47 protein-coding genes and 1 tRNA gene (2 of these 48 cut by a window edge) are annotated in these 56,459 nt (G+C 67.2%); 22 read left to right on the top strand and 26 right to left on the bottom strand.

The genetic code is table 11. From position 1 onward, the window contains the following. Together AC1RKE_RS09295 and metC are read right to left on the bottom strand one after the other, a co-directional pair. Positions 1–1,293 carry the 5' portion of an O-antigen ligase family protein gene (locus AC1RKE_RS09295; RefSeq protein WP_348682887.1) on the bottom strand. 57 nt of this gene lie to the left of the window's left edge, so only the first 1,293 of its 1,350 coding nucleotides appear in the window; it begins with the start codon at positions 1,291–1,293; the stop codon falls past the left edge of the window. 22 nt (positions 1,294–1,315) lie between these two features. Continuing rightward, the gene (metC, locus tag AC1RKE_RS09290) at positions 1,316–2,494 is read right to left on the bottom strand and encodes a cystathionine beta-lyase (protein WP_348682885.1); all 1,179 of its coding nucleotides are present in this window, start codon (positions 2,492–2,494) and stop codon (positions 1,316–1,318) included. Between the two features lie 86 nt (positions 2,495–2,580). Here metC and AC1RKE_RS09285 point away from each other — a divergent pair, with 86 nt between their 5' ends. Together AC1RKE_RS09285 and AC1RKE_RS09280 are read left to right on the top strand one after the other, a co-directional pair. Next, positions 2,581–3,669 (top strand): amino acid ABC transporter substrate-binding protein, encoded by a 1,089-nt coding sequence (locus AC1RKE_RS09285; RefSeq protein ID WP_348682883.1) that lies wholly within the window; start codon positions 2,581–2,583, stop codon positions 3,667–3,669. 33 nt (positions 3,670–3,702) lie between these two features. Then, complete coding sequence (locus AC1RKE_RS09280) at positions 3,703–5,031, top strand: dicarboxylate/amino acid:cation symporter (RefSeq protein WP_348682882.1); 1,329 nt, start codon at positions 3,703–3,705, stop codon at positions 5,029–5,031. A gap of 6 nt (positions 5,032–5,037) precedes the next feature. On the opposite strand, the gene sseA is transcribed toward AC1RKE_RS09280, so the two are convergent. From sseA to AC1RKE_RS09265, 3 genes are read right to left on the bottom strand one after another with little or no spacing between them, the layout of a single operon-like run. After that, positions 5,038–5,886 (bottom strand): 3-mercaptopyruvate sulfurtransferase, encoded by an 849-nt coding sequence (gene sseA, locus AC1RKE_RS09275; protein WP_348682880.1) that lies wholly within the window; start codon positions 5,884–5,886, stop codon positions 5,038–5,040. A gap of 15 nt (positions 5,887–5,901) precedes the next feature. After that, positions 5,902–7,122 carry a class I SAM-dependent methyltransferase gene (locus AC1RKE_RS09270; protein WP_348682879.1) on the bottom strand — a complete coding sequence of 407 codons (1,221 nt, stop codon included), beginning with the start codon at positions 7,120–7,122 and terminating at the stop codon, positions 5,902–5,904. Positions 7,123–7,144: 22 nt separating this feature from the next. Continuing rightward, positions 7,145–8,581 carry a cryptochrome/photolyase family protein gene (locus AC1RKE_RS09265; RefSeq protein WP_348682877.1) on the bottom strand — a complete coding sequence of 479 codons (1,437 nt, stop codon included), beginning with the start codon at positions 8,579–8,581 and terminating at the stop codon, positions 7,145–7,147. A gap of 111 nt (positions 8,582–8,692) precedes the next feature. On the opposite strand from AC1RKE_RS09265, the gene kdsA reads away from it, so the two are divergent. From kdsA to AC1RKE_RS09240, 5 genes are all read left to right on the top strand, one after another. Further along, the gene (kdsA, locus tag AC1RKE_RS09260; protein WP_224764268.1) at positions 8,693–9,562 is read left to right on the top strand and encodes a 3-deoxy-8-phosphooctulonate synthase; all 870 of its coding nucleotides are present in this window, start codon (positions 8,693–8,695) and stop codon (positions 9,560–9,562) included. Position 9,563: 1 nt separating this feature from the next. Continuing rightward, complete coding sequence (gene rfaD, locus AC1RKE_RS09255) at positions 9,564–10,565, top strand: ADP-glyceromanno-heptose 6-epimerase (RefSeq protein WP_348682875.1); 1,002 nt, start codon at positions 9,564–9,566, stop codon at positions 10,563–10,565. Beyond that, positions 10,562–11,659, top strand: coding sequence for a DUF3089 domain-containing protein (locus AC1RKE_RS09250; RefSeq protein WP_228184149.1), 1,098 nt, complete (start codon positions 10,562–10,564; stop codon positions 11,657–11,659). The genes rfaD and AC1RKE_RS09250 overlap by 4 nt, the downstream gene beginning before the upstream one ends. Positions 11,660–11,736: 77 nt before the next feature. After that, positions 11,737–12,720, top strand: coding sequence for an SPFH domain-containing protein (locus AC1RKE_RS09245; RefSeq protein ID WP_191557824.1), 984 nt, complete (start codon positions 11,737–11,739; stop codon positions 12,718–12,720). Between the two features lie 14 nt (positions 12,721–12,734). Next, positions 12,735–13,193 carry an NfeD family protein gene (locus AC1RKE_RS09240; RefSeq protein ID WP_191557823.1) on the top strand — a complete coding sequence of 153 codons (459 nt, stop codon included), beginning with the start codon at positions 12,735–12,737 and terminating at the stop codon, positions 13,191–13,193. Positions 13,194–13,208: 15 nt separating this feature from the next. Here the strand turns inward: AC1RKE_RS09240 and AC1RKE_RS09235 are convergent, their stop codons facing one another. From AC1RKE_RS09235 to AC1RKE_RS09225, 3 genes are all read right to left on the bottom strand, one after another. Beyond that, positions 13,209–16,583, bottom strand: coding sequence for a hybrid sensor histidine kinase/response regulator (locus AC1RKE_RS09235; RefSeq protein WP_348682873.1), 3,375 nt, complete (start codon positions 16,581–16,583; stop codon positions 13,209–13,211). Positions 16,584–16,676: 93 nt separating this feature from the next. After that, the gene (locus AC1RKE_RS09230; protein WP_054765775.1) at positions 16,677–18,347 is read right to left on the bottom strand and encodes an MFS transporter; all 1,671 of its coding nucleotides are present in this window, start codon (positions 18,345–18,347) and stop codon (positions 16,677–16,679) included. Positions 18,348–18,905: 558 nt separating this feature from the next. Further along, positions 18,906–19,724: an NAD(P)H-hydrate dehydratase gene (locus tag AC1RKE_RS09225; RefSeq protein ID WP_228185729.1), complete on the bottom strand. Its 819-nt coding sequence runs from the start codon at positions 19,722–19,724 to the stop codon at positions 18,906–18,908. 114 nt (positions 19,725–19,838) lie between these two features. Here AC1RKE_RS09225 and AC1RKE_RS09220 point away from each other — a divergent pair, with 114 nt between their 5' ends. Together AC1RKE_RS09220 and glnA are read left to right on the top strand one after the other, a co-directional pair. Further along, positions 19,839–20,177: a P-II family nitrogen regulator gene (locus AC1RKE_RS09220; RefSeq protein WP_054765773.1), complete on the top strand. Its 339-nt coding sequence runs from the start codon at positions 19,839–19,841 to the stop codon at positions 20,175–20,177. Between the two features lie 51 nt (positions 20,178–20,228). Beyond that, entirely contained in the window at positions 20,229–21,635 is a 1,407-nt protein-coding gene (gene glnA / locus AC1RKE_RS09215; protein ID WP_054765772.1) for a type I glutamate--ammonia ligase, read from the top strand. Positions 21,636–21,758: 123 nt separating this feature from the next. Here the strand turns inward: glnA and tatC are convergent, their stop codons facing one another. Genes tatC through AC1RKE_RS09200 form a run of 3 tightly spaced genes read right to left on the bottom strand, consistent with a single transcriptional unit; the run spans position 21,759 to position 23,506 of the window. Then, entirely contained in the window at positions 21,759–22,649 is an 891-nt protein-coding gene (gene tatC, locus AC1RKE_RS09210; protein ID WP_182713575.1) for a twin-arginine translocase subunit TatC, read from the bottom strand. Continuing rightward, positions 22,646–23,263 (bottom strand): Sec-independent protein translocase protein TatB, encoded by a 618-nt coding sequence (gene tatB, locus AC1RKE_RS09205; RefSeq protein ID WP_348682872.1) that lies wholly within the window; start codon positions 23,261–23,263, stop codon positions 22,646–22,648. The genes tatC and tatB overlap by 4 nt, the downstream gene beginning before the upstream one ends. Before the next feature lie 30 nt (positions 23,264–23,293). After that, the gene (locus AC1RKE_RS09200) at positions 23,294–23,506 is read right to left on the bottom strand and encodes a twin-arginine translocase TatA/TatE family subunit (RefSeq protein ID WP_054765770.1); all 213 of its coding nucleotides are present in this window, start codon (positions 23,504–23,506) and stop codon (positions 23,294–23,296) included. Positions 23,507–23,615: 109 nt separating this feature from the next. On the opposite strand from AC1RKE_RS09200, the gene rnhA reads away from it, so the two are divergent. Beyond that, positions 23,616–24,068 (top strand): ribonuclease HI, encoded by a 453-nt coding sequence (rnhA, locus tag AC1RKE_RS09195; protein WP_054765769.1) that lies wholly within the window; start codon positions 23,616–23,618, stop codon positions 24,066–24,068. Between the two features lie 201 nt (positions 24,069–24,269). Here rnhA and AC1RKE_RS09190 read toward each other — a convergent pair whose 3' ends face one another. Further along, on the bottom strand, positions 24,270–24,884 hold the full coding sequence (locus tag AC1RKE_RS09190; protein WP_152950263.1) for a response regulator transcription factor: 615 nt from the start codon (positions 24,882–24,884) through the stop codon (positions 24,270–24,272). 163 nt (positions 24,885–25,047) lie between these two features. On the opposite strand from AC1RKE_RS09190, the gene AC1RKE_RS09185 reads away from it, so the two are divergent. The 3 genes from AC1RKE_RS09185 (at position 25,048) to AC1RKE_RS09175 (ending at position 29,359) form a co-directional block, all read left to right on the top strand. Next, positions 25,048–26,397, top strand: coding sequence for a DcaP family trimeric outer membrane transporter (locus AC1RKE_RS09185; protein WP_348685096.1), 1,350 nt, complete (start codon positions 25,048–25,050; stop codon positions 26,395–26,397). A 2-nt stretch (positions 26,398–26,399) separates the two neighbouring features. Further along, a complete protein-coding gene (gene acs / locus AC1RKE_RS09180) occupies positions 26,400–28,352 on the top strand; it encodes an acetate--CoA ligase (RefSeq protein ID WP_348685098.1) in 1,953 nt (650 codons plus the stop codon). Positions 28,353–28,450: 98 nt separating this feature from the next. Continuing rightward, positions 28,451–29,359 carry an SDR family NAD(P)-dependent oxidoreductase gene (locus tag AC1RKE_RS09175; protein WP_191557816.1) on the top strand — a complete coding sequence of 303 codons (909 nt, stop codon included), beginning with the start codon at positions 28,451–28,453 and terminating at the stop codon, positions 29,357–29,359. Positions 29,360–29,377: 18 nt separating this feature from the next. Here the strand turns inward: AC1RKE_RS09175 and AC1RKE_RS09170 are convergent, their stop codons facing one another. Both AC1RKE_RS09170 and AC1RKE_RS09165 read right to left on the bottom strand, forming a co-directional pair. Further along, positions 29,378–30,136: a chorismate mutase gene (locus tag AC1RKE_RS09170; protein WP_054765764.1), complete on the bottom strand. Its 759-nt coding sequence runs from the start codon at positions 30,134–30,136 to the stop codon at positions 29,378–29,380. Positions 30,137–30,417: 281 nt separating this feature from the next. Beyond that, on the bottom strand, positions 30,418–30,993 hold the full coding sequence (locus tag AC1RKE_RS09165; protein WP_191557815.1) for a prephenate dehydratase domain-containing protein: 576 nt from the start codon (positions 30,991–30,993) through the stop codon (positions 30,418–30,420). A 200-nt stretch (positions 30,994–31,193) separates the two neighbouring features. On the opposite strand from AC1RKE_RS09165, the gene AC1RKE_RS09160 reads away from it, so the two are divergent. After that, positions 31,194–32,405: an FAD-dependent oxidoreductase gene (locus AC1RKE_RS09160; RefSeq protein ID WP_348684655.1), complete on the top strand. Its 1,212-nt coding sequence runs from the start codon at positions 31,194–31,196 to the stop codon at positions 32,403–32,405. On the opposite strand, the gene AC1RKE_RS09155 is transcribed toward AC1RKE_RS09160, so the two are convergent. Further along, positions 32,383–33,756 carry a class II 3-deoxy-7-phosphoheptulonate synthase gene (locus AC1RKE_RS09155; RefSeq protein WP_348684657.1) on the bottom strand — a complete coding sequence of 458 codons (1,374 nt, stop codon included), beginning with the start codon at positions 33,754–33,756 and terminating at the stop codon, positions 32,383–32,385. The two genes, AC1RKE_RS09160 and AC1RKE_RS09155, sit on opposite strands and share 23 nt — an antisense overlap. A 212-nt stretch (positions 33,757–33,968) precedes the next feature. Between AC1RKE_RS09155 and AC1RKE_RS09150 the strand changes: the two genes are divergently transcribed. Then, complete coding sequence (locus AC1RKE_RS09150; RefSeq protein WP_054765761.1) at positions 33,969–34,160, top strand: hypothetical protein; 192 nt, start codon at positions 33,969–33,971, stop codon at positions 34,158–34,160. Positions 34,161–34,315: 155 nt separating this feature from the next. After that, a complete protein-coding gene (locus AC1RKE_RS09145) occupies positions 34,316–35,533 on the top strand; it encodes an LL-diaminopimelate aminotransferase (RefSeq protein WP_395942050.1) in 1,218 nt (405 codons plus the stop codon). A gap of 83 nt (positions 35,534–35,616) precedes the next feature. Here AC1RKE_RS09145 and AC1RKE_RS09140 read toward each other — a convergent pair whose 3' ends face one another. The 5 genes from AC1RKE_RS09140 to AC1RKE_RS09120 all read right to left on the bottom strand — a co-directional run bounded on the left by AC1RKE_RS09140 (position 35,617) and on the right by AC1RKE_RS09120 (position 39,564). Further along, positions 35,617–35,829 (bottom strand): hypothetical protein, encoded by a 213-nt coding sequence (locus AC1RKE_RS09140; RefSeq protein WP_348685380.1) that lies wholly within the window; start codon positions 35,827–35,829, stop codon positions 35,617–35,619. Positions 35,830–35,884: 55 nt separating this feature from the next. After that, a tRNA-Val gene (locus tag AC1RKE_RS09135) sits at positions 35,885–35,959 on the bottom strand. Between the two features lie 56 nt (positions 35,960–36,015). Further along, positions 36,016–37,305, bottom strand: a complete 1,290-nt coding sequence (locus AC1RKE_RS09130; RefSeq protein ID WP_182713586.1) for a dicarboxylate/amino acid:cation symporter — start codon at positions 37,303–37,305, stop codon at positions 36,016–36,018. Between the two features lie 115 nt (positions 37,306–37,420). Continuing rightward, the gene (locus tag AC1RKE_RS09125) at positions 37,421–38,134 is read right to left on the bottom strand and encodes an HAD-IA family hydrolase (RefSeq protein ID WP_348684391.1); all 714 of its coding nucleotides are present in this window, start codon (positions 38,132–38,134) and stop codon (positions 37,421–37,423) included. 17 nt (positions 38,135–38,151) lie between these two features. Continuing rightward, a complete protein-coding gene (locus AC1RKE_RS09120) occupies positions 38,152–39,564 on the bottom strand; it encodes an FAD-binding oxidoreductase (protein ID WP_395942051.1) in 1,413 nt (470 codons plus the stop codon). Between the two features lie 85 nt (positions 39,565–39,649). Here AC1RKE_RS09120 and AC1RKE_RS09115 point away from each other — a divergent pair, with 85 nt between their 5' ends. Beyond that, complete coding sequence (locus tag AC1RKE_RS09115) at positions 39,650–41,386, top strand: patatin-like phospholipase family protein (RefSeq protein WP_054765756.1); 1,737 nt, start codon at positions 39,650–39,652, stop codon at positions 41,384–41,386. A 2-nt stretch (positions 41,387–41,388) separates the two neighbouring features. Here the strand turns inward: AC1RKE_RS09115 and AC1RKE_RS09110 are convergent, their stop codons facing one another. Then, positions 41,389–43,194, bottom strand: coding sequence for an aminopeptidase P family protein (locus AC1RKE_RS09110; protein WP_395942052.1), 1,806 nt, complete (start codon positions 43,192–43,194; stop codon positions 41,389–41,391). Positions 43,195–43,212: 18 nt separating this feature from the next. Continuing rightward, a complete protein-coding gene (locus AC1RKE_RS09105) occupies positions 43,213–44,079 on the bottom strand; it encodes a 50S ribosomal protein L11 methyltransferase (protein ID WP_054765755.1) in 867 nt (288 codons plus the stop codon). 187 nt (positions 44,080–44,266) lie between these two features. Between AC1RKE_RS09105 and AC1RKE_RS09100 the strand changes: the two genes are divergently transcribed. Then, positions 44,267–44,824 carry a hypothetical protein gene (locus AC1RKE_RS09100; protein WP_395942053.1) on the top strand — a complete coding sequence of 186 codons (558 nt, stop codon included), beginning with the start codon at positions 44,267–44,269 and terminating at the stop codon, positions 44,822–44,824. A 60-nt stretch (positions 44,825–44,884) separates the two neighbouring features. On the opposite strand, the gene AC1RKE_RS09095 is transcribed toward AC1RKE_RS09100, so the two are convergent. Continuing rightward, a complete protein-coding gene (locus AC1RKE_RS09095) occupies positions 44,885–45,748 on the bottom strand; it encodes a LysR family transcriptional regulator (protein ID WP_395942054.1) in 864 nt (287 codons plus the stop codon). Positions 45,749–45,886: 138 nt separating this feature from the next. Here AC1RKE_RS09095 and AC1RKE_RS09090 point away from each other — a divergent pair, with 138 nt between their 5' ends. Beyond that, complete coding sequence (locus AC1RKE_RS09090; protein WP_336967020.1) at positions 45,887–46,921, top strand: aldo/keto reductase; 1,035 nt, start codon at positions 45,887–45,889, stop codon at positions 46,919–46,921. A gap of 24 nt (positions 46,922–46,945) precedes the next feature. Continuing rightward, positions 46,946–48,115: an MFS transporter gene (locus AC1RKE_RS09085; RefSeq protein WP_348684614.1), complete on the top strand. Its 1,170-nt coding sequence runs from the start codon at positions 46,946–46,948 to the stop codon at positions 48,113–48,115. Between the two features lie 6 nt (positions 48,116–48,121). Here the strand turns inward: AC1RKE_RS09085 and AC1RKE_RS09080 are convergent, their stop codons facing one another. The 3 genes from AC1RKE_RS09080 to AC1RKE_RS09070 are packed head-to-tail and all read right to left on the bottom strand — an operon-like array spanning position 48,122 to position 53,755. Then, complete coding sequence (locus tag AC1RKE_RS09080) at positions 48,122–51,484, bottom strand: error-prone DNA polymerase (RefSeq protein ID WP_492896876.1); 3,363 nt, start codon at positions 51,482–51,484, stop codon at positions 48,122–48,124. Then, positions 51,481–53,037, bottom strand: a complete 1,557-nt coding sequence (locus AC1RKE_RS09075) for a Y-family DNA polymerase (protein WP_348685121.1) — start codon at positions 53,035–53,037, stop codon at positions 51,481–51,483. Before AC1RKE_RS09075 ends, AC1RKE_RS09080 begins: the two co-directional genes overlap by 4 nt. Beyond that, entirely contained in the window at positions 52,937–53,755 is an 819-nt protein-coding gene (locus tag AC1RKE_RS09070) for an ImuA family protein (protein WP_348685119.1), read from the bottom strand. Before AC1RKE_RS09070 ends, AC1RKE_RS09075 begins: the two co-directional genes overlap by 101 nt. Before the next feature lie 247 nt (positions 53,756–54,002). Between AC1RKE_RS09070 and AC1RKE_RS09065 the strand changes: the two genes are divergently transcribed. Further along, positions 54,003–55,532 (top strand): DEAD/DEAH box helicase, encoded by a 1,530-nt coding sequence (locus tag AC1RKE_RS09065; RefSeq protein WP_395942357.1) that lies wholly within the window; start codon positions 54,003–54,005, stop codon positions 55,530–55,532. Positions 55,533–55,631: 99 nt separating this feature from the next. Continuing rightward, positions 55,632–56,459, top strand: the 5' portion of a protein-coding gene (locus tag AC1RKE_RS09060; protein WP_348684549.1) for a GGDEF domain-containing protein. Its footprint extends 219 nt past the window's final position; 828 of the gene's 1,047 nt are visible here — the first part of the coding sequence; its start codon is at positions 55,632–55,634; the stop codon falls past the right edge of the window.

Genomic DNA, 56,459 nt, shown 5'->3' with positions numbered 1-56,459 from the left:
CTGGTAGGCCCGCTGGGCCGGTCGAGCAAGCGGCGGTCGTACCGGAACGGGATCGAAGGTCACGGCGCGGGCCAAAATCGCCAGCATCAACACCCAGGGCAGGTTGGCGTGGGTCAGAAGCACGCTCTCCGAAAGGCTCAGGACGAAGAAGCCCGTCATATAGCCCAGGCTCCAAAAACCCTCGCGCGCCCCCATTCCGTTCAGCCGGGCCAGAATCATCACCGCCGAAACGGCCATGACCAAACCCACCAGGACGGCGCCGGGCCAGCCCAGCTGGACCAGAAGGTCGATCCAGCCGTTGTGGGCCGAAGGAACCGGCCATTGGGTCTCTATTCGGATCTCGCGCGCGGGGATCGAGTCCACGCCCCAGAAGGCGCTGAAACCGTAGCCGGTCCAGGGACGGTCGGCCACCTTGCGCATCAACGCCTCCCAAATCAGGGTCCGGCCGGTCAGGGAGGGATCCTTGCCCAGGGCTTCCAGGATGACGGCGGACTGGGTATTCCAAAGCCAGGCGCCGCCGGCCGCCATGACGACCCCCAACCAGACCGCAACCACGGTGACGGCGGCTCCGCCTTGGCGAAGCACCCACCAGCCCCCGACCATGCCGACCCCCAGGATCAGGCACAGCAGGGAGGTCTTGGACTGGGTGGCGACCACCAAAAGCGTGGTGAGCGCCAGGGTCAGGAGGGCGATCCAGGGTTTGCGGCCATTGTCAGCCAGATGATCGGCGACAAGAACGGCGGCGGCCGAGACGGCGCCGACTACCATGACCAGGCCCATCTGGTTCTTTTCGTACCAGAGCCCGCGCCACAGGCCGGCGTTGTCCAGTTGGTGCACTCCGATCCGAGGAAACAGGAAGACCATGATCAGGCTGCCGATCGCCATCACCAGGCCCGCGCGCATCAACAGGCGGGGCAGGGCGGCGCCATTAAAGACGGCGCCCAGATAGACGGCGAAGGCGCTGTTGATCGCCAGGGCGATGACGCGCCGCTCCGTCACCTCCGCATCGATCGACCAGTACTGCGACACATAGGCCAGGCCGACGAGGGCGCCCACCGCCAGCCAGGCCGGCCAGGCGCGAATGACGCGCTCGAACCGGAAGACGATCAGCCCCGCCGTCACCGCATAGACCGGCAGCCACAGGAACCGCAGCATGGGGGTCTCGCTCTGGTCCGGCGCAAAGACGGGGGCGAAAAGGGCGCCGGTCAACATGAAGACGACGAAGCCCGCCGCCCACTGCTCCCAGGCGGGCGGATCGGTCGGCTGATCGAATCGGTCAGGCGAGGCGCGCACGCCCAAGGGTGACGCCGCCCGCTTAAGGAAGGGTGAGCGCGGCGCGGAAGGCCGCCAGTCCCCGCTCCAGGTCCGCAATCAGGTCCGACGGGTCTTCCAGCCCCACATGCAGTCGGATCAGCTCCCCCTCCAAGGCGGGTGGGTAGACGCGATAGGCCGTCTGATGGGTTTCGTGGGTGATCAGGCTTTCGAATCCGCCCCAGGAATAGCCCATGCCGAACAGGCTGAGGGCATCAAGCAGGGCCTGGCCGGCGGCCTCGGTCCCCCCCTTCAGAACGACCCCCATCAGGGAGGCGGCGCCGGTGAAGTCGCGTGTCCACAGCTCATGGCCGACAGAGCCGGGCAGGGGCGGATAAAGGACGCGGGACACCTCGGGCCGGGCCTGCAGCCATTCGGCGATGATCAGACCCGACCGACCCTGTTCGGCGTAGCGCAGCGGCAGGGTGCGCAGGCCACGCAGGGCCAGCCAGGCGTCGTCGGGCGAAACGTGCCAGCCCAGGTCTTCGATCGTATCTGCGATCGCCCGGCGACAGGCTGAATCCGTGACGGCGATCCCGCCCATCAGGACGTCGGAATGGCCGGAAACATATTTGGTCAGGGCCTGGACGCTGACGTCCACGCCGTGGGCCAGGGGTTTGAAGGCCAGGCCGGCGCCCCAGGTGTTGTCGATCATGCTGAGAACGCCGCGTTCTCGACAGGCCCGAGCCACCGCCTCGACGTCGATCATTTCAAACGTCAGGGAGGCGGGCGACTCCATCAGGACCAGGCGGGTGCGCGGCCCGATCGCGGCGATCACCGTTTCAGCATCCGCATCGGCCGGCAAAAATCGTGACGTGACGCCACGCGCGGCCTGGTAGCGGGACAGAAAGCGTCGCGACGGACCATAGAGGGCGTCGGTCGTGATCACCTCGTCGCCCGGCCGGGTCAGGGCCAGCAGAGGCACGGTGACGGCGGCGAGGCCGGAGGGGACGATAAAGGCGTCCTCGGCCGCTTCCAGATCGGCCAGGGCGGCGCGCAGCTGGCGCGCGGCCGCCCCGCCGTCCAGGCCGTAGGTGGGGCCATCGGCGTTATCCCGCATGACCGCCGCACGGTCGCTGAGCATGGTCGAGGCCCGCTCGACGGGCGGATTGACCGGACGGCGGCCCTGCCCCCGGCGTGTGGCGGACGAGATCAGGCGGGTGCGGTCCGAATGCGGCGACATGGCCTCTCCGATGGCTTGCGGATCAGGGTCTAAAGGCCTCTAAAGTCGGCCGGGCGCAAGCGGAGGAGACGAACGCGATGCGGATCATGGCGATCGGAGCGATGACGGTCCTGCTGTTGGCGGCGGCGGCTTGCGGCCGCGACGACGCCAGACGCGCCGCCGAAGACGACGCCCCCCCGGTCCCGGCGCCGACGGTGACGACCGATCGCCCCGAAAGTCCAACCCTGGCGGCGGTCAAGCGCCGCGGGCGGCTCAATTGCGGGGTGCATCAGGGGTTGGTGGGCTTCGCCCACACCGACAATCGCGGGCAATGGCGGGGTTTCGACGCCGACTTCTGCCGGGCCATGGCGGCGGCGATCCTGGGCGACGCCGAGGCGGTGCGCTTCGTGCCCCTGTCGGCCTCGGACCGGTTCGCCGCCTTGAATGAGGGCAGGATCGACGTCCTTTGGCGCAACTCGTCCTGGACCATGAGCCGCGACGCCGGCGAAGGCTTCGTCTTCGCCGGCGTCAACTATTACGACGGCCAGGGCTTTCTGGTGCGGCGGTCACTCAGCCTGAACAGCGCGACTGAGCTGAATGGGGCGCGGGTCTGCGTCCAGGCCGGCTCGACCGCCCAGGCCAACGCCGACGACTTCTTCAGGTCACGGGGGATCCCGTACCGGCCTGTCGTCTTGCCCACGGAGGAGGCGGCGCGCGACGCCTATGGCCGCGAGGACTGCGACGCCCTGAGCGCCGACATTTCGGCCCTGGCCGCTGCGCGCGCCGTCCTGGCCGATTCCCAGGCGCACACGATATTGTCAGACGTGGTGTCCAAGGAGCCCTTGGGGCCGGTTGTCCGCGCGGGCGACGACCGCTGGGCCGACGTGGTCCGCTGGACCCTCAACGCCGTCATTCTGGCCGAAGAACTGGGCGTGACTCAGGAGAACGTCGAGGCCCAGGCCAAAGACGCCCGAGACCCGCGAATCCGGCGTCTGCTGGGCGCAGAGGGGGATTTCGGAGCCATGCTGGGCCTGTCGAAGACCTGGGCGAAGGACGCTGTTTCCGCCGTCGGCAACTATGGCGAAATCTTTGATCGGAACCTGGGCTCTCAATCGCCGCTCGACCTGGCCCGCGGATTGAACGCACAGTGGAACGGTCGGCCGCCCGGCTTGATCTATGGATTGCCGATCCGTTAAGCGCGACGACTTGCATCGTTTTCTGGGGGACAGATGACTGAGACCAAACGCGGGGGCTTGGCGCTCCACTGGCTGATGCTGATCGGCTTCACCGTCGGCCTGGGCGCCGGCCTGTGGGTCAATTTGACCCTCGGCGCCGACACGCCCTGGGTCGTCTGGCTGACCGACAACGTCACCGGCCCGGCTGGGCAGATCTTCCTGCGCCTGCTGTTCATGATGGTCATCCCCTTGCTGTTCTCGGCCCTGGTGATCGGGGTGGCGGAGATGGGGGATCTGAACGCCCTTGGCCGGGCGGGGATCAAGACCCTGCTTCTGACCATACTGGTGTCCGGCATCGCCGTGGTCATAGGGCTGGTGATGGTCAATCTGTTGCAGCCCGGTCGCGGCGTCGATCCGGCCATGGCTCAACAGTTGCTGGAGCAAGGCCGCGACGGCGCGGCCGGAATCGTCCAGAATGCGCCGGAGACCATCCAGCTCGGCGACTTCTTCCTAGGCCTGGTTCCGTCCAACGCGGTCACGGCGGCGGCGGAGAACCAGATCCTGCCGCTCATGGTCTTCGCCCTATTCTTCGGCATCGGCCTGGTCATGGCCAAGAGCCCCGCCACCGACCGCCTCCAGCAGGTCATCGAAGGCATTCTCGAAGTCACGATGAAGTTGATCAACCTCTTCATCAAACTGGCGCCCATCGCCATCGCCTGCCTGATGTTCAATCTGGCGGCCCTGTTCGGCTGGGATCTGCTGGTGCGTCTAGCCGCCTTCGTCGGCGTCGCCGTCGGCGCCATGGCGATCCATATGTTCCTGGTCTATCCCCTGGTCATCTGGATTCTGGGCGGGCGCTCGCCGTTCGGCTTCTTCAAGGCGGTGCGCGAGCCCATGGTGGTGGCCTTCTCCACCGCCTCGTCCAACGCCTCCCTGCCGGTGTCGCTGAAGGCGGCCGAGCACGAGTTGAAACTGCCGCGCAAGATCGCCCGTTTCGTACTGACCGTCGGCGCCACCGCCAACCAGAACGGCACGGCCCTGTTCGAGGGGGTGACGGTGCTGTTCCTGGCCCAGTTTTTCAATATTGAGCTGAGCCTGACCCAGCAGGTGATCGTCATGCTGGTTTGCATCCTGGGCGGAATCGGCACGGCCGGAGTGCCGGCCGGGTCGCTGCCGGTCGTGGCCATGATCCTGGTCATGGTGAAGGTGCCGCCGGAAGGGATCGGCCTGATCCTGGGCGTCGACCGTTTCCTGGACATGTGCCGCACGACGCTGAACGTCACCGGCGACCTGGTGCTGGCCACCGTCGTCTCGCGCGGCGAGAAGGACGATCCGGTCGAGCCGATCACCGAAACCCAGGCCTCGCCGCCGATCCTGGCCTGAGCGGCGTCAGGCCCCGGTGGCGACGGGGGTGTCGGTTCGAGATCCCCATTCAGCCCATGATCCGTCATACAGGCGCGACGGCCGCCCCAGGGTTTCGAGCGCCAGGCTGATGATTGCGGCCGTGACGCCGGATCCGCAGGTCGTCACGACCGGCCGGGCCGGGTCCAGTCCGGCGTCGGCCAGGACGTCATTCAGGGACGCCCCCTGTTTCAGCCGACCGTCGCCGTCGATCAGGGCGGCGTAGGGCAGGTTGATCGCGCCGGGCATATGGCCCGCACGGACGCCGGGTCGGGGTTCCGCCGCCTGGCCGGCGAAGCGGGCGGGACCGCGGGCGTCGGCGACCTGAATCCCCTCTGCGAGTGCGGCGCGCACATCATTCAGGCCGGCGACTGCGTCCGCGTCGAAATCCGGGGTGAAACGGGCGGGCGAAGGCGGAGCCGGGGTCCCGGCTTCGACGGGGCGTCCCTCGGACTTCCACTTCGGCAGACCGCCGTCCAGCACCTGGACATGGGCGGCGCCCATGACCTTCAGCATCCAGCGGACGCGGGCCGCCGAAAACAGGCCGACGGAATCATAGACCACCACCCGGTCCGTCTCGCCGATCCCCAGGTCCGACAGGGCGGATGCAAAGGCTGCGGGCGAGGGCAGCATGTGGGGCAGGCCGCTGGAGCCGTCCGAGACGCTGTCCAGATCGAAGAAGCGGGCGCCGGGAATATGTTCGACCGCGAACTCGGCCCGGCCGTCCCGTCCGTCCAGATGCCAGCTGGCGTCCAGTATGCGCAGCGACGGATCGTCCGTCAGGGCGGCGAGATCCCCTGTGGAGATCAGGGGAAAGAGGGGCGAGGTCTGGGTCATGGCCCCAGCCTAATGTCAGGCGCGGTCCAGCACCAGTTGCACCACGTCGGTCCGGCGCGAGCGGAAGCCCGCCTCGCAATAGGCCAGATAGAAGCGCCACAGCCGGCGGAACCGCTCGTCGAAACCGGTGATGCGGCGGATGTCGGACCAGGCGGCCTGGAAGCGATCGTCCCAGAGTTTCAGGGTCTCGGCATAGTCAAGACCGAACCGCTCGATGGGGCCCCAGTTCAGGCCGGCGGCGGCCACGACCGGCTTCAGCCGCTCTTCCGACGGCAGCATGCCGCCGGGGAAGACGTATTTCTGAATGAAGTCGGTGCGGGCGTTGTATTCGTCGAACAGGAACTCCTGGATGGTGATGATCTGGAGGCCGGCGCGGCCGCCGGGCTTCAGCACCTCGTGGATCTTGCCGAAATAGGCGGGCCAGTATTCCTTGCCGACCGCCTCGAACATCTCGATGGAGGCGACGCGGTCGAACCGACCCTGGACGTCGCGATAGTCGGTCAGTTCGATCGTCGCCCGGTCCGAAAGGCCGGCGTTGAACAGGCGCCGGCGGGCGAAATCGTACTGTTCCTTCGAAATGGTCAGGCCGGTGACCTGGGCGCCGATCTCGCGGGCGGCGAACTCGGCGAAGCCGCCCCAGCCGCAGCCGATCTCCAGCACCGACATGCCGGGCTTGAGGTCCATCATCCGGGCCAGGGCGGCGTATTTGGCCTGCTGCGCGGCCTCCAGCGACCGGTCGGCGCCGTCGAACCGGGCCGAGGAATAGGTCATCGAACGGTCCAGCCAGGTCGAGTAGAAGGCGTTGCCTAGGTCGTAGTGGGCGTGGATGTTCTTTTTCGAGCCTGTCCGGCTGTTGCGGTTGCGCCGGTGGGCCAGCCAGTTGACCGCCTTCATCAGCCAGTTGCCGTCGAACAGGCGGCGGATGTGGTCATAGTTCTCGACCAGGGTCTCCAGCAGGGCGGCCAGATGGGGGCTGTCCCATTCACCGGCCATATAGGCCTCGGCGAAGCCGATGTCGCCGGCGGCCAGGACGCGGCGGGCGAAGCGATAGTCCTTGACTTCAAGCACGCCGCTGGGGCCGGGACGCGCGCCCTCCAACACATGGACCTCGCCGTTCGGCAGACGAACGGTGAGGCGGCCGAAGGTCCAGTTCGACGCCAGCAGACGCAGCAGCAGGCCGAAAACGCGTGGCGTGCGGGCGGCGGCGGCCTCTATGTCCAGAGCGGCGGCAGTCATGCAAGAACCTCTGTCTCAGTCGTCAGTCAGGATCAGCGGACGCATCGCGACCCGACACCGTCTTCAGGGCGTCGAGGGCGCGCGCACGCGCCTGGGCATGATCCAAGATAGGGTGCGGATAGTCCGTTCCAAGCCTCACTCCCGCGTCGCGCAGAACTTCGGCCGGGGCTGTCCACGGCGAATGGAGCCAACGATCCGGAAGGCGGCGCAGCTCGGGAACCCAGCGACGGACATAGGCGCCGTCGGGGTCGAACTTTTCGCCCTGACCTATGGGATTGAAGATGCGGAAATAGGGGGCGGCGTCGGCGCCCGAGCCCGCCACCCACTGCCAGTTCTGCACATTGCTGGCCAGGTCGGCGTCCACCAGAGTGTCCCAGAACCAGGCCTCGCCCTCGCGCCAGTCGATCAGCAGATGTTTGACCAAGAAGGAGGCCGCGACCATCCGCACCCGGTTATGCATCCAGCCGGTCGTCCACAGTTGACGCATGCCGCCGTCAACCAGGGGATAGCCGGTGCGCCCTCGCTTCCAGGCCGCCAGGCCCTCGGGATCGTTCCGCCAGGGCATGGCCTCGTATTCCGGGCGGAAGGCGCGGTCGACGATCGTCGGGAAATGGTGGAGCAGATGGGCAGAGAAGTCGCGCCAGCCCAGTTCGGAGACGAACTTGGCCGCCTCGGCCGCTGGCGCGGCCTCGCGGGCGCGCTGGGCCGCACGCCAGGGGCTGATCTCGCCCCAGTGCAAGTGGGGCGACAGGCGGCTGGTGGACGGCAGGCCGGGGCGGTCGCGGTCGGCCGCGTAGGTCTTCGCACCGCGCGCCAGGAAGTCGGACAGGGCCGCTGCGGCGCCGGCCTCGCCCGGCGTCCAGTCGAAGCCTTTCGACCAGTCGGGCCGGGTGGGGTGCAGACCCCAGTCGTCCACCGCCTCGCCCGCCACGTCCGCCGGGGTCTCGATTCGGCGCGGTCCGGTCGTGTGCGGCGGCGGTTCAGCGCTCGCCAGCAGGGCCTTCATAAAGGGGGTGAAGACCCTGTAGGGGGCGTCGGAGCCGTTCAGCACGGCGCCCGGCCGCGCCAGGAGCGACCCGTTGAAGCCTCGGCAGTCGACGCCGGCCGACTTCAGCTCATGGGTGATCTCGGCGTCGCGGGCGAAGGCGGCGGGCTCGAACAGCCGGTTCATGAAGACGGCGTCGGCGCCGGTCTCCTCGATCAGGCTGCGAAGCTGGATCAGGGAATCGCCGCGCCGCAGGATCAGTCGGGCGCCGCGCTCCTGTAGCGAAACGTCGAGGGCGCGCAGGGACTTGTCCAGCCACCACAGGGAGGCGGCGCCCGTCGGACGGTCCGGGTCGCGGTCAAGGATGAAGACCGGTAGGATCGGACGGCCCGTCGCGGCGGCCTGGTTCAGGGCGGGATTGTCGTTCAGGCGCAGGTCGCGGCGAAACCAAAGGACGACAGGCTTGACGGCCACGCAGGCGACTCCATGAAAACTTGCGTCGGCGGCGAATGCACGCCACCTGATGGCCTCATAGCTGCGGCAAACGCCGCTCCCATAACGCCTGAACTTCGAAAGAGCCGCCTCGTGAGCCGACCCAACGCCGTCATTACGTTGTCCGAAGGTCTTCGGACGCCTGTCGTCATCGGCGGCGGCGCCCGAATCGTCTTCATCGCCGGCCCGTGCCAGATGGAGAGCCGCCAGCACGCCCTGGAGACGGCCCATGCGCTGAAGGAAATCGGCGAGCGGCTGAAGGTCGGCATCATCTACAAGACCAGTTTCGACAAGGCGAACCGCACCAGCGCGACGGCGGCGCGGGGCATCGGTCTGAAGGATTCCCTGCCGATCTTCGCCGAGATCCGCGAGGTCACCGGCCTGCCGACCTTGACCGACGTCCACTCCGAGGCCCAGTGCGGACCCGTCGGCGAGGTGGTCGACGTGCTGCAGATCCCGGCCTTCCTGAGCCGCCAGACCGATCTGCTGCTGGCCGCGGCCGCGACCGGCAAGGCGATCAACATCAAGAAGGGCCAGTTCCTGGCTCCCTGGGACATGAAGAACGTCGTGGCCAAGGTGGTCGGGGCCGGCAATCCGAACGTCATGGCCTGCGAGCGGGGCGCCAGCTTCGGCTACAACACCCTGGTCAGCGACATGCGGGCGCTTCCGGTGCTGCGCGACATCGGCTGCCCGGTCGTGTTCGACGCGACCCATAGCGTCCAGCAGCCGGGCGGGCAGGGCACGTCTTCGGGCGGTCAGCGCGAGTTCGTGCCGGTTCTGGCCCGCGCCGCCGTTTCGGTGGGCGTGGACGCGGTCTTCATGGAGACCCACCCGGACCCCGACAACGCTCCGTCGGACGGCCCGAACATGGTGCCGCTGGATCAGTTCGAGGCCCTGGCGGCCCAGCTGATCGCTTTCGACGATCTGGCCATTCAGATCGGCGCCAAGACGCCTCAGGTCTGACATGACGCCCCGGATGATCGTGGTGACCGGCGGCGCCGGCTTCATCGGCTCCAACATCGTGGCCCGGCTGACGAAGGAGACGGCCTATGACGTCGTCGTCTGTGATCGGCTGGAGACGGCCGATCTGGGCAAGTGGCGGAATCTGGCCAAACATCCGATCGCGGATTTCTGGTCTCCCGAGGAGATGTTCGACCAGCTGGAGCGCCATGCCGAACGGATCGAGGCCGTGGTCCATATGGGCGCGATCTCCTCGACGACCGAACCGGATGCGGACCTGATCCTGCGGACCAACTTCACCCTGTCGCGCGATCTCTGGGACTGGTGCGCCATCCGCAACGTCCGCCTGATCTACGCCTCCTCGGCGGCCACCTACGGCGACGGCGGGACGGGGTTCAACGACGATGACGACGCCCTGTCCCTGGCGCAGCTGCGGCCCCTGAACGCCTATGGCTATTCCAAGCTGCTGTTCGACCAATATGCGGTTCGACAGGCGGACCGGGACCAGGCGCCGCCGCAATGGGCCGGGCTGAAATTCTTCAACGTCTATGGACCGAACGAGGGCCACAAGGGCGGGATGAAGTCGGTCGTCGCCCAGATCTGGCCCAAGGTGGCGGCGGGCGAGACCGTCAGCCTCTTCCGCTCGCACAACCCCGCCTATGCCGACGGGGGTCAGCTGAGGGACTTCGTCTATGTGGACGATGTGGTCGATGTGATCGAATTCCTGCTGCAATCGCCTCAGGTCTCGGGGATCTTCAACGCCGGATCGGGCCAGGCCCGCTCCTTCGCCGACCTGGCGCGCGCCACCTTCGCCGCAGCCGGCAAGCCTGAGGCGATCGCCTATATCGACATGCCGGAGGTCATCCGCGACCGATACCAGTATTTCACCCAGGCGCGGATGGATCGCATCCGGGCGGCGGGTTTCGAGGGACAGGCGACGCCTCTGGAAGAGGGAGTGCGGCGCTATGTTCAGCAATTTCTTTCTCAGTCAGATCCTTATCGATGAAACATCTGACATTGCGTCAATGGATTGGATACAGCGGCTTTGTCCTGGTCTTTCTGTTGACGGCGGCGGTGGCCGTCTGGCGGGGCGACATTCTGCGCGCCGCCCTTGATCCGCAGATTCCGTTTCAGACCTATCGCCCGCCCCCGGCGCCCGACTACGCCCAGCCCTCGGCCTGGGCCCTTCTGGACGCGCGGGTGCAAGGGTCCGGCGCGGCCAATGTCTTCTTCGTCCATTCGACGACCTTCGACGGCGGCCGCGACTGGAACGGCGCGATCGGCGACAAGAAGGCCGACGCCTATCTGGAGCGCGTGGTTCTGCCGAACTACGCCGGACCCTTCGCTCGCGCCGGCGCCGTCAGCGCGCCCCGCTATAGGCAGGCCAGCCTCTATACGCGGCTGACCCTGCGCGACGACGCGCGCGAAGCGCGCGCCTTCGCCTATGACGATATTCTGTCCGCCTTCGACGTCTGGCTGGGTCGCCATCCGACGGGCCCCATCGTCCTGGCGGGGGTGGAGCAGGGGGCCGATCTTCTGGATCGTTTGATCCGGGAACGGATCGCGCCTGATCCCGTGCTCAGAAGCCGGATGGTCGCGGCCTATCTGATGGACGCCATCATCGCCGTCGAAAACCTGCCGGCCGACACGCCGCCCTGCGCTGACCGGCGGCAGATCCACTGCGTCGTCGCCTGGTCTCAAGTCGGCGCTCCCGATGATGCGGCCGCGCATCGCCGGCTTCGACGGGCGACGGTTTGGGACGAGCGCGGACAGTTCGTCGATCTTGCGGGCCGCCGCCCGGTCTGCGTCAATCCGGTGACGGGCGGAACGGGCGAAGCGCGCGTCCCCGCACGGCTTCATCGCGGCGCCACCAACGCCACCGGCCTGGAATGGGGCGCAAGGCCGGCCCTGATGGCGCGGGAGGTCGAGACCCAGTGCCGCGACGGATTGCTGCGCCACAGCTGGCCTGATCTGGAGTCCTTCAAGGAAAGAGGGAGTTGGGCGGATCGACGAAAAGCCCGCCCTTACAACTTGTTCTATGGTGATATTGAAGAAGATGTTGCGGAGCGTCTGGCGGTTTACGCCGCTCGGGCGGGCTGAAACGGTCGTCTCGCGTCCGGTTTTTATGGCGCAGCCGCCTGCCGCGGCGTAACCTGGGGTTCTCAAGGAGGACCCCCATGGACGTGCTCACCATCTTCGCCGGCGTTCTGCTGTTCCTCGCCGTCTCGCTGCTGTTCAGCGTGATCAAGATCGTGCCCCAAGGGCGCGAATTCACAGTCGAACGGTTCGGAAAATACACCAAGACCTTGAGCCCCGGCATTGGCTTTCTGACCCCGTTCGTGGAACGAATCGGCAAGCGGATGAACATGATGGAGCAGGTTCTTGACGTACCGACTCAGGAAGTCATCACCAAGGACAACGCCATGGTCCGGGTGGATGGCATCGTCTTCATCCAGGTGATGGACGCCGCCCGCGCCGCCTATCGGGTCGACGACCTGACCTACGCCATCGCTCAACTGTGCATGACCAATCTGCGAACTGTGGTCGGCTCAATGGAGCTGGACGAGGTGTTGAGCCAGCGCGACAGCATCAACACCCGCCTGCTGCACGTCATCGACGCGGCGACCGAGCCCTGGGGCGTCAAGGTCAACAGGATCGAGATCAAGGACCTGACCCCGCCGACCGACGTCACCAACGCCATGGCCCGTCAGATGAAGGCCGAGCGCGAACGTCGGGCCGTCGTGACCGAGGCAGACGGCGAGAAACAGGCCGCCATCGCCCGCGCCGAGGGCGCCAAACAGGCGGCCATTCTGGAAGCCGAGGGCCGCAAGGAGGCCGCCTTCCGCGACGCCGAGGCGCGCGAGCGCGAAGCTGAGGCGGAAGCACGCGCCACCGCCATGGTGTCGGAGGCCATCGCCCGAGGGGACGTCAACGCCATCAACTATTTCGTCGCCCAGAAATACGTCGAGGCCTTCGCCGACTTAGCCCGCAGCCCTCAGCAGCGGACCGTCATCGTTCCGGCGGAAATGGGCGCCCTCGTCGGCACGATCGCCGGCATCGGCGAGATGGTCGGCCTGGCCAAGGCTCAGCAGCAGGACGCGCCGCAGCCTGCTCCGTCCACGACGACCGCACGTCGTTCGTCGGTTCCGCCGACCGCCTGATCGGAGCGCGCGACATGACCCTTGTGGCCGATCTCTACACCGCCCAGCCGTTCTGGATCTGGCTGGGCGTGGGCGTGCTCCTTCTGGCGGTGGAGGCGATGTTCTCGACCGAATGGCTGCTGTGGCCTGCGGTCTCGGCGGGACTGGTGGCGGTGATGACGGCGGTGGGTCTGCGTCTGGGCCTGCCGGGCGAGGTCGCCGTCTTCGCCGTTCTGACTGTGATCGCCACCATTCTGTCGCGGCGTCTGGTGCAGAAAGCCAATCCGCCCGGCCAGGACATCAACGATCGGGACAGTCGTCTGCTTGATCAGCGCGCCCGGGTCGTGGAGGCCTTCGTCGCCGGCCGCGGGCGGGTGTTCGTATCCGGCGCCGAATGGGCTGCCGTGATCGAGGGCGAAGCGCCCGAACCGGGGCAGGACGTGGTGGTCAAGGGCGTCAGCGGATCGGTGCTGACCGTGCGCTCGGCCGTCTGAATCCAAGCCGGCGCTTCAGCTGGACAGAAAGGCTTTCAGCGCCGCGGGCTTGATGGGTTTGGGCAGCAGCACCGCCCCGGCGGCGGTCGCCTGATCGTTCAGGCCGTCGCGCGTATCGGCCGTGACCAGGGCGATCCGCCGCACCCCCAACGGCCGCAGCCAGTCGATCACCGCGAACCCTTCCGGCCCTTCGCCCAGATGCAGGTCGATCAGGGCGGCGTCGAACGGCCCCGGCGCGGCCTTTGCGGCCTCAAGGCTGGACGCTGTGACCGGACGGGCGCCCCAGCGGGTCAGCAGGGCCGTCAAGGCGTCCAGGATCACCGGCTCATTGTCGACGCAGAGCACCCGCAAACCCGACAGAGGCAGCCGCGCCTCCTTCAGCGGCGCCGGCTCGGGCGGACGATCGGCGTGACGGCGCGGCGCCGTGATGCGGAAGGCGGTCCCGGCCCCGACGCGGGACGTCAGCGTCAGCGGATGATCCAGCAGGCTGGACAATCGCCGCACGATGGCCAGGCCCAGCCCCGCGCCCGGTTCATCGACCGGCGCTCCGGGCAGGCGGACGAACTCCCCGAAAACGGTCTCACGATCGGCGTCGGGGATGCCTCGCCCGGTGTCGTACACTAGGATCTGCACGGTCTCGCCCTTGCGCCGCGCCCCGACCAGCACCCGTCCGGTGTCCGTATACCGAATAGCGTTGGCGATCAGGTTCTGAAGCATCGACCGCAGCAGATCCCGGTCCGACTGCACCCACAGACCGCTCCGCACCAGAGTCAGCCGCAGCCCCTTGGCCTCCGCCACCGGCAGATATTCGCGCTCCAGCTCGTCGAACAGTCCGTCCAGCGACACCTGTGTCACGGCCGCCTTCACCCCGCCGGCCTCCAGCTTCGACAGGTTCAAAAGAGCGGTCAGAAGCCGGTGCGCGCTGTCTATGGCCCGGTCCGCATTCAGGGCCAGGGTGCGGCCGGCCGGCCCCGCCTCCGATCCCGAGACGGCCGGCTCTTCCTTGAGGGCGGCGATGAACAGCCGCGCCGCATGCAAAGGCTGCAACAGGTCGTGGCTGGCGGCGGCCAGGAAGCGGGTCTTGGAGGCCGTCGCCTCCTCCGCCGCGCGCCGCGCTTCCTCGAGCCGAGCCGTCCGGTCGGCGACCCGAGCTTCCAGCCTTTCGTTGGCCTCTTCCAACTGGCTGGCCGCCCGCCGCAGGGCGGTGATGTCCGTATAGCTGGTCACATAGCCGCCGCCGGGGATCGGCGCCCCGGACGAACGCAGCACCCGCCCGTCTGGTTGAAGCCGTTCATGGTCATGGGGAATGCGTCGGCTCAAGGCTTCCAGCCGCCGCTCCACCCAGGTGTCGATGTCGTTGGGGCTTTCCCCGCGTTCGGCGTTCAGTCGATAGATGCTGGCGATCGGCAAGCCGACGTGAACGAAGCCGGCCGGGAGATCGAACATAGACACATATCGGCGATTCCAGGCCGTTATGCGCAGATCTTCGTCCACGACGATCACGCCCTGGTCGATATTGTCCAGGGTCGTCTGAAGCAGGTCCCGACTGAATTGGACGGCCTGGGACGCCTCGTCCAGCATCCGCACCACATCCTCGGGCGCGCGGCCGCCGCCGGCCAGGGCGGCGGCGATCACCCGCCGAGCCGAGGCCGCCCCGATGGCGCCGGCCAGCATCCGCTCCGCCGCCCTTGCCAAACTCGCATTGGCCGGATCGGCGTCTCGCAACCGGACATCGGTTTCGGCGCTCCAGGCCGCAAAGGCCCGCTCGGCGCGTTCGTCCCCGATGAAGCGGGCGACGAGGGCGCGCAGATCGCCGACCGAGGCGCCGGCCGGCGACGGCCGCGCCTCCAGCCAGTCGGGCCCCAGACGATCGACGAAGGCCCGCGCCTGGACTCGGTCGATCAGCCGCGGCTGGGCGAACCGCGACACCCCGACATAGGCGGCCAGGTTCAGCCCCAGGCTGACGAAGACGCCCAGCGCCAGCGGGTCCTTAACCCCCAACATGACATGCAGATGCCAGGGCGCGGCCGGCGCCAGCTGGGGCAGGGCCAGCATGGCGATCCAGACCGTGATCCCGACGGTGACGCCCGCCAGGGCGCCGTGGGCGTGACCGCCGCGCCACAGTACGGCACCGAACAGGGCGGGCGCCAGTTGCGCCATGGCGGCGAAGGACACCAGCCCCATGGCCGCCAGCCCCCGCGACTGATCAGTCGCCTGATAGTAAAGCCAGGCCAGCAGCAGCACCGCCACAATGGCCCCCCGTCGCACCTGCAATATGATGCCCGACATGTCCGAGGCGTCGCCGCGCAACCGCCATCGGTCTCGCGCCAGGAAGGGCAGGATCAGGCTGTTGGACACCATGGCCGACAGGGCCACGGCCTCGACGATGACCATGGCCGTGGCGGCGGAAAACCCCCCGACGAAGACGACGGCGGTCAGCCACGTCTCGCCCCGCCCGAACGGCAGGGCCAGAACCAGCAGGTCGGGGTTGGTCGAGGGTGCGAACAGGGCGCCGGCGGCCACCAACGGCAGCACCGCCAGGCTGGTCAGCACCAGATAGGCCGGAAAAATCCAGCGGGCCCGGCGCACATGGCTGGGGTCGGCGCCCTCGACGAAGGCGACGTGAAACTGACGCGGCAGACAGAAGATGGCCAGGCTGGCGATCAGGGCGATGGCCAGGAATCGAGGCGTCAGCTCCGGCGGGGCGGCGAGGGCACCCAGCCCCTCTCGGATTGTCGCGCCTGAACCGTTCTGAACCAGCAGCAACAGGGCGAAGGCCGCGACCAGAAGCAGAGCGCCCAGCTTGACCAGGGACTCCAACCCGACGGCCTGGATCAGGCCCCGATTGTGTTCGGTCAGATCCGGCCGCCGCGCCCCGAACAATATGGCGAACCCCGCCAGCACCCCCGCCAGCACCAGAACGGTCAGGCTCTCGGAACCGGCCACCGGCGTCCCCGCCGTCAACAGGGCCCCCGCCATGGACAGGGATTTCAGCTGCAGCGCGATGTAGGGCAGGGAGCCCAGTATGGCGACCAGCGTCACGACCGCGCCCAGGGTCTGGCTCTTGCCATAGCGGGACGCCACGAAGTCCGCCATCGAGCCGACGTTCTCGCGCCGGGCGGCGGCGGCGATCCGACGCCACAGAGGAAACAGCACCGTTAGCCCCAGCACCGGGCCGATGTAGATGGGCAGATACTCCCACCCCTCACGGGCTGCGGTGCCCACCGCGCCATAATAGGTCCAGGAGGTGCAGTAGATGGCCAGCGACAGGGCATAGACCGACGGACCCAGGCCGCGCCCGCGCGCGCCCGGCCGCTCCTGGTGCCAGGCGACGCCGAACAGCACCGCCATATAGGCGATGACCAGGCCGAGGATCATCAGGCTGAACATGGCGGCATCTGAACCGGGCAGGGGGGCTTTCACAAGGGAAAGGCGGGCCGTCTTGCGACGACCCGCCCCTCATCCACGCCTGATTGCAAGAATTCAGGCGTTTAGATCGACATCCTTTCCTTCCTTGACCAGAAGGAAGCCCAGCACGACCGTCCCCAGCGCCACGATGATCGGGTACCAGAGGCCGGAATAGATGTTGCCGGTCGCCGCCACGATGGCGAAGGCCGTGGTCGGCAGGAAGCCGCCGAACCAGCCGTTGCCGATGTGATAGGGCAGGGACATGGAGGTGTAGCGGATATTGGTCGGGAACATCTCGACCAGGGCCGCAGCGATCGGTCCGTAGACCATGGTCACATAGAAGCCGAGGATGAACAGGATCAGCACCACCATCGGCTTGTTGACCAGATCGCTGTCCGCCTTGGCAGGATAGCCGGCGGCCGTAAGGGCCTCGCCCAACTGCTTGTCCCAGGCCTTTTTCTCCGCCGCGAAATCGGCAGGCGCCATGGCGTCTCCGCGGAAGCTCTGGACGACGGCCTGGTCGCCGATCCGCACCTGAGCCACCGTGCCTGCGGGCGCCTCGACATTGGTGTAGGTCACCCCGGCCTTGGCCAGATAGGATTTTGCCAGGTCGCAGGAGTGGTTGAACACCGTCTTGCCGATCGGATCGAACTGGACGTTGCAGTCCGCCGGATCGGCATAGACCACGACCGGCGCCGAGGCGGCGGCGGCGGCCAGCCGCGGATTGGCGGCCTGGGTCAGGGCGTTGAACAGCGGGAAATAGGTGAGGGCGGCGATCAGGCACCCGGCCAGGATGACCGGCTTGCGTCCCACCTTGTCCGACAGCCAGCCCCAGAAGATGAAGAAGGGCGAGGCCGCGACCAGGGCGATAGTCAGCATCACATAGACGAGGGTGGCGTCCAGCTTCATTACCCGTTCCAGAAAGAACAGGGCGTAGAACTGACCCGTGTACCAGATCACGGCCTGGCCGGCGGTGAGGCCCAGCAGGGCGATCAGCACCAGCTTCAGGTTCGGCCATTTGCCGAAGGAGTCCTTCAGCGGGGTCTTGGACCCCTTGCCCTCGGCCTTCATCCGTTTGAAGGACGGGCTTTCGGACAGCTTCAGACGAATCCATAGCGACACGCCCAGCAGCAGGATCGAGACCAGGAAGGGGATCCGCCAGCCCCATTCCGCAAAGGCCTCCTCGCCGACCGAGACACGGACGCCCAGAATGACGACCAGGCTCAGCACCAGGCCGGCCGTGGCGGTGATCTGGATGAAGGAGGTGTAGAAGCCGCGTTTACCATGTGGCGCGTGCTCGGCGACATAGGTGGCGGCGCCGCCGTATTCGCCGCCCAGGGCCAGACCCTGGATCAGCCGCATCAGCACCAGAATGATCGGCGCGGCGATGCCGATGGCCGCATAGGGGGGCAACAGACCCACGACGAAGGTGGAAAGCCCCATCAGGAGCATGGTCACCAGGAAGGTGTTCTTGCGACCCCACAGGTCGCCCAGACGCCCGAAGACCACGGCCCCGAACGGTCGAACCGCAAATCCGGCGGCGAAGGCCATCAGGGCGAAGATGTAGCCGGTCGTCTCATTGACGCCGGAGAAGAACTGCACGGTGATGATCGCGGCCAGCGACCCGTACAGATAGAAATCATACCATTCGATAACGGTGCCGACCGACGACGCCAGAATCACCAGCTTGTCGTTCTTACCCACCACATACTCATCGACCGGCGCACCGATGGCGCTGTCCGTCATAGCGTAGCCTCCCAGCTGTCTGGTCTTTCCGACCGTTTTCACGCCGCAAGTGCGCGATTGGCCGAGAGAGTGACGCAGGGCTGAGACAAGCGTCAGGGCGACTTTGGTCGAGTGTCGTTTTCGCCTAAGATATATTATGCGAAGAAAGCCCAAGTTGGTCGGTGTTGCTTTGAGTTTCGCTAATCCTGAGATTTCAGCATTTCCGCAGGATTGGCGCCGTAACCCTGAGACTCCTGTTCCGTAACGCTGAGACTGAGTTTGCAAGGCTCCCGCACCGGGCCCATCCTCGAGATGCTGCATCAGCGCCTTCGACGTACAAGTCCGCTGCGCGCTCCGCTCGATTACGCGCCAACGTCTTGACGGATTCGTGGGGCCTTGCGAGGCATGCGCAAGGACATGCGTATGGGCGGCTCAGCCCGATGATGACGGAAAAGCCACGCTCCTCTCGGCGATGGAACTCATCCTTTGCGAACTCGAGCGCCTAATGGGCCGGGATTAGGGCACCTTCGGCGAATCCATCGTCACTGAAGGAAGGCTGCTGCGGCGCTTGATACGGCTTCACCGCAACGCCTTCAGGCTTTGCGGCAGCACGTCGCACAGGTCTTCGGAGATCAAACCCGGACCAAACCGCGCGGCGGCGTCGGAATGCAGCCAGACGGCGGCGCTTGCGGCGTCGAAACTGTCCATACGCTGGGCGATCAGGCCTCCGATCATGCCGGCCAGGACGTCGCCGGTTCCGGCCGTCGCCAGCCAGGGCGAGCCGTTGGGATTTAGGCGCACCCGGCCGTCCGGCGCCGCGATCAGGGTCTGGGCGCCCTTCAGCACGACGACAGCCTGGGCGTGGCGGGCGGCCTCGACGGCGGCGGCTGCCCTGCCCTGTTTCAACAGGCCGGGAAACAGCCGTTCGAACTCGCCCTCATGGGGCGTCAGCACGTCGTCGCGGTCCAGAACGGCGAACAGTTCGGCGCTGCGGCCCTTGAACACCGACAGACCGTCCGCATCGATCACCAAGGCCGCGCCGCTCAGCGCCAGGGCCTGGATGTTGGCCACCGTACCCTCGTCAAGCCCGGCGGCGGGGCCGGCGACGACGGCGTCCATCTCCTCGACCTCCCGCCCCAGGGCCTCGGGCGAGGTGAAGGGGGTCAGCATGACGGCCGTGACTGTTGAGGCGATCGTCGCGACCGCGTCGGGCGGGCAAAGGATCCGCACCACCCCGGCGCCGATCCTCAGACCGGCGCGCGCCGCCAGACGGGCCGCCCCCGTCTGATGCGCCCGACCGGACACCACCCCCAAACGTCCCCGCGCATGCTTATGCGTTTCCGGCCCAGGCCACGGAAGAAAATTGCGCCAGATCGCCGGGTCGTTGGTTTCAATCATCCGAACTCCGAATATCCGTGACTTTTCTGCGAAAACTGCTTGCCTTCGATGGCTTTGATGTGTCCCATTCCCGCCCGAACGCCGCTGCATTTCGCACGCCGTTCAGGGGTCGCCATGAAGAAAATCGAAGCCATCATCAAGCCCTTCAAGCTGGATGACGTCAAAGAGGCGCTCCAGGACGTCGGGGTGCAAGGCATGACCGTGCTGGAGGCCAAGGGATACGGCCGCCAGAAGGGCCATTCCGAACTGTACCGCGGCGCCGAATACGTCATCGACTTCCTGCCCAAGATCAAGATCGAGGTCGTCGTCGCCGACGACCTGGCGCCTGCGGTCGTCGAGGCCATTCAGACCTCGGCCCGCACCGGCAAGATCGGCGACGGCAAGATCTTCGTCTCCGACGTCGCCGACGTGATCCGCATCCGCACCGGCGAAACCGGGGCTCAGGCGGTCTGACTTCACCTGCCCCTCTTCCTCCCCAACGACCAAGAAACAGGACTTCCGAGAATGAGCGCCAGCAAGATCCTCAAAGAGATCAAGGAAAAGGACGTCAAATACGTCGACGTTCGCTTCACCGACACCCGCGGCAAGCTGCAACATGTGACCTTCGACGTCGACCTAGTCGATGAGGACTTTCTGAACGAAGGCACCATGTTCGACGGCTCGTCCATCGCCGGCTGGAAGGCGATCAATGAGTCGGACATGCTGCTGAAGCCGGACCTGACCACGGCCTATATCGACCCCTTCTATCAGCAGACGACCATGTTCCTGTTCTGCGACGTGCTGAACCCGGACACCGGCGAGCCCTACAACCGCGACAGCCGTTCGATGGCCAAGAAGGCCTTGGCCTATGTCCAGTCTTCGGGCGTGGGCGATCAGGTCTATTTCGGCCCGGAAGCCGAGTTCTTCATCTTCGACGACGTGCGCTGGAACACCCAGCCTCACAACACCGGCTACAGCTACGATTCGACCGAGCTGCCCGCCAACACCGGCGCCGAATACACCGAGGGCAACATGGGCCACCGCCCTGGGCCCAAGGGCGGCTATTTCCCGGTCAACCCGGTCGATTCGGGTCAGGATCTGCGCGGCGAAATGCTGGGCGTGATGCGTGACCTGGGCCTCCAGCCCGAGAAGCACCACCACGAGGTGGCGCCGGCCCAGCACGAACTGGGCCTGAAGTTCTCGGACCTGCTGACCATGGCCGACCGGCTGCAGCTGTATAAGTACGTCATCCACAACGTCGCGGCCGCCTACGGCAAGACCGCGACCTTCATGGCCAAGCCCATGTTCGCCGACAACGGCTCGGGAATGCACGTGCACCAGTCGATCTGGCGCGACGGCAAGCCCCTGTTCGCCGGCGACAAATACGCCGGCCTGTCGCAGGAATGCCTGTGGTACATCGGCGGCATCATCAAGCACGCCAAGGCCATCAACGCCTTCGCCAACTCGACCACCAACTCCTACAAGCGTCTGGTCCCCGGTTACGAAGCCCCGGTGAAACTGGCCTATTCGGCTCGCAACCGTTCGGCCTCGATCCGCATTCCGCACGTCTCCTCGCCGAAGGCCAAGCGTCTGGAAGCCCGCTTCCCCGACCCGATGGGCAACCCCTATCTGACCTTCGTCGCCCTGCTGATGGCGGGCCTGGACGGCATCGAAAACCGCATCGATCCCGGCGCGCCCGCCGACAAGAACCTCTACGACCTGCCGCCGGAAGAGCGCGGCTCCATCCCCGAGGTCTGCGGCTCGCTGCGTGAAGCCCTGGAGAACCTCGACAAGGACCGCGCCTTCCTCAAGAAGGGCGGCGTCATGGATGACGACTTCATCGACAGCTACATCGAGCTGAAGATGGAAGAGGTGATGCGCCTGCAACTGCACCCGCACCCGGTTGAGTTTGACATGTACTACAGCTGCTGATCGACATATCAGAGGCGAACAAAGGGCGCCGGCGCGAACCGCCGGCGCCCTTTTTGTCGTCCAGCGCGCCAAGCGAGGCGGCGGCCGTTTTCAAGGGGTGAGCAGGGAGTGGCTGGACCGGCCTCAGGCCGCTTCGGCTTCCAGATCGTCCGCCTTCTTGCGGCGCAGTTCGATCAGCCGCACGCACCAGATCGAGACCTCATAGAGAATGACCAGGGGCACCGCCAGCATCAGCTGGCTGATGGGGTCCGGCGGCGTGACAACGGCGGCGACCACCACCACGGCGACGATGGCGTAGCGGCGACCCGAGGCCATCATCTTGGAATTGATCAAGCCGGCCAGGCCTAAAAGGGTCGTCACGACGGGCAGTTGGAAGCACAGGCCGAAAGCCAGCAGCAGCGAGGTGACCAGGTTCAGATAGTCCGAGATCTTGGTCGTCTGGGCCACCGATATGCCGTCGCTGACCACCTGCTGCCCCAGGGAGAACAGCATGACGAAGGGCAGCATGACGTAATAGACTAGGGCTCCCCCCAGGCAGAACATCACCGGGGCGGCGATCAGGAAGGGCAGAAAGGCGCCCCGCTCATTGCGGTACAGGCCGGGTGCGACGAAGCGGTAAACCTGCCAGGCCATGACCGGGAAGGTCAGGACGGCCGCGCCGAAGGCGGCGATCTTCATCTTGGTGAACAACTGTTCCAGTGGGGCAGTGGCGATCAGTTGCACCACGGCGGCCGAACCGGGCGGATAGGGTTTGAAACCCGTCATGATCGCGATCAGCTCCAGCGGATTGGCGTGGCCGCCAGAGGCCGCCGTCGCCGCATGAATGGCCGCCGCCGCCTGATAGGGTTTGATCAGGGCGATCTGGATCTGATTGGCGAAGGCGAAACACAGGATGAAGCCCAGGGCGAAGGCGACCACGCAGACCAGCAGCCGGCTGCGCAGCTCTATCAGATGGTCCATCAGGGGCGCGCGCGACGCCTCGATCTCGGCCTCGTCGCGGTCGGAGATAGTCAAAGCTCGACGGCCTTCTTGCGCGGGGTCTTGGTCTTGGCGGACGACTGGGCCGGCGCCTGGGCGTCCGAGATCTGGGTCTTGGCGGAGCCCTTGGCCGAGGCGCTGGTCTTCGCCGCGACCGCCCCGCCCGCCCTGGCGGTCTTCTTCGTTTTCGCGGGCGTTGCTGAGGTTTCGGCGGTCGAACTGCCGCGCTTCGACCTGGGCCTTGAATCGGGCTTCGACTTGGCCTCCGGCTCCGGCTCCAGCGGGGAGACAGGCGACGCATCGGGCCATTCATCCACCGCCGGGGTCGGCGGTGAGGCGACGGGCGGCGGCGTCGTCAGACCGGCGTTGATCTCCTTGAAGGCCGCATCGGCCTCGGCGCCCAGGGGGTACATGGCCCCCTGCCCGCTCCGCAGCGCCTCGACCTCCTTACGCAACTCGTCCAGTTCGGACTGGCGCGCCATCTCGTCGAAGCTGGAGCGGAACTCATTGGCCATGGCGCGGGCCTTGGCCAGCATCTGGCCCACGCGGCGCATGAGCACAGGCAAGTCCTTGGGCCCCACCACCAGCAGGGCCACCAGACCGATCACCAATAGTTCGAAGCCCCCGATACCGGGGCCGAGCCCGCCCATGCGTCAGCCCTCAAAGACCCGACGCGGACTTCAGTGCTTTTCCTTCTCCGCCTCGGTGCGCGGCAGGGCGCCGACGCCGTCTTGCGTCGCGTCCTTCTTGCCGTCGTCCGACAGGCCGTCCTTGAATGCGCGGATGCCCTTGGCGGCGTCGCCCATGATGCTGGACAGCTTGCCGCGTCCGCCGAACAGGACGGCGACCACGACAATGACGATGGCCCAGTGCCAGATGCTCATGGAGCCCATGGGTAATCTCCTCGAAGAGGCCGATGATCGGCCCCATCCACTCTTCTTCGTCCCGCATATAGGCGGAGTCATGGCCCGACGCCAAGGGAGGCTGTAGGTGTGCGCGACCATGAGTCTCTCCGATCACGTCATCATCCACACCGACGGCGCCTGCAAGGGCAATCCGGGCCCCGGCGGCTGGGGCGCCCTGCTCCAGACTGCGGGCGGTCACGAGAAGGAACTTTGGGGCGGCGAGGCGAATACGACCAACAACCGCATGGAACTGACGGCCGCCATCATGGCGCTGGAGGCGCTGAAACGCCCGTGCAAGGTCGAGCTTCATACAGACAGCAAATATGTCATGCAGGGCGTGACCGAATGGATGCGCGGCTGGAAGGCGCGCGGCTGGCTGACCGCCGACAAGAAGCCGGTCAAGAACGCCGACCTTTGGCGACGTCTCGATGAGGCGCGCCAGAGGCACGAGGTCAAATGGCGCTGGGTCAAGGGCCACGCCGGCCATGCGTTGAATGAGCGCGCGGACCAGTTGGCGAATCGCGGCGTGGCGGACCTGAAAAGGGCCTAGGCGGAACGCCGATTGAGGATGGGTTCATCACAACGGGGCACGACGAGGTCACGGCGAACACGGCGCGTTCCGATGGCGTCGTGACCGCTGTGAATCCGCCGTGATCGCCGTGATGAACCCGGTCGCCGCATCAAGGCCCTCTGACGCGGGAAGAGCGGCCTGACCGCAGTAAGCTGAATGTCGATTGAACCTAGACCAGGGTCACCGGGTCAGGTCCATCTGCTGAGCCAGAATCACCGCCTGGGTCCGATTATAAACGCCCAGCTTTCGAAACACGCTGGTCAGATGCGCCTTGATGGTTGCTTCGGAGACGCCCAGGTCGAAGGCGATCTGCTTGTTCAACCGCCCCGCCTTCAACCCTTCCAGTATGCGCAGCTGCGACGGCGTCAGGCTGCCGACCCGGGCGGCGAGGTCGTCCTCTCCGGCCGTCTCCGGCGTCTCGGGCGCCCAGGCGTCGCCGGCCAGAACGGCCGTGATCGCCTCCACCATCTGCGGAAGGGCGGCGGATTTTGGTATGAAGCCTGCGGCGCCCAGGGCCAGGGCGCGGCGCACGACGCTCGCCTCCTCGCTGGCCGAGACGACGGCGACCGGAACGACGGGATGTTCGGCCCGAACGGCGGCCAGGCCCGCCATGCCTTCACTGTCGGAGAGTTTGAGATCCAGAAGCAGCAGGTCGGTCGGCGTCCTGAGGGCCGCTCGCGCCTCGGCCAGGCTGGAGCATTCCTCTATAGTCGCTTCGGGCGAGGCCTTGGAGACGGCGGACCGCAGCGCGGCGCGGAACAGGGGGTGATCGTCGGCGATGACGATTCGATCCATCAGGCGTCCTTCCCTTCGCGCAGCGTTCTTGGCGGCCGCGTCTGCAGCAGCATGACGCGGTTCGACTTTGGTCGAAACTAGACCATTGGCTAATGGCCGCATACGCCCCTTGGGGAAAAGGTTCATTCGGACGCTCGCACAGACGAGCCAGGGAGGAACCATCATGATCAAATCCAGCCTGGCGGCAGGATGCGCGGCGGCGGCCCTGCTTCTGGCCCCCGGCGTCGCCTCGGCGCAAGACGCCCAGGCCGCCCTCGAAGCCCGAATCGCTCAGCTCGAAGCCGAGTTGAACGCCCTCAAATCCGAAGTCGTCGCCGCCCGCACCCAGCAGGCGGCGCAGCAGCAGGACATCATCCGGCTTGAGACCCGCCCGACGCCCGCGCCGGCGCCGGTCCAACAGGCCGCCGCACCGAGCGACGGTTTCCGGATCGGCGACCACACAGTGAAGTTCGGCGGCTTCGTCAAGGTGGACGCCTCGGCCTCCAGCTATTCCGGCGGCGATCCCGCCAACGGCGACGCCCTGCGTGAGTTCCATATCCCCGGCTCCATCCCCATCGGCGGCGCCGACGAGGATACGGCGACCGACTTCAACGCCCGCCAGACCCGGTTCTGGCTGACGACCGACGGCCTGGTCGGCGGCCACAAGGTCGGCACGCGGCTGGAGATGGACTTCCAGACCCTGCCCGGCACGGCGGACCAGCGCACCACCAGCCCCGCCAACCCGGCCCTGCGCCGCGCCTTCGTGACCATCGACAACTGGCTGATCGGCCAGGAGTGGACCAATTTCCAGAACACCGCCGTCCTGCCCGAATCCGCCGACTTCATCGGCGCGGCCGAGGGCACGGTCTTCGCGCGGCAGGTCCAGGTGCGTTACACGCGCGGTCCCTTCTCTGTTTCTGTGGAAAACCCCGAGACGACCGTGACCCCGTTCGGCGGCGGCGCGCGGATCATCGCCGATGACAACAGCCTGCCCGACTTCACCGCCCGCTACGCCCTGGCGCGGCCCTGGGGGGATCTGCAGTTCGCCGGTCTGCTGCGTCAGCTGAAGTACCAGAACCCGTCGACCAGCATCGATTCCAGCGCCACCGGCTGGGGTCTGTCTGCCTCGACCAAGATCAAGGTCGGCGCCAAGGACGATCTGCGTCTGATGTTGACGGGTGGCGAAGGAATCGGCCGATACGTCGGGCTGAACTTCTCGAACGACGCGGTGCTGGACGCCTCGGGCGAACTGGACGCGATCGGCGTCGTCGCCGGCTTCGCCGCCTATCGTCACGTCTGGGCGCCCGGCTGGCGATCCAGCCTGATCTGGTCGGCGCAGTCGGTCGATAATGACACGACCGTGACCGGTCTGGCCGTAAACCGGTCGGCTCAAAGCGTCCACGCCAACTTGATCTGGTCGCCGGTTACGGCGTTTGATGTCGGCGCCGAGCTGATGTTCGCCGACCGCGAAATCGAATCCGGCGCGAGCGGCGACATGACCCGATTGATCCTGTTCGCCAAATACGGATTCTAAAGATGCTGGAGACGTCTCGCGTGCCCGATTCCGACCTCTACCCCGTTCCCGCAGACTTCGCCGCCAAGGCCCATATGGATCGGCGAGCCTATGAGGCGGCGCGGATCGCGGCGCGCGAGACGCCCGAGGCCTTCTGGTCCGAACAGGCGAAACGCCTCGACTGGATCAAGGCGCCGACCAAGATCAAGGATGTCTCCTTCAGGAAGGAGGATTTCCGCATCCGCTGGTTCGAGGACGGCGTTCTGAACGTCGCCGCCAACTGCATCGACCGCCACCTGCCCCACCGCAAGGATGAGACCGCGATCATCTGGGAGGGCGACGACCCGGCGGACAGTCGTCACATCACCTACGGCGAGCTGCACGCGCAGGTCTGCCGCATGGCCAATGTACTGAAATCCCACGGGGCCAAGAAGGGCGACCGGGTCACCATCTATCTGCCGATGATCCCCGAGGCCGCCTACGCCATGCTGGCCTGCGCCCGGATCGGGGCGGTCCATTCCGTGGTCTTCGGCGGCTTTTCGCCCGACAGCCTGTGCGGTCGGATCGAGGACTGCGGCTCCAACCTGGTCATCACGGCCGACGAGGGCGTGCGCGGCGGCAAGATCGTGCCGCTGAAGGCCAATGTCGATGCGGCCCTGGAAAAGGTGAAGGTCGATACGGTTCTGGTGGTCCGCCGCACCGGCGCCGACGTGCCGATGATCGAAGGCCGCGACATCGACTACGCCGTCGAGGCGGCCGAGGCCTCGACCGACTGTCCGCCCGAGCCGATGAAGGCGGAAGATCCGTTGTTCATCCTCTACACCTCAGGTTCCACCGGAAAGCCGAAAGGCGTTCTTCACACGACGGGCGGCTATCTGTTCTGGGCCGCCTGGACCCATGAGCTGACGTTCGACTATCGCCCGGGCGAGGTCTTCTGGTGCACCGCCGACGTGGGCTGGGTCACGGGCCATTCCTATCTGGTCTATGGTCCGCTGGCGAACGCCGCGACCACCCTGATGTTCGAAGGCGTGCCCAACTATCCCGACGCCAGCCGGTTCTGGCAGGTGGTGGACAAGCACAAGGTGGAGGTCTTCTACACCGCCCCCACGGCCCTGCGCGCCCTGATGCGCGAAGGCGACGCGCCGGTGAAGGCCACGTCGCGCAAATCGCTGCGCCTGCTGGGCACGGTCGGCGAGCCGATCAATCCGGAGGCTTGGCGCTGGTATCACGAGGTGGTCGGGGACGGGCGCTGCCCGATCGTGGACACCTGGTGGCAGACCGAGACGGGCGGCCATCTGATCACCCCCCTGCCCGGCGCCACCGACCTGAAGCCGGGTTCGGCCACCCTGCCCCTGCCCGGCGTGGAGTTGCAGATCGTCGATGCGGAGGGCCAGGAACTGGTCGGCGCTGTCTCGGGCAATCTGTGCATCACCGACAGTTGGCCGGGCCAGATGCGCACCGTCTACGGCGATCATCAGCGCTTCTTCGACACCTATTTCTCGACCTATCCCGGCCGGTATTTCACCGGCGACGGCTGCCGCCGGGATGCTGACGGCTATTACTGGATCACCGGCCGGGTCGACGACGTCATCAATGTCTCGGGCCACCGGATGGGCACGGCCGAGATCGAGAGCGCCCTGGTGCTGCACGACGACGTGGCCGAGGCGGCCGTGGTCGGCTATCCCCACGACATCAAGGGCCAGGGCATCTACGCCTATGTCACCCTGAACAAGGGGGTCGAGGCGACCGAGGATCTGCGCAAGGCCCTGGGCGCCCACGTCCGTCGCGAGATCGGCCCCATCGCCGCCCCGGATGTGATCCAGTGGGCGCCCGGCCTGCCCAAGACCCGGTCCGGCAAGATCATGCGCCGCATCCTGCGCAAGATCGCCGAGAACGAGATCGGCTCGCTGGGCGACACCTCGACCCTGGCCGATCCGTCGGTCGTCGAGGATCTGGTGAAGAACCGCGCGGGCTGATCAGGCCGGACTTGTGCGCCGCGCCCGGCGTCGTCAAAACCGGATCAAGGGGCCGGCTGTAGCGCCGAGGGCCCCAGTGCTTGGGTGGAGACGATAGGATGACGATCCGGTTCGACGGACAGGTGGCCATTGTGACAGGCGCGGGCGGTGGTCTGGGGCGGCAGCACGCCCTGGCCCTGGCGGCGCGCGGGGCCAAGGTGGTGGTCAATGATCTTGGCGGCGCCCGCGACGGTTCGGGCGGTTCCGTTACCGCCGCCGAGGCTGTCGTGGCCGAGATCGAGGCCGCCGGCGGCGAGGCCATGCCCAATGCCGCCTCAGTCACCGACTTCGCCGCCGTTCAGGCCATGGTGGAGGCGGCCATGGCGAAATGGTGTCGGGTCGATCTGCTGGTTAACAACGCCGGGGTCCTGCGCGACAAGACCTTCGCCAAGATGGAGCTGGAGGACTTCCGCTTCGTCGTGGACGTCCATCTGATGGGGGCGGTCAACTGCACCAAGGCGGTGTGGGAGATCATGCGCGGCCAGAACTACGGCCGCATCGTCATGACCACCTCGTCCTCGGGTCTGTACGGCAATTTCGGCCAGTCGAACTATGGGGCGGCCAAGATGGCCTTGGTCGGTCTGATGCAGACCCTGTCGATCGAGGGGGCCAAGAACGACATCCGCGTCAACTGCCTGGCGCCCACGGCCCATACCCGCATGACGGAAGACCTGGGCGCCGCCCTGCCCCTGGAGGCCCTGGATCCGGCGCTGGTGACGCCGGGTCTGCTGTATTTGCTGAGCCGGGAAGCGCCGAGCCGCTGTATCCTGGCGGCCGGCGCCGGCGGGTTCGAACGCGCCTATGTGACGCTGACCGAAGGCGTCCACATCTCGGGCGAGGATGCGCCGGAACAGGTGGCGGCCCAGTTCGACGCCATCTCCGACCGGGCGAAAGAGATCGTGCCGGAGATGGGCGCCGCCCAGGGGATGATCGAGCTGACCAAGGCCCAGAAGGCGCACGCCTCCTGAGCCTTCATGTCGGCGCGGTCAGCCGATCGCGCCGACGCAGCCTTCCGCCTCGCCCGGCGTCAGTTCCGCCTCGGTCAGGGCGATGGTCCAGCCGTGGTGGGTGTTCAGGCCCCAGCGACGAGCGCCGCCGCCGTCGCCGGCGTCTCCGCCGGCGGTGACGACCACGCGGCGGCCCTTCGGCAGGGCCGGCGGATCGATCTTGCCGACGGCCAGAGACGTCGGCGTCTCGCCGCCGTAACCGTCGAACACGCTCAGCATCGACCATTCACGGCGAAGGCCCATCCACCAGGCGTCCTCGGTATTGATGGCCAGAACGGCCACGCCATGGCCCTCGGCGGCGAAGGCCAGGGCCTTCTGCGGGTCGCGCACCATCTTGATGTCGGCGGCGGCGCCGAAGCGCAGGCGGGCGCCGTCATAGGCGCGGGTCGGTTCGATCGGGGCCCAGACCTGGACCTGCAGCCGGCCCTGACGCGCCAGCCCCCAGCCGACGATCTCGCGCCAGAGGTGTTCGACCGCCTCGGCGTTTTCGGGGCGGCACTTGGACAGCATCCGCGACAGGACAGTCTGCTCGCGGTCGGGGCGAAGCTTGGTGTGGGGGCCCGTGGGCGCGTCCTTGGCGCGGCCGACGGTGGCGGCGACGGCGAGACGTTGTTCGAACAGGGCCAGGATCTGATCGTCGATGGTGTCGATCTCGGCGCGCAGGGCGGCCAGGGCCTGTTGTTCAGGCGTCAGTTCAACCTGTTCAGGTCGGATCATCTGGACGTTGGAAGAGGACATGGGTTCGGGCTTTCGGCAAAGGCAGGATTTCGATGTGCAGGGGCGGACAGCCGCTCTGGTCCAGAGCGGTCGCCGGCGAGACAGTCAGGGACGAAGAGCGCCCGACGCCTCAGCCGGCGTATCGAAAGCCGTAAAAGCCGTAGCCGAAATAGAGGCCGGACACCGCGCGCGAACGGTCGAAGGAAACAGAAAGGGCGCGCTGGCGGGACATGGGTCCGGGTCCGGTTATGCGGATCGTTCGCGATCCGAGCGGCCTTAAAGCACGCAAAGACCGTGCGCCGTCAAGCCCTATCGGCCCCCAGGAGGACGAAACGCGTCCGGTTATTGCTGGAATCCTGAAGATCGTTGCGCAGGATCGACAGGCCATAGACCTCGGCGGCCCCTACCGGCGCAATGGCCGCCTGGGTCGGATCGCCCGCCTCGGCGACGTCGCGGGCGGCGCCGGCGGTGTCGAAATGCTCGACCACGTTCAGCTTCAGGCCCTTCAGTGTCCGTTCGCACTGAGCCAGGGCGATGGGGTGGCTGAGCACCCGCTTCAGATCGGCGATGCGCGCGCCGTCCAGTCCCATCAGGGCGTGGCGGATCGGCCGCCAGGCTTCGGCGACCACGCGAAGGCCGGAGTCGCGCACCAGGGTCGCGGCGGGTTCGACCACGCCGATGGAGGAGTTCTCGACCGGGATCAGGGCGCAGTCGCAGTCGCCGCCCTTCAGGGCTGCGATGGCCTCGGCGAAGGTCTCGAACGGCACAGCCTCGTCCCAGGGGCGAAGGGCCGTGCAGGCCTCATGACTGAAGGCGCCGGGCGCGCCCTGATAGGCGACCCGACCGGGCTTGTCGTCTTGCTGTGCTGGCTTGTTCATTTCGTCACTCACGGGGTCTAGCCCGAAAGCCTTCCCTTTGCTGGCCGCGATCAGACGGAGCATAGTTGTCCGAGCCGTGACCGTTTCGCGCCGTATCTGCGGCGCCGCTTTCGTCCCCACAAGCCGAATGTGATCGTGGGGTGCTTTCGGGCCGCGCATGGTGCGGGTAGCGTCGCAGTTCGCATCTTCCGGAGCCGCTCATGTCCGTCGTCACCAGCTCCAACCGTCGGGCCGTGTTGACGGGCCTGGCGGGAGCCCTTGCAGGCTGCGCGCCGACGCCTGCCGTCCTGCCGACGACAGGGTTTGCCCCGCGCCGGATCGCGCCGATCCTGATGACGCCCGAGCGGATCATACGCATCACCGTCTGCACCCGTCCTTTTCGCCCGACAGGCCCGCGCCTGAACGTGGAGGCGGTCGGCGAGACCAAGGTGGTTCACAACTATGGCCACGGCGGCAGCGGCTGGTCTTTGTCCTGGGGCTCCAGCGCTATCGCAGCGCGCAAGGCCATGGCCCTGGCGGGTCTGGCGGGCGGTCCGCCCGTGGTCGCGGTGATCGGCAGCGGCGCCCTCGGCTTGACGTCGGCGCTCCAGCTTCAGCGCATGGGCGCGCGGGTGACCATCTATGCGCGCGAACGCGCCGCCTTCACACGATCCATGCGCGCCACAGGCAGTTGGACGCCCGACAGCCGTATCGCCGACGCTGATCGGGTTGCGGCCGACTTCCCCGCCCTTTGGGAGCAGATGGCGCGCGAGACCTACGCCACTCACCAAACCTATCTGGGGACAGAAGGCGATCCGGTCGTCTTCAGCGACCACTATATGCTGTCGGGCGCGGCCGACCTGCCGCGTACGGTCGAACCGCCGCCGATCCTTACCGCGCCTGGGATAAAGCCGATCCGATTCGCCGAATACAGGCTGGACGGGCTGGCGCCGCGATCCATCCCCCTGCCCGCTTCCGCCTCGCCCTTTCCGGTTGGGGAGACCCGGATGGTCAGCGCCATGCAGTTCAACGTCGCCGAACTGGCGCACCGGTTGGAGACCGAGTTTCTGAGCCAGGGCGGCCGGATCGAGACCCGCGCCTTCAACACGCCGGCGGATCTGACGGCCCTGCCCGAGAAGATTGTGATCAACTGCACCGGCTATGGCGCGAAGGCCCTGTTCGAGGACAAGGAGATGATCCCCGTGCGCGGCCAGATCGCCTGGCTCGCGCCCCAGCCCGAGGTCAACTACGGCCTGCATTTCCGGGGCGTGACCGTGCTGTCGCGACCGGACGGGATCGTGGTTCAGGCCACGCGCAATGACATGAACGGCGTCGGTATCGACGACGAAACGCCGGACCGGGCCGAGGCGAACGCGACCATCGGCCTCGTCGCCCCGCTGTTTCCGTCGATCAGGCGGCTTCCGAGCGGCTGATCCGGCCTGCCTTCAACCGCTCGGCCACCAGGAAGGCCAGCTCCAGCGCCTGGTCGGCGTTCAGGCGCGGGTCGCAGTGGGTGTGGTAGCGGTTGGACAGGTCGTCCTCGGTCACGGCCTGGGCGCCGCCGATGCATTCGGTGACGTTCTGGCCGGTCATCTCCAGGTGGACGCCGCCGGGGTGCACCCCTTCCGCCTCCGCCACGTCGATGAAGGTCCGCACCTCGCTGAGGATCCGGTCGAACGGCCGGGTCTTGTAGCCGTTGCCGGCCTTCAGCGTATTGCCGTGCATCGGGTCGATGGACCAGATGACCTTGCGGCCCGAGGCCTTCACTTCGCGCATCAGCTTGGGCAGGCGTTCGCCGACCTTGTCGTGACCGAAACGGCCGATCAGCGTCAGTCGGCCCGAAACATTGTCCGGATTCAAGACGTCGATCAGGGGCAGCAGGTCGTCGGCCGTCATTGTGGGTCCGCACTTCACGCCGATGGGGTTCTTGATCCCCTTCATGAACTCGACATGAGCGCCGTCCAGCTGGCGCGTGCGTTCGCCGATCCACAGCATGTGGGCCGAGGTGTCGAACCATTCGCCCGAACCGCCGTCCAGCCGCGTCAGGGCGCTCTCGACGTTCAGGAGAAGGGCCTCGTGGCTGGTGAAGACCTCGACCCGGCTGAGGTCCGGATGGGTCTCGGGCGTGACGCCGACAGCCTCCATGAAGGCCAAAGCCTCGGTGATCTTGTCGGCCAGTTCGCGATACTGGGCGCCGGCGGCGTTGTCGCCCGCAAAGCCCAGGGTCCAGCGATGGATGTTGTACAGGTCGGCGTAGCCGCCGCCCGCGAAGGCGCGCAGCAGATTCAGGGTCGAGGCCGACTGGTTGTAGGCCCGGATCAGACGCTGGGGGTCGGGCATGCGCTCTTCGGCCGTGAAGCCCATGCCGTTGATGATGTCGCCGCGATAGCTGGGCAGTTCGACGCCGTCGATCTCTTCCAGCGGCGACGAGCGCGGCTTGGCGAACTGGCCGGCGATCCGCCCCACCTTCACGACCGGCTTGCGCCCTGCGAAGGTCAGGACCACGGCCATCTGCAGGATCAGGCGGAAGGTGTCGCGGATGTTGTCGGTCGAGAACTCCTTGAAGCTCTCGGCGCAGTCGCCGCCCTGAAGCAGGAAGGCCTCGCCCCGCTCGACCTGCGAGAGTTTCGAAGTCAGGCGCCGCGCCTCGCCGGCGAAGACGAGCGGCGGCAAAGCGCGCAGTTCGTCCTCGACCAGGGCCAGGGCGTGCGGATCTGGATAGTCCGCCGGCATGTGCAGGGCGGTCTTGGTTCTCCAGCTTTCGGGGGTCCAGCGTGTCATCAGGCAAGAATAGGGCCTTGCCGCCGCAGGAACAACGAAAAGACGAACAGATATTGCGGCGGAGACCCAATTCTCGGCTGGCGGCGCCGGAAAAGGCGCCGTTTTGGCGCGCCCGGACCGTGAAATTTCCACGACATCGCCATCTGGCTCTGGCGTCCTGACAGGGCCGCCCCATCTCGTCGGAGGGGGGGCGAACCGTGAGCCGGAGATGCGCCATGACGTCTTACGACCTGACCCTGGACGAGATGCTGTCAGATCCCATCGTGCGTCGGCTGATGGAGCGCGACGGGGTCGCCGAGGCCGAGGTGCGCGGCCTGTCCGACTATGTGCGGCGGCGGCGAGGCCCTCAGAACCGCTCACCGACGCCCGCGCGTATCGGCGAGGAGCCGCGCGTCTTCATCGGCTAGGCCGGCTCGCAAGCTTCTTGCGTAGGAGCGGCGCGAGAGAGGCCGCGTCACAAGTTTTTGGCGGATAAAGCCCGTCAGTCTTCATCTTTCTGTTTCATGAAGCGCGCATCGGTGGCATCGCTTGCGCCCCCTTCACCTTCCACCCACAAAGACCGATGTCCGAAGAATTCTATCGCATGAAGCGCCTGCCTCCGTATGTGATCGCGGAGACCAACGCCATGCGAGCCGCCGCCCGTCAGGCCGGCGAGGACGTCATCGACCTCGGCATGGGCAACCCGGACCTGCCGCCGCCGCCGCACGTCATCGACAAACTGTGTGAAGTGGCTCGAAAGCCGGACGCCCACGGCTATTCGGCCTCCAAGGGCATACCGGGCCTGCGTCGCGCCCAGGCCAATTATTACGGACGTCGTTTCGGCGTCGATCTGGACCCCGAGACCGAGGTGATCGTCACCATGGGCTCCAAGGAGGGCCTGGCCAGTCTGGCGACGGCCATCACCGAGCCGGGCGACGTGGTCCTGGCGCCCAATCCCTCCTATCCGATCCACACCTTCGGCTTCATCATCGCCGGCGCGGCCATCCGCAGCGTGCCGACGACCCCGGACGAGCGCTATTTCGAGGCGCTGGAGCGGGCCATGGCCTATACGGTGCCGCGCCCCAAGGTTCTGGTGATGAACTATCCGTCGAACCCGACGGCGGAGACGGTCGATCTGGCCTTCTATGAGCGGGTCGTCGCCTTCGCCAAGGCCAATGACCTCTGGATCATCAGCGACCTGGCCTATTCCGAACTCTATTACGACGGCAAGCCGACCGTCTCGATCCTGCAGGTGCCGGGCGCCAAGGACGTTGCGATCGAGTTCACCTCCCTGTCAAAGACCTACAGCATGGCCGGCTGGCGCATCGGCTTCGCCGTCGGCAATCGCAAGCTGATCGCCGCCATGGCGCGGGTGAAGTCCTATCTCGACTACGGCGCCTATACGCCGATCCAGGCGGCCGCCGTCGCGGCTCTGAACGGTCCGCAGGACATCGTGGATCAGAACCGCGCCCTGTATCATCGCCGCCGTGACGTCCTGATCGACAGTTTCGCCCGCGCGGGATGGGACATCCCCACGCCCGCCGCCTCCATGTTCGCCTGGGCGCCCGTGCCCCCCGCCCTCGCCCACCTGGGAAGCCTGGAGTTCTCCAAGCAACTGTTGACCCACGCCAAGGTCGCGGTGGCGGCGGGCGTCGGCTACGGCGAGAACGGCGAGGGCTTCGTGCGGATCGCCTTGGTCGAGAACGAGCATCGGATTCGTCAGGCCGCGCGCAACATCAAGACCTATCTGAAGTCGATGGGCGTCAATGTGCCGCCGGGACGCGACGTGCCGGACGTCTGAGGATCAGGCTCTCGCTTTAATCTGGAGCCTGATTCACGGTTTCAGCGGAATCGCGAAGCGATTCCACTGAAACCGATCAGGCTCTAAGGCCGGCTTCTGACTTCCCAGTCCAGGGTCCAGCGGTTCGGCCCGGCGCGCTTCAGCTCCGTCACGGCCGCCGGAACCTGCCGGTCCAGACCGTCCAGCAGCGCCACCCCCTGGCCGATCGAGGCGATGGTGGCGTTTGTCTGCCAGAAGGGCCCGCCCAAACCTCTGAGCGAGAAGCGGATATGAACCGTGTCGTTGATCTCCGGCATCGACACTCTCGTCGCGTTCGCAAGCTGGGCTGCAAGGCGTCTATGAGGGAAAAGATGGTGGATGCGACAGGGATTGAACCTGTGACCCCCTCGGTGTGAACGAGGTGCTCTCCCGCTGAGCTACGCATCCATGCCTTGCGGAGGCGGCGACATAGCCCGGTCGCTCGCGCGGCGCAAGCGTCCGTTTCAGATTCCGGCCGCCTGAACGGCTTCGGGCGTCTCCGCCTCCGGATCGCCGGGCAGCCAGGCCACGTGGCCGTCATAGATATCGACGTTCAGAATGCCTTCCTCCCTGGCCACCAAGACCGGGACCAGCATCTGACCGGTCACGTTCGTCGCCGTCCGCATCATGTCGATGACCCGGTCGATGGCGACGATATAGCCGATGCCTTCCAGCGGCAGGCCGGCGGTGGACAGGGTCAGGGTCAGCATGACGATCGAGGTTCCCGGAACCCCCGCCGTCCCCAGCGAGCCCAAGACCGCAGTCAGGCCGATCAGTATGTATTGGGTCAGGGTCAGGTCGATCTGAAAATACTGGGCGATGAAGATCGAGGCGATGGCGGGATAGATGGCGCCGCAACCGTCCATCTTCACATTGGCGCCCAGAGGCACGGCGAAGGCGGCGTAGGCCTGGGGCACGCCCAGCCGCTCGACCGTCTGGCGCAGGGTGATCGGCAGGGTTCCCAGCGACGACGAGGTGGCGAAGGCGGTCTGCTGGGCCGCGAAGGCGCCGCGGAAGAAGCTGACGACCTTCAGGCCATGGAGCTTCAGCAGCCCCGAATAGACGACCAGTATGTGGAACAGGCAGGCGGCGTAGATGGCGCCGATAAACTTCAGCAGGGGCAGAAGCGCCTCCCAGCCATAGCCGCCGACGACCGAGCCGATCAGGCCGAAGACGCCGATGGGGGTCAGCTGGATCACCCAGCGGGTGATGCGGAATATGACGGACGCCCCCTCGTCCACCAGTCGCCGCACGCCCTGGGCCCGATCGCCCAGCGCGACCAGAGCCATGCCGACCAGGGCGGAGAAGAAGATGATCTGCAACACCTTCCCTTCGGCCAAGGCGGCGAAGGGATTGGTGGGGACGACGCCGATCAGCACCTCCAGCGGCGTCGGAATGACCCTTTCCTTGACCTCGCCCAGCGGCAGGTTCGACAGGCCCACGCCCGGATTGATCAGATGGCCGAAGGCGAAACCGACCAGCACGGCCAGCAGCGACGTGATCGCGAACCAGACGAGGGTGCGCACGCCCAGGCGAACGGCCCCCGCCCCTTCTCCCAGCTTGGCGATCGAGCTGGCGATGGTGAACAGCACCAGCGGCGCCACCACCATACGGATCAGGTTCAGATAGACGTCGCCGATCGGCTGCAGCCAGATCTCAGCCCTTTCACGCAGGATCAGGCCGGCGATCACCCCCAGGGCGAGGCCCGCGAAGGTGCGCTGCCAAAGCGGAATTTGGAAGAAGCGGGAGATCATGAAGGGGGCTTTCGGCTGGGATGGGCCAATCTGTCCATCGGCCCGCCGTTCCGCAACCGTCGTCGTGCCCGAACATGGCGCAGTTTTCCTGCGTGCAGGCTTAAGCGCAGCTCTTTCAGACCTTCAGGGCCCGCCTTACGTAAAACTCGGCCAGAATGCCGTCGATCGCCTCTTCCACGTCTTCGAAGGCGTCGATCAGCACGTCTCCGCCCAGGCTGTCCACCGGCAAGGGCGTATAGCCGAAGGTGGTCAGGATGCAGGGCATGTCGGCGTCGCGGGCCGCCTCGGCGTCGGGCGCGGCGTCGCCCACCATGATCGCGCGGGCCGGGTCACCGCCCGCCATCGCCACAGCCTCTTTCAGATGCGCCCCCGAGGGTTTGCGGGCGCTGACCCGATCGGGGCCGGCGACGGCCAGGAAATGGCGGCGAAGATCAAGCCGGTCCAGCAACAGTTCAGACAGGTCCGACCGCTTGTTGGTGGCGACCGCCAAGACTGCGCCGCGTTCGGCCAGGCGTTCCAAGGTCTCGACGACACCCTCGAACGCCCGCGAGCCGTCGGCGATATGGGCGGTGTAATCGACCAGGAACCGCTCAAAGAGCGCATCGGACCGGGCCCGTTCCACATCGGCGCCGGCCGCCTCGAACCCATGCGCCAACAGGGCGCGTGCGCCGGAGCCGATCAAGGTCCTCGCCGCTTCGGGGGGCGCAGGGGGCAATCCCTCCTCGATCAGCAGACGGTTCAGGGTTCCAACCAGATCTGGAGCGGAATCGACCAGGGTGCCGTCCAGATCGAAGAGGACGGTCCAGCCGTCCAGGTCACGCAGGCTCATATCTTCGCCCCGTCCCTCTAGAAGAGCACGGAGGGGTTCATGATCCGCTGCGGATCGATGGCGCGTCGGATGGCGGCCATGGTCTCGATCTCCAGCGGCGACTTGTAGCGTTTGACCTCTTCGGTCTTCAGCCGACCCAGGCCGTGTTCGGCCGAGATCGAGCCGTCATAACGGCCGACGACGTCGTGAACGACCTGCGAGCCCTCTTTCCAGCGGCCGATAAAGGCCGCCACATCCTCGCCGACGCCGGGCAGGATGTCGTAGTGCAGATTGCCATCGCCGACGTGGCCGAACACCGAGACACGGGCGCCGGGATGGAAGCGCTCGACGGCCGCCGTGGCTTCTTCGATGAATTCGGCGATACGGCTGATCGGGACGGAGACGTCGTGTTTCCACCCGCCGCCCTCCGGCTTCAGGGCCGCCGAATGCTCTTCACGCAGCCGCCAGAAGGCGGCGCGTTGCGCATCGTTCTGCGCTATGGCGGCGTCGGTGATCAGCCCCTCCTCGAAGGCGACTTCCAGCAGCCGCTCCATCTGGGCCTCGGCGCCCCCCGCCGTCCCGGACGCGATCTCGATCAGCACATACCAATTCGGCGTCGTGTCCAGCGGTTCGCGGGTGTCGGGAATGTTCTTGAGCACCAGCTCCATGCCCAGACGTTTCATCAACTCAAAGGCCTCGACCCCGCCGCCGGTCTCCGCCTTGGCGCGGGCCAGCAGTTCGATGGACGCCGCAGCCGTTTCCAGGCCGACCACGGCGACGGCGCGTGACCGCATGATCGGAAACAGCTTCAGGGTGGCCGCAGTGACGACGCCCAGGGTGCCCTCCGCGCCGATCAGCAACTGCTTGAGATCGTAGCCTGTATTGTCCTTTCGCAGCCGCTTCAGACCGTGAAAGATCTCTCCGTTCGGCAGGACCGCCTCCAGGCCCAGGACCAGGTCCCGCATCATGCCGTAGCGCAGCACCTGGGTGCCGCCGGCGTTCGTGGAGATCACCCCCCCGATCGTCGCCGAGCCTTCGGCCGCCAGGCTGAGCGGAAAGGCCCGTCCCGCCGCCGCCGCCGCCTGCTGGGCCTCCAGCAGGGTCAGACCCGCCTCCACCGTCATGGCGTCGTCCAGTGGGGTCACGTCGCGCACGGCGCGCATCTTCTTGAGAGACAACAACACCTCGCCGAACGGGATCTGTCCCCCGACCAGGCCCGTGCCCCCGCCCTGGGGGGTGACGGCCACGCCCGACTGGGCGCAGATGGCGATCACCTTGGCGGTCTCCTCGGTCGAGCGCGGCGTCAGCAGAATAGGCGTGTGGCCCGTCCAGCGGTTTCGCCACTCCGTCAGGGACGGGGCGATGACCTCTGGATCCTGGGTCCAGCCGCCAGGGCCGAGGGCGGCCTTCAGCGCGTCGAGGACAGCGGTCGAGGGAATGGCGTGGGGCATTCGCCCCTTTTGTCAGGCGTCGCGATCGGTTGAAAGGCGTTTTCGCGCCATTTCACCTCCTCCCTTATCTGCCGTACAAGACGCCATGGCTCCGCTTCGTCCCGACACCCTGGCCGTCGCCCTGGCGCGCATCTTCGAAGGACCGATGATCGATCGCGCCAGTTGGTTCGCCCTGACCGGGGGCGAGCGGCTGTTTGCGGCGGGCGATCCGTCCGACACCCTCTATCTGGTCCGCTCGGGCCGGCTGGGGGTGTTTCACGTCGAGACGGATCAGCCGCCCCAGCTGGTCGGCGTCATCCGGCCCGGAGAGCCGGTCGGCGAAATGGCCATGGTGGCCGGCACCCCGCACACCGCGGACGTGGTCGCCCTGCGCGACACCGAAATCCTGGCCCTGCCGCGCGAAGCCTTCTTCGACGCCGCTCGATCCGAGCCGGATCTGCTGGTCGAACTGTCGCGCCTGATGATCCATCGCGCCCGCGAGCGGGCCGTGGGCGCCGCCGAGCCCAGCGTCTTCGGCTTCGTCTCGGCCCGCCCGCGCCCGATCCGCGCCTTCGTCGAACGGATCGCGGCGGGCGTCCAGGCCATGGGCTTCACCTGCAAGGTGATCGATCAGTCGGCTCTCAGCTCGGCCGCCGAATGGTTCAGCCGGGTCGAGGACGACCACGACTATGTCCTCTATGTCGCCGAACTGGACCAGAAGGCCTGGGCCGAGCTGTGCGCCCGCCAGGTCGATCGCCTGTTCATCGTCGGCAGCGGGCTTCTGGCCCCGCCGTCGGATCTGCCCCGGCGTATGGGCTTCGGCGACGGCCGGCGTCTGACCGATCTGATCCTGCTGCGCGATCCGCGCATGAACCGGCCGGCCAACACTCGCGTCTGGCTCAATGTGCTCCAGCCGGACCGCTGGTTCCATTGCGTCGAGGGAGTCGAGACCGATTCAGACCGCATGGCCCGCGTCATCACGGGCACGGCGGTCGGCCTGGTCCTATCGGGCGGCGGGGCGCGGGCCTATTGCCACATGGGGGCGATCAAGGCCCTGGAGGAGGCCCGGGTCCCCATCGACTTCGTCGGGGGCGCCTCCATGGGGGCGGTGGTGGCGGCCGGACCGGCCATGGGCTGGTCGTTCGAGCGGCTGGACTTCGAGATCCGTCGCGCCTTCGTCGAATCCGACCCCTTGTCCGACCTGGCCTTTCCCATCATCGCCATGTCGCGCGCCCGCAAGGTGGCCCGGCTGCTGGAGCGGGCCTATGGCGACACCGATCTGGCCGATCTCTGCCTGCCCTTCTTCTGCGTCTCCTCCAACCTGACGTCCGGCCGGATCGAGGTTCATCGCGCGGGCCTGATGCGCCGGGCCATGCGCGCCTCGATCGCCATTCCCGGCGTCCTTCCGCCCGTGGTCATGGACGGCCAGGTTCTGGTGGACGGGGCGGTGCTGAAGAACTTCCCCACCAGCGTGATGCGCCAGCTGAACAACGGCCCCATCATCGGCGTGGACATGTCCCAGACCCGCGGCGTCGATCCGGCCGCCCTGGAGAATCCCCCCTCCTGGTGGAAATGGGTGCTGTCGGGCGCCTGGAAGGCCGGCCCGCCCATCGTCTCCATCCTGATGCGCTCGGCCACCATCACCACCGACGCCGAGATGGAGCAGTCGCGCGCCGCCGCCGACGTCCTGATCCTGCCGCGAACCGGCGGGACCGACATCCGCGACTGGAAGGCCTATGAGGAGCCGGTCGCCTCAGGCTACGCGGCGACCCGGGCGGCCCTGGCGGACCTGCCCGTTCCCGTCACCCACCTGCGGCGGCGATCCCGCGCCTTCGACCTGTAAGTTCAGAGCGGGGCGCAGGCCTGTTCCAGCCAGGCCCGCACCTCGCCCTCGACCAGGGGGCCGACCTTGGCCAGGGTCTCGGCGTGATAGGCGTCGACATAGGCCCGCTCGTCCGGGGTCAGCAGATCGACGTCGATCAGCTTGCGGTCGATCGGGGCGAAGGTCAGCTGTTCGAACCCGTGCATCGGCCGCTCTCCGCCCTCGGGAACCACGGCCGGCGTCACCACCTGCAGGGTCTCGATGCGGACGCCCCAATGGCCCTCGCGGTAATAGCCGGGCTCGTTGGACAGGATCATCCCCTCCAGCAGCGGCTGGCTGGTGCCCCATTTGGCGATCCGCTGCGGCCCCTCGTGGACGCCCAGATAGGAGCCGACGCCGTGGCCGGTCCCATGGTCGTAATCCAGCCCCGCCGCCCACATCGGCGCCCGCGCTATGGCGTCCAGCGCCATGCCGCTGGTCCCCGCCGGGAAGCGGATCGTCGCCATGGCGATATGGGCCTTCAGCACCAGGGTGAACTTGTGACGCTGGTCCGCCGTCGGCTCGCCCACCGCCATGGTGCGGGTCACGTCGGTCGTCCCGTCCAGATACTGGCCGCCGCCGTCCACCAGCAGCAGGGAGCCCTTCTCGATCTTGCGGATCGTGGCCCCGACCGGCTTGTAATGCGGCAGGGCGCCGTTCGGCCCGGCCCCGGCGATGGTGTCGAAGCTCAGATCTTTCAGGGCGCCCGTCGCCTCGCGGAACCGCTCCAGGGTCTCCACCACCTCGCGCTCGTCCGGCAGGGTCTGCTGGGCGACCGTGTCGACCCAGTGCAGGAAGTTGGCCAGGGCGGCGCCGTCGCGGATATGGGCGCGTCGGCTCCCCTCGATCTCGACCGCGTTCTTGGCGGCGCGCGGAACGGCGCAGGGGTCCATGGCCCGCACCACCGTCGCCCCCGCCTGCTCCAGCCGGTCGAAATACCAGGCGGACGACAGGGCGGGATCGATCATCACCTTCTTGCCGGCCAGGCCATCCAGCGCCTCGCCCAGCCGCTCGGGCGCCTCCAGCTGGACCTCGTCGCCCAGCCAGCCGGGCAGTTTATTGGTCACCTTGGCCGGATCGAGGAACAGGCGCGCCTTGCCGTCGGCCTCCAGCACGGCCTGGCCGATGGGCAGGGGCGAGCGGATCACGTCGCCGCCGCGCACATTGAACAGCCAGGCGATCGACATGGGCGCGGTCAGAACCACGGCCTCGGCGCCGGCGTCCGCCACGGCCCGACCGATCCGCGCCCGCTTCGCCGCATGGGGCTCGCCGGAATAGACGTCTTCGTGCGGCGTGACTGGGGCGGTCGGCTGGGCCGGACGGTCCGTCCCCCAGGCCAGGTCCAGCGGATTGGCCTCGACCGGCCTCAGCTCCGCCCCCGCCTTCTGGGCCGCCGCCTTCAACGGGACCAGGGCGTCGGGGCTGTGCAGACGCGGATCATAGCCGATCACCTGGCCGGGCTTGGCCGTCTCCAGATAGGCGGCGACGTCGTTCAGGTCGCGCCGTTCGAACAGGGCCGGATCGGTCTGGACCTTGACCTGCACCGTATAGCGGCCGTCGGTGAACATGCTGGCCCGGTCCTGGAACACCACCGCCGCCCCGGCCGAGCCGTTGAAGCCGGTGGCCCAGGCCAGCCGCTCGTTGGCGTCGGGCAGATATTCGTTCTGGTGTTCGTCCTCGTGCGGGATCAGGAAGCCGTCCAGCCCCTGCTTGGCCATCTCGGCGCGCAACAGCGGCAGGTGTTTGGCCCCGAAGGACGGATCGGTGGTCTCGTCGAAGGTCTGGCGCATCATCTCGTCTTTCGTTCCTCAGCCCATTCGCCGCAGCACCAGGGCGCTCCAGGCGTCGTGATGGATGCGCTTCTCCAGACGGAATCCGCGCGACGTATAGGCCGCAGTCACCCGACGTTCCTGGGTCCGCAGCAGGCCCGACAGTATGGCGACCCCGCCCAGGCTCAGCGCCGTCTTGATGTCCTGCGACAGGGCCACCAGCGGCGGGGCCAGGATGTTGGCGAAGACCAGATCATAGGGCCCGTGCTTTCTCACCCGCTGGTCGTTCAGGCCCGAGGCGTGGACGAAGCTGGCGTGGGCCTGGTTCAGGGCGGCGTTCTCATTGGCGATCCGCACCGAAGGGGCGTCGATGTCGGTGCCGATGGCGATCCGGCTGCCGGTGCGGGCCGCCGCAATCGCCAGGACGCCCGTGCCGCAGCCGACGTCCAGCACCCGCTCGAACCGCTCCCGCTTCAGCAGGTCGTCGAAGGCTTCCAGACAGCCGACCGTCGTGCCGTGGTGGCCGGTGCCGAAGGCGGCGCCGGCGTCGATCTTCAGATTGACGGCGTTCGGCGGAACCCGTCCCTCGTCATGGGCCCCATAGACGAAGAAGCGCCCGGCCCGCACCGGCGGCAGGCCCGACAGCGACATGGCCAGCCAGTCGGCGTCGGCCAGCTTCTCGACCGTGACGGTCACGGCGTAGTCGGCCAGGGTCGCCTTCAGACCCTCGACCTCGTCCTCGGTCGTCGGGAAGGCGTCGATACGCCAGAGATTGCGATCCTCGTCCTCCTCCAGGATGGAATAGGTCGCCCCCTCCAGCATGGGATCGGCGTCGATGGCGGCGGCGGCGGCCTCGGCGCTGTCGCGCGAACCGCGTGCGATTATCTGAACTGCGGACTCGGACATTTCTCAAACACCGCTAAGATGGCGAATCGTTGCGATCCGGCGCTTCGTCCTCCCGACGCCGCCGGGCTTTTTAACTAACCGAGGGGTCGGGGAATACATGGCCAAGTCACCGTCTACGTCTAAACCTGCGTCGCCGAAACCGGCGACCGCCGCTTCCAAGCCTAAAGCCGCGCCGAAGTCGAGCGCTGTGAAGGCCGTCGCCGAGAAAACCGCCGAGCCCAAGGCGACCAAGCCCGCCGCTGCGAAGCCTGCGGCCAAGACGGCCGCCCCCAAGGCTGCGGCCCCCAAGCCCGCGCCCAAGGCCCCGGCCGCGAAGCCGGCCGCCAAGGTCGCCGCGCCTAAGGCCGCCCCTGCGAAGACCGCTGCGCCCAAGGCCGCTCCCAAGGCCGCTGCTCCGAAGACCGCCGCCCCCAAGGCGTCCGCCAAGCCCAAGGCCGCTCCGGCCGCCAAGGCTGCGCCGGCGAAGGCCGCAGCTCCCAAGGCGTCCAAGCCCGCCGCTGCAAAGCCCGCCGCCAAGACCACAGCCGCGAAGCCGACCGCCAAGGCCGCTGCGCCCAAGCCTGCCGCCCCGGCCGTCGTCGCGGCTCCCACGCCCGCTCCGGTCGCGGCGCCGGCCGCCGCCGCCCCGGCGCCCAAGCCGGTCGAAGCGCCCAAGCCCGCCGCTCCGACCCCGGCCGCCGCGCCGAAGACGGAAGAAAAAAGCTTCTTCGCCAAGTTGGGCGACCTGATCTTCGGCAAGCGCTGATTTCGAACCCTATTCGAGATTGAAGATCGCCGGACGGCTCGCTCCGTCCGGCGATTTTTTCTACCTCAGCCGGTCTGCCAGGAAGTCGACGAAGACCCTAACCCGCGCCGGCATATGGGCGCCGCCGACAAAGACGGCGTGGATCGGCTCCCGATCGCCGGGATTGAAGGCTTCAAGCAGCGGGACCAGACGCCCGTTTTTGATCGCGTCCGCTACGCTGAAACTGCCGACCCGCGTCACCCCCACCCCGGCCAGCGCCAGTTGCGTCAGAGTCTCGCCGTTATTTGCCTCGATCGGCCCCTTCACCGTCAGGGCGTAGTCTCTTCCGTCGCGCCGGAACGGCCAGACCGGCTCGGCCCGGCGAAAGTTGAAGTTCAGACAATCATGGTCGTGCAGGTCCTCCGGGACCTGGGGCGTACCCCGTCGCGCCAGATAGTCCGGCGAGGCGACGATAGTCCGCCCCGTCTCGCCCAAACGCCGCGCCGTCAGCGGACTGTCGGCCAGCGGTCCGAATCGGATGGCGACATCGGCCTGCCCCGCCGCCACATCCACCACGGCATCGGTCAGATTGAAGTCGATCAATATATGCGGATACAGGCGAGCGAACTCGCCCAGCAGCGGCACGACGCGCTGGCGGCCGTGCGCTAGCGCCGCGCTGACCCTGACCCGTCCGCGCGGCGCCCCCTGATCGGCGACCACCCGCTCAGCGTCGTCCAGATCGGCCAGAATGCGACGCGCCGCCGCCAGATAGGTCTGGCCTTCCGCCGTCAGCGTCAGAACCCGCGTGGTCCGCAGCATAAGCCGCACGCCCAGTCGCGCCTCGATCCGGTCAATGGTCCGGCTGACTGCCGACGGCGTCAGATTCAGGGACCGCCCCGCCGCTGAAAAGCTGCCGCTCTGCGCCACGGCGGCGAAGATCTCCATCTCCCGCGCTCGATCCGCCCTATTCGCCTGCATCTTTGCGTCAAAATCAAAAATCTTTGGCCTGAGGCCTACCTACTCCCTGCGCGGCGCGTCGTCCATCTGTGCGTTCCAGCAGAGGCAACGTCGCGAAAGAAAGTCATGGAATATCGTCAACTCGGATCATCGGGCCTGCGCGTGCCGGTCCTCAGCTTCGGCACGGGCACTTTCGGCGGTTCCGGCCCGCTGTTCGGCGCCTGGGGCGCCAGCGACGCCGACGAGGCCCGGCGCCTGGTCGATATCTGTCTGGAGGCCGGGGTCAATCTGTTCGACACCGCCGACGTCTATTCCGACGGCGCCTCAGAACAGGTGCTGGGCGAGGCCATCAAGGGCCGGCGCGACCAGGTGCTGATCTCGACCAAGACCGGCCTGCCGACCGGCGACGGTCCGGCGGACTGGGGCGTGTCGCGCGACCGTCTGATCCGCGCGGTCGAGGCCGCCCTGCGCCGCTTGGGCACAGGCCATATCGACCTGCTGCAACTGCACGCCTTCGACGCCTCGACCCCGGTCGAAGAGCTTCTGGCCACGCTGGACATGCTCGTGACCTCGGGCAAGGTCCGCCACACCGGCGTGTCCAACTATCCCGGTTGGGCCCTGATGAAGGCCCAGGCGGCGGCCCAGCGTGACGCCCGCCCCCGCTTCATCGCCCACCAGGTCTATTATTCCCTGATCGGCCGCGCCTATGAGGCCGACCTGATGCCGCTCGGCGCAGACCAGGGCGTCGGCGCCCTGGTCTGGAGCCCGCTGGGCTGGGGCCGTCTGACCGGCAAGATTCGCCGCGACGCCCCCATTCCCGACGGCAGCCGCCTGCACCAGACCGCCGCCTTCGCTCCGCCCGTCGACGACGAGCACCTGTACCGTGTCGTCGAGGCACTGGACGCCGTGGCGGCCGAGACCGGCAAGGCCGTGCCCCAGATCGCCATCAACTGGCTGCTGCAACGACCGACCGTCGCCTCGGTCATCATCGGCGCCCGCAACGAGGAACAGTTGCGCCAGAACCTAGGCGCCGTCGGCTGGAGCCTGACGCAGGAGCAGATCGCCGCCCTCGACGCCGCCAGCGACGTCCTGCCGTCCTATCCCTACACCCCCTATCGCCAGCAGGAGGGGTTCGCCCGCCTGAACCCGCCGCTGGTCTGACCGTCCAGAAGGTTTCCTCCCCCCATGAAACTCAATCCTCCCCTCCTCGCCCTCGCAGCCGGGGCCTTCGGCATCGGCGTGACCGAGTTCGCCCCGATGGGCCTGTTGCCTGTCATCGCCACGGACCTGGGCGTCTCCATCCCCACGGCTGGCCTTTTGATCAGCGCCTATGCCTTGGGCGTCATGCTGGGCGCCCCTCTGATGACCCTGACGACCGGCCGTATGCCGCGCCGAGCCTTGCTGATCGGTCTCGCCGCCGTCTTCACCGTCGGCAACCTGCTGTCGGCGATCTCGACCGACTATGCGATGCTGCTGATCGCGCGGGTCATCACCTCGCTGAACCACGGCGCCTTCTTCGGCGTCGGCTCGATCGTGGCAGCCGGCCTTGTCGCGCCGAATCGCCAGGCCGGCGCCGTCGCCGCCATGTTCATGGGCCTGACCATAGCCAATGTCGTCGGCGTGCCCCTGGCGACCTGGGCCGGCGAGGCCCTGGGCTGGCGCGCCAGCTTCTGGGGCATCGCCGCCATCGGCGTGGGGGTCATGGCCGCCCTGCGCCTGACCCTGCCCCAACTCCCCGCCCCGACCGGCGGAGACATCGCCGCCGAGCTGCGCGTCCTCAGTCGCGGCCCCGTGCTGGCGGCCCTGGCCCTGACGGTGATCGGCTCCAGCGCCATGTTCACCGTCTTCACCTATATCGCCCCGATCCTGCGCGACCAGACCCACGCCTCGCTCGGCTTCGTCACCGCCATGCTGGTGACCTATGGGCTGGGCTTGACGCTCGGCAACTGGCTGGGCGGCAGGTTCGCAGACAAGTCCGTCGACCGCACCCTGATCGTGACCCTGGCCGCCCTGTCCGCCATACTGGTCGCCTTCGCCGTCGCCATGCCGTTTGCGGTCCCGACCTCGATCCTGGTCTTTTTGTGGGGGATCGCCAGTTTCGCCCTGGTGCCGCCGCTGCAGGTGCGGGTCATGGCCGCCGCCGGCGACGCGCCGAACCTGGCCTCGGCCATGAACATCGGCGCCTTCAACCTCGGCAACGCCCTCGGCGCGGCCGTGGGCGGAGCGGTCATCGCCGGAGGCCTGGGTTATCCAGCCGTGTCCTTGGCCGGAGCGGTCGCTTCCGGACTTGGCCTGCTGCTGGTCCTGTTCCTGGCCCGGCAGCGAGCCCCGACGGCGGCGCCCGCCGTCTGCTGACGTCCGTCAGTGAAAGTCGCGCGACCCCGGCAGAATGCGGACGTCGCGCGGATGCCGGCCGGTCGGGCTGCGCGGGCCTTGCGGATATTTGACCGCATCCGCTCGCGACAGCTCGACCTGCAGCTCATAGTCCTCGGACAGCCGCCCCAGCTCGGCCGAACGATCGATCACCCGCCGGGCCATGACGTGCAGCACGCCCTCGACGCTCTTTTCGACCGTGCCCTCCACCTCCATCAGCCGCGCGGCCATGACCTCACGCCGGAAAGTCTCGAACAGCCGCGCCCACAGCAGGATGTTCACCACCCCGGTCTCGTCCTCCAGGGTCACGAAGACGGCGTTGCCCGTGCCGGGTCTCTGGCGCACCAGCACCACCCCCGCCGTCTTCACCAGCGCCCCGTGCCTCTTGGCGTAGACCGCCTCGGCGCTCAGCACCCGCTCCGCGTCGAACATCGGCCGCAGGATCTGCATCGGGTGCCCCTTCAGCGACAGACGCGTCGTCTGATAGTCGGTGGCGATATGCTCCTTCAACGGCATCAAGGGCAGGTTCGCCGCCGCCTCGACGCCCAGCTCCCGCGCCCGCGCCGCCTGGAACAGCGGCAGGGGCTCGTCGTCCGGCAAGCGTCTGACCGCCCACAGCCCCTCGCGTCGATCCAGCCCCATCGATCGAAACGCGTCCGCATCCGCCAGCTTCCGCATCGCGGCCGCCTCCAGACCCGTCCGCCGCGCCATCTCCTCCACATCGACGAAGGGGACCTCGCGCGCCGCGACGATCCGATCCGCCCAGACTTCCTTGAACCCGTCGATCTGCCGCATCCCCAACCGTAAGGCCGGATAGTCCGCCCCCCGCGCCGTCGGCTCCAGCCTATTGTCCCAGAGGCTGTGGTTCACGTCGATCGGCCGCACCTCGACCTTCTGGGGACTTTCCTGCGCATCCCGCACCAGTTGGGCCGGGGCGTAGAAGCCCATCGGCTGGCTGTTCAGCAGCGCACAGGCGAACACCGCCGGGTGATGACATTTGATCCAGGACGAGATGTAGACCAGCCTGGCGAACGACACCGCGTGGCTCTCGGGAAAGCCGTACGAACCAAAGCCCTTGATCTGCTCGAAACATCTTTGCGCAAAGGCGGGATCGTAACCGCGGGCGATCATCCGACCGACCATTCGCGCCTCGTACTTCCAGAGCGTCCCGTCGCCTCGAAAGGTGCCCATCGCCTTGCGCAGACCATTGGCCTCGGCCGAGGTGAACTCGGCCGCCACCATGGCGACCTTCATCGCCTGCTCCTGAAACAGGGGCACGCCCAGGGTCTTTTTGAGCACCTTCTTCAGCTCGTCCGGATCGTGCGGCGGGCCGGGTCGGGCGTAGTCCGGCGCCTCCAGACCTTGGCGTCGACGCAGATAGGGATGCACCATGTCGCCCTGGATCGGTCCCGGCCGGACGATCGCCACCTGAATGGCCAGATCATAGAAGGTCGCGGGTTTCAGCCTCGGCAACATGTTGATCTGCGCCCGGCTCTCCACCTGAAAGACCCCGATGGACCGTCCTTCCTGAAGCATGCGGTAGACGGCCGGATCCTCGTCGGGAACCGTATCCAGCCGCAGGTCCGCCACCCCCAGCGACCGCATCAACTCGAACGCCTTGGCGATACAGGTCAGCATCCCCAGCGCCAGAATATCGACCTTCATCAACCCCAGGGCGTCGATGTCGTCCTTGTCCCATTCGATGAAGGTCCGGTCCGGCATGGCCGCATTGCCGATGGGCACGAGCTCGTCCAGCCGGTCCTGGGTCAGGACGAAGCCTCCGACGTGCTGTGACAGGTGACGCGGGAAGCCCAGCAGCCGCCGCGTCATGGCGACGGCGCGCGCGATCTGCGGGTTGGCGGCCTCAAGCCCGGCCTGCGCGACATGACGCTCGGTCATGTCGCTGCCGAAACTGCCCCACTGACTGCCGGCCAGCCGCGCCGTGACGTCCTCGGTCAGGCCCAGGACCTTGCCGACCTCGCGAATGGCGCTGCGCGGCCGGTAACGGATGACCGTCGCCGCTAGGCCCGCCCTGTGCCGACCATACCGGTCGTAGATGTGCTGAATGATCTCCTCGCGTCGCTCATGTTCGAAATCGACGTCGATATCCGGCGGCTCGTTTCGATCGGCCGACAGGAAGCGTTCGAACAGAAGATCATGCTGGCCGGGATCGACCGAGGTGATCCCCAGCACATAGCAGACGGCCGAATTCGCCGCAGATCCTCGTCCCTGACACAGGATGCCCTTGTCGTTCGCGACCTGGACAATGTCGTGGATGGTCAGGAAATAGGGCGCCAGATCGCGCTCCCGGATGTAGGCGAGCTCCTTGTCGAGATCATCGCGCACCTTCTGAGGCGCACCCTGCGGATATTTCTGGTCCAGGTTTCGATCGACCAGGTGCGCCAGCCAGTCCTGTGACGACCACCCCGGCGGGATCGGCTCCTCGGGATAGTTGTAGCGAAGATCCTCAAGGTCGAACCTCACCCGCGCCAGCATATTCTGCGTCTCCGCCACCGCCTCTGGCACATCGGCGAACAGGCGGGCCATTTCCCTGGGGGGCTTCAGGCGGCGCTCGGCGTTCTCTTCCAGCCATCGCCCTGCCGTCTCCAGAGTCACGCCTTCGCGGATACAGGTCAGGACATCCTGAAGGTCGCGCTGTCCGGCCTCATGATACAGGACGTCATTGACCGCCAGCAGGGTGGCGCCTGTCCGCTTCGCCATCGCCTTAAGCCGCGTCAGGCGCCGCCGGTCGTCGCCGGAACGGGTCATGGCCGCCCCCGCCCAGACCGCGCCCGGCGCCGCCGCGACCACCCGCGCCAGCACGGCCTCCAAGCCTTCCAGACGAGGCGGCGGCATGACGATCAGCAGCAATCCCTCGGTCGCCGCGCACAGGTCGTGCAGGCCGATCTCGCATTGACCTTTCCTGGCCCGGCTGTTGCCCAGGGTCAGCAGGCGACACAGGCGCGCCCAGCCCCGGCGATCCTCCGGATAGGCCAGAATGTCCGGCGCGCCGTCATTGAAGCGAAGCCGGGCGCCGAGAACCAGTTTGAAGGCCTGGGCGCGCTGCTTGACCCGGTCGCTGAGGGCCGGGTCGTTCATCGGATCCTCGACCCAGCCGACCTCGCCCGGACCGCCGCCCTCGCGCACCTTCTCTGGGGGAGACAACCCCTCCTCCCTTAAGGCCTTCAGCGCACTCCACGCCCGGACCACCCCTGCCAGACTGTTGCGATCAGCCAGCCCCATGCCGGTATGGCCGAGCAGGATCGAAGCCAGCACCAGCTCCTTCGGATGCGACGCCCCTTCCAGAAAGGAGAAGTTGCTGCGCGTCGCCAGCTCAGCATAGGCGGTCATGCGAAGATCCCGTGCAGGAACCAGCGCGGGGCCGGTTCCTCGCCGTAGAAGCCGGAACGGAACAGCCAGAAGCGCCGCCCCTCCTGGTCCTCGACCCGGTAATAGTCGCGCGTCGGCTCCTGGGGGGCCTGCAACCTGCGCCACCATTCGGGCGCGAGGCGTTCGGGCCCTTCGACCCGGACCAGCCGGTGGTCCACCCGCCGCCAGATGAAGCGGTTCGGCGGATGATCGGGCACTTCCGCCGTGGCCAGAACCGGCTGGGGCGGATCGAACATCTGCAACGGCCGCAGCGGCGGGTCGGCCGGGTCCGGTTCGGGCCAGGCGACGATCTCGGCCAGGGCATGTGCCGCCGGGCTCAGGCGGACGGCGCGTTCGGGCCAGTGCGACTCTATCGGCTCGAACCGGCTGACCGCCTCCGGTCCCAGGCGCGCCGTCAGCCGGTCGATCAGTCGCCCCAGATCTTCAGCGGTCGACGGGGCGGCCTCAAATCCCCTCTGGCGCGAGGCCAGGCGATCGGCGACCGTTACGGACAGACGCATCTGGTCGAAGCCGAAACCGGGCTCCAGTGGTCGCGCCAGATTGGCCAGCCGTTCGCGAAACAGGCGCAGCACAGCCGCCGCGTCGCGACTGGGGCGGCCCGTCCGCACGGTGATGTGGCGCACCTCTCCGTCCAGGCGGAAAAAGCCGGCCTGAAAGGCGCGCCCGCCCTGACCGCGCAGGTCCAGCCGGTCCATAGCCTCGACCAGCAGGTCGCCGATCACCGCCTCGACATCGGCTGTCTCCGTGATCGGCTCGACCAGAACCCGGTCGACGGAAATCAGAGGAACGGGGCGTTCGGGGCGGATGCGGACGTCTTCACGTCCCAACACCCGGTTCAGCCGCGTCGCCGCCGCCGTCCCGAACCGGGCGGCGATGGGCGCCGTGGGGCGATCCGCCAGATGCGCCAGGGTCTTCAGGCCCGCGCGCGACAGGGCCTGGATCTCCTTGTCCGACAGTTCCAGCGCCGCGACCGGCAAGCGACGCAGGGCCTGGTTCTGCGCCGCGCCCTGATAGATTCCGCCCCGCCCGAAGCGGGCCAGGGCCCGCGCCGCCTCAGGCGTGCCGGCCAGGGCCAGGCGCGTCGCCAGACCCACGCCCTCAGCCCGCGCCGCGACCGCCCGGACCAGTCCTTCTTCACCCCCGAACAGGTGGGCGCAACCGGTCACATCCAGCGCCAGGCCGTCCGGCCCGTCGGTCGCCGCCATCGGGGTGAAACGTCCGAAATCCAGCAGCACCCGTCTCAACAGGGCCGTGTCCGCCTCGGGCCGATGCGGCGCCACGCGGATATTCGGCGCCCGCGCCCGCGCGTCCGCCAGAGTCATGCCCGGCGACAGACCCAGAGCCAGGGCGGAACCATTTGCAGCAGCCAAACGGAGCGCGCCCTTCACCTTTTCCACCAACACGGTGGCTGGTTCAGCCGTAGCGTCTGAGCCCCTCTTCTCGCGCCTCAGCCGATCTGTCGGCAGCAGGGGAAACCAGACCGCCAGATAGCGCCGGTCGTTGCGGCTGTTCATGTCCGGCATTCTGCCCGCCCTGTTCGAAGACTCCGCGCTCACGATCCCACTCCATGATCCAGCTTCTCGGCTGCGCGCCCAGCCGATGCCGCAACAGTTCGACCGCATAGGTCGGATGGCCAGGGGCCTCCGCTTCCAGCGCCCGCGACAAAGCCCCCCTGATCCGCCACCGCGTTTCGGCTGCACTGGGCTGGGGCTGGGCCGCCAACCGGGTCAGGAGTGCAGTCGCCCGTCCCTGCCCTGCCGCCATCGACAGGCGACGCGTGGCGGTCAGGCTCAGCACCTTGCTCTCGCCCCAGGCTGTCAGCAGCACCGCTCCCACGGCTCCACCGGCCAGGGCTTCCTCTCCCGCCGCCAGCAGCTCCTTCGTCTCCTTGACCCGCACCAGCACCAGCCGGCCGGGATCCAGCCCCAGTTCGCGCAGGCCCGCCCCATAGATCCGCCCCGTCTCCAGTTCGGCCATGGCCTGGACGCCCCAGACCACAGGTCGATCGCCCGCCGTCCGGCGGACCAGTCCCAGAGCGAACCCCAGGGCCGCTGTCGCATCAGGCGTAGTCGCGGCGTAAACCTCGTGCAGCGCATGGGTCGCCAGCCCGCCTAGATGCCGGTCAGCCGCCTCCAGTCCGAGATCGAAGCGCGCGTCATCCACTGGATGACCGGCTGCCTCCAGGGTTTTCAGATGTTGGCGCAGGGCTTCGATCTTGCGGCGGGACCGCACAACAGTTCTCCTTTTGTTCTCTTATATGCCTCCTTCAGGCCACGAAGAGTCAAGCGACCTCCAACGTGGCCATGGGAATTTATTCCGTCGCAGCGGGCCGAAATAGCGAGAATACTTGACTTTGTCGGAGGGGCTTCTATATCGCCCCCAGCCTCGGGACAGGTCTGCGATCCGCGCCGCCCGCTCGCCCAAAGAGGGGCGGTTCCGTCGCTGCTATGCACGCAGACGCTTTTCGTCCCAAGGATTCATGACAGAATTTACCCAACTGGGCCTTTCGCCCACGACCCTGCAAGCGGTCGCCGACACCGGCTATACGACCGCCACCCCCATTCAGGAACAGGCGATCCCCGTCGCCCTCGCCGGCCGAGACGTCCTGGGCATCGCCCAGACCGGCACGGGCAAGACCGCCGCCTTCACCCTGCCCCTGGTCGAGCGCCTGGCCTCCGGCCGCGCCCGCGCCCGGATGCCGCGCGCCATTGTCCTGGCCCCGACCCGCGAACTGGCCGACCAGGTCGCAGAAAGCTTCGCCAAATACGCCAAGGGCACCAAGCTGAGCTGGGTGCTGCTGATCGGCGGCGTCTCCATGGGCGACCAGGTGGCGGCGCTGAACAAGGGCGTCGACGTCCTGATCGCCACGCCCGGCCGTCTGCTCGACCTGTTCGAACGCGGCAAGATGCTGCTGACGGGCGTCGAGATCATGGTCGTGGACGAAGCCGACCGCATGCTCGACATGGGCTTCATTCCCGACATCGAGCGGATCTTCAAACTGACGCCGCCGCGTCGCCAGACCCTGTTCTTCTCGGCCACCATGCCGCCCGAGATCACCCGGCTGACGACCGCCTTCCTCAAGGACCCGACACGGATCGAGGCCTCGCGTCCGGCGATGACCGCCGACACCATCACCCAGTATCTCGTCCGCATCCCCACCTCAGACCCCAAGGCCAAGCGCGCCGCCCTGCGCGCCCTGATCGGTCGCGCCGACGTGCGCAACGGCATCGTCTTCTGCAACCGCAAATCCGAGGTCGATATCGTCGCCAAATCCTTGAAAAAACACGGATTTGACGCCGCCCCCATTCACGGCGACCTGGATCAGTCGCACCGGATGAAGACATTGGCCGATTTCCGCTCGGGCGCGCTTAAGATCCTGGTGGCGTCCGACGTCGCCGCGCGCGGTCTGGACATTCCCGACGTCAGCCACGTCTTCAACTACGACGTCTCGCACCACGCCGACGACTATGTGCACCGCATCGGCCGCACGGGTCGGGCCGGCCGTCTGGGACAGGCCTTCATGATCGTGACACCGGCCGACGACAAGTCGTTGGATAAGGTGCTCAAGCTGATCAAGAAGGAGCCGGAGGAGTTGGTCCTGGACGGTGTCGATTTCGACACGACCAAGAAGCCCGCCCAACGCGATGACAAGGGCGGGCGCGAAAGAACCGGCCGCGGCCGGGCGCGATCAACGGACAAGACGGAACAGGCCGTCGCGGCGTCGGCGGAAATCCCGACCGAAGCGCAGACCGCCGAGGCTCCGGCCCGCTCTCGCAGCCGCCGCAAGACCAAGCCGGAGGCCGCGCCTCAGCCAGCGGTCGAGGCGACCCTCTCCGAGCCGGTTTCTGCCGATTCGGATCGTCCCGCCCGTGCTGAACGCGAGCCTCAACTGCGCCAGTCCGATCGCCGCGGCGAACGCCGGCCGGAGGAGCGCGAGCGGACCGGCGTCAAGGGTTTCGGCGACGACATACCCGCCTTCCTACGCCGACCGGTGATCATTCACGGCTGATCCCCGCTGATTTACGCCCTCTCCCCTCCTGCTGTTTACCCGGTGTTACGGATGGACACCTAATGTCAGCGAAACTCTAGAAGGGGGTTGGAGCGTAGAATGACGGCCGAGCTGGAGACGACGGTCAGAGGGCCTCAGGCTTACGCCTTCGCGCACCATGTCATCGACGAGATGGAAAAGGCCGGCGTCTGGCCGACCCGACTGAACTTCGAGCTCTGGCTTCATTACCTTGACGACCGCGAGAGCCCGCTCGCCTGCGAGATCGACCGGCTCCTGGCCGCGTCGGCAATCATATCGGACGAGGTGTCCGAGCGGCTCGCCGCAGAATTCCTGCCGCGCGGCCGCTTGTCGGAGCAGATTCGCGACGCCGGCGCCGTGCTGGACCGGGAACTGGCCAGCGTCGCCAACGCCATCGCCAAGGCCCATAAGACCCAGGCGGACTATGGCGACACCCTGGCGGATGCGTCCAACACTATTGAAGCCGCCGACGCCGCCTCGCCGCTGAAAGCGCTGGTCGGCGGCCTGTCGACGGCGACCAAACGCGCGCGGCGCGAAACCGCCGTGCTGGAAAAGCGACTGGAGACCTCCAACAAGGAAATCGCGCGACTGCGCGAGCATCTGGAAGAGGTCCGGCGCGAAGCGATGACCGACGCCCTGACCAGCCTGGCCAACCGCAAGGCCTTCGACGAGCGGTTGGAACAGTCCTGTGCGTCTGGCGATGCGCCGCTGATCCTGGCGATCATCGACATCGACCACTTCAAACGGTTCAACGACACTTGGGGCCATCAGACGGGCGACCAGGTTTTGCGCTATGTCTCGACCGTCCTGTCTCGCTTCAGCGGCGGAAATCGCTTCGTCGCCCGCTTCGGCGGTGAAGAGTTCGCCATCCTTTTCCCCGGCGAGGGTGCGGGGACGGTTCTGGCGGCG

Source organism: Brevundimonas sp. GW822-FHT03E11 (assembly GCF_058801445.1).
The sequence above is the reverse complement of the archived record's forward strand: the minus strand, read 5'-3'. Positions and strand labels throughout refer to the sequence as shown.

What these genes read in the sequence shown, in the direction of transcription:
- metC (WP_348682885.1), bottom strand. Translation starts at nt 2,494, where the DNA reads ATGTCGCCGCATTCGGACCGCACCCGCCTGATCTCGTCCGCCACACGC.
- AC1RKE_RS09285 (WP_348682883.1), top strand. Translation starts at nt 2,581, where the DNA reads ATGGCGATCGGAGCGATGACGGTCCTGCTGTTGGCGGCGGCGGCTTGC.
- AC1RKE_RS09280 (WP_348682882.1), top strand. Translation starts at nt 3,703, where the DNA reads ATGACTGAGACCAAACGCGGGGGCTTGGCGCTCCACTGGCTGATGCTG.
- sseA (WP_348682880.1), bottom strand. Translation starts at nt 5,886, where the DNA reads ATGACCCAGACCTCGCCCCTCTTTCCCCTGATCTCCACAGGGGATCTC.
- AC1RKE_RS09270 (WP_348682879.1), bottom strand. Translation starts at nt 7,122, where the DNA reads ATGACTGCCGCCGCTCTGGACATAGAGGCCGCCGCCGCCCGCACGCCA.
- rfaD (WP_348682875.1), top strand. Translation starts at nt 9,564, where the DNA reads ATGACGCCCCGGATGATCGTGGTGACCGGCGGCGCCGGCTTCATCGGC.
- AC1RKE_RS09250 (WP_228184149.1), top strand. Translation starts at nt 10,562, where the DNA reads ATGAAACATCTGACATTGCGTCAATGGATTGGATACAGCGGCTTTGTC.
- AC1RKE_RS09245 (WP_191557824.1), top strand. Translation starts at nt 11,737, where the DNA reads ATGGACGTGCTCACCATCTTCGCCGGCGTTCTGCTGTTCCTCGCCGTC.
- AC1RKE_RS09240 (WP_191557823.1), top strand. Translation starts at nt 12,735, where the DNA reads ATGACCCTTGTGGCCGATCTCTACACCGCCCAGCCGTTCTGGATCTGG.
- AC1RKE_RS09235 (WP_348682873.1), bottom strand. Translation starts at nt 16,583, where the DNA reads ATGTTCAGCCTGATGATCCTCGGCCTGGTCATCGCCTATATGGCGGTG.
- AC1RKE_RS09230 (WP_054765775.1), bottom strand. Translation starts at nt 18,347, where the DNA reads ATGACGGACAGCGCCATCGGTGCGCCGGTCGATGAGTATGTGGTGGGT.
- AC1RKE_RS09225 (WP_228185729.1), bottom strand. Translation starts at nt 19,724, where the DNA reads ATGATTGAAACCAACGACCCGGCGATCTGGCGCAATTTTCTTCCGTGG.
- AC1RKE_RS09220 (WP_054765773.1), top strand. Translation starts at nt 19,839, where the DNA reads ATGAAGAAAATCGAAGCCATCATCAAGCCCTTCAAGCTGGATGACGTC.
- glnA (WP_054765772.1), top strand. Translation starts at nt 20,229, where the DNA reads ATGAGCGCCAGCAAGATCCTCAAAGAGATCAAGGAAAAGGACGTCAAA.
- tatB (WP_348682872.1), bottom strand. Translation starts at nt 23,263, where the DNA reads ATGGGCGGGCTCGGCCCCGGTATCGGGGGCTTCGAACTATTGGTGATC.
- AC1RKE_RS09200 (WP_054765770.1), bottom strand. Translation starts at nt 23,506, where the DNA reads ATGGGCTCCATGAGCATCTGGCACTGGGCCATCGTCATTGTCGTGGTC.
- rnhA (WP_054765769.1), top strand. Translation starts at nt 23,616, where the DNA reads ATGAGTCTCTCCGATCACGTCATCATCCACACCGACGGCGCCTGCAAG.
- AC1RKE_RS09190 (WP_152950263.1), bottom strand. Translation starts at nt 24,884, where the DNA reads ATGGATCGAATCGTCATCGCCGACGATCACCCCCTGTTCCGCGCCGCG.
- AC1RKE_RS09185 (WP_348685096.1), top strand. Translation starts at nt 25,048, where the DNA reads ATGATCAAATCCAGCCTGGCGGCAGGATGCGCGGCGGCGGCCCTGCTT.
- acs (WP_348685098.1), top strand. Translation starts at nt 26,400, where the DNA reads ATGCTGGAGACGTCTCGCGTGCCCGATTCCGACCTCTACCCCGTTCCC.
- AC1RKE_RS09175 (WP_191557816.1), top strand. Translation starts at nt 28,451, where the DNA reads ATGACGATCCGGTTCGACGGACAGGTGGCCATTGTGACAGGCGCGGGC.
- AC1RKE_RS09170 (WP_054765764.1), bottom strand. Translation starts at nt 30,136, where the DNA reads ATGTCCTCTTCCAACGTCCAGATGATCCGACCTGAACAGGTTGAACTG.
- AC1RKE_RS09165 (WP_191557815.1), bottom strand. Translation starts at nt 30,993, where the DNA reads ATGAACAAGCCAGCACAGCAAGACGACAAGCCCGGTCGGGTCGCCTAT.
- AC1RKE_RS09160 (WP_348684655.1), top strand. Translation starts at nt 31,194, where the DNA reads ATGTCCGTCGTCACCAGCTCCAACCGTCGGGCCGTGTTGACGGGCCTG.
- AC1RKE_RS09150 (WP_054765761.1), top strand. Translation starts at nt 33,969, where the DNA reads ATGACGTCTTACGACCTGACCCTGGACGAGATGCTGTCAGATCCCATC.
- AC1RKE_RS09145 (WP_395942050.1), top strand. Translation starts at nt 34,316, where the DNA reads ATGTCCGAAGAATTCTATCGCATGAAGCGCCTGCCTCCGTATGTGATC.
- AC1RKE_RS09140 (WP_348685380.1), bottom strand. Translation starts at nt 35,829, where the DNA reads ATGCCGGAGATCAACGACACGGTTCATATCCGCTTCTCGCTCAGAGGT.
- AC1RKE_RS09130 (WP_182713586.1), bottom strand. Translation starts at nt 37,305, where the DNA reads ATGATCTCCCGCTTCTTCCAAATTCCGCTTTGGCAGCGCACCTTCGCG.
- AC1RKE_RS09125 (WP_348684391.1), bottom strand. Translation starts at nt 38,134, where the DNA reads ATGAGCCTGCGTGACCTGGACGGCTGGACCGTCCTCTTCGATCTGGAC.
- AC1RKE_RS09120 (WP_395942051.1), bottom strand. Translation starts at nt 39,564, where the DNA reads ATGCCCCACGCCATTCCCTCGACCGCTGTCCTCGACGCGCTGAAGGCC.
- AC1RKE_RS09115 (WP_054765756.1), top strand. Translation starts at nt 39,650, where the DNA reads ATGGCTCCGCTTCGTCCCGACACCCTGGCCGTCGCCCTGGCGCGCATC.
- AC1RKE_RS09110 (WP_395942052.1), bottom strand. Translation starts at nt 43,194, where the DNA reads ATGCGCCAGACCTTCGACGAGACCACCGATCCGTCCTTCGGGGCCAAA.
- AC1RKE_RS09105 (WP_054765755.1), bottom strand. Translation starts at nt 44,079, where the DNA reads ATGTCCGAGTCCGCAGTTCAGATAATCGCACGCGGTTCGCGCGACAGC.
- AC1RKE_RS09095 (WP_395942054.1), bottom strand. Translation starts at nt 45,748, where the DNA reads ATGGAGATCTTCGCCGCCGTGGCGCAGAGCGGCAGCTTTTCAGCGGCG.
- AC1RKE_RS09090 (WP_336967020.1), top strand. Translation starts at nt 45,887, where the DNA reads ATGGAATATCGTCAACTCGGATCATCGGGCCTGCGCGTGCCGGTCCTC.
- AC1RKE_RS09085 (WP_348684614.1), top strand. Translation starts at nt 46,946, where the DNA reads ATGAAACTCAATCCTCCCCTCCTCGCCCTCGCAGCCGGGGCCTTCGGC.
- AC1RKE_RS09080 (WP_492896876.1), bottom strand. Translation starts at nt 51,484, where the DNA reads ATGACCGCCTATGCTGAGCTGGCGACGCGCAGCAACTTCTCCTTTCTG.
- AC1RKE_RS09075 (WP_348685121.1), bottom strand. Translation starts at nt 53,037, where the DNA reads ATGAACAGCCGCAACGACCGGCGCTATCTGGCGGTCTGGTTTCCCCTG.
- AC1RKE_RS09065 (WP_395942357.1), top strand. Translation starts at nt 54,003, where the DNA reads ATGACAGAATTTACCCAACTGGGCCTTTCGCCCACGACCCTGCAAGCG.